We start from the raw sequence: 57,671 nt of genomic DNA, 5'->3' as shown, positions 1-57,671 counted from the left end.
CCAACTTTAGTTGCATCTCATTGGTTTGGCTAATCTTTCAAGAAGCACTTTATCTTTCTTTTATTAATTGTCGGGTGGGCAATGTTCACAAGGTAAAAATTAGGCTTTGACCACCTTCTCAGCATTACCCACCTAACTTTAATCAATCTATTTTTTGCAATTGGGCTATTCTAGGGTCAATAATTTTTTGTCCTAAACTAGCAAACTTAATCGCCACAGAGATTTTATTTCCTTCACCGAAAATGTGAGTTATTTCACCAATCCCAAAGGTTTTATGTAGCACTTGATCGCCAACTTGCCAATTGTGCGCTCCTTGTGGCTGTTCGTGATTTGTTGCGGTAGTTTTGGTGTAAGTTTGTCGGCTTTTATTGTTGCTAGTTAATAATTCTGGGGGTAATTCATCAAGAAACTGCGATCGCAATGCAGGTTCCCGTGAACCATACAACCGACGTTCGCGGGCGTGTGATAAATGTAATCGTTCTTGGGCGCGGGTAATTCCCACATAACACAAGCGACGTTCTTCTTCTAAGGCTGCGGGGTCATTCATGGAACGGTAATTGGGGAATAAGCCTTGTTCTAACCCTACCAAAAAGACTACAGGAAATTCCAATCCTTTAGAAGCGTGGAGAGTCATCAAGGAAACCGCTGTTTGTCCTTCTTTTAAATTATCTAAATCAGAACTCAAGGCGGTACTTTGCAAAAAGGCTGTTAAGGAAACTTCTTCATTTTCTTCTTGAAACTGCAAAACGGCGTTATAAAGTTCCTGAACGTTTTGAATTCTGTCTTCGGCTTCATCTGTACCTTGACTGTGCAAATCTTTGACGTAACCAGAATCTTCTAATAAACCCATAACAATTTCGGAAACTGGAACTGTGGCGACTTGTTCTTGATAACGGCCAATCATTTGTCCAAAATTATTTACCGCTTTTGCTGAACGCCCAGCTAATGTATTTACAGATGTTTCATCGCTGAGAATTTCCCACAAGCTCACACCTAATTGTTGAGAGGCGTTAATTAAGTTATCAATGGTGGCTTTACCAATTCCCCGCCTGGGAGTATTAATCACGCGCAGTAAACTAACTGTATCTGATGGGTTAGCGATCGCTCTTAAATAAGCTATCACATCTTTAATTTCTTTGCGGTCATAAAATTTCATCCCACCTACTACTGTATAAGGAATTTGATTTCTGACTAATAATTCTTCAAAGGGGCGAGATTGGGCGTTAGTGCGATACAAAATAGCAAAACTACCCCAATTTAATTCCGGATGTTGATGTTCTAAAGTCTGAATTTGGCGAATTACAAAATGCGCTTCTGCAAGTTCATCATCAGCTTTATGACAATGAATTTGTTCACCACTTCCCCGCGTTGGCTTGAGAACTTTATCAATCCGTTGAGTGTTATTTTCAATTAATTCATTCGCAGCCTGTAAAATATTTTCACAAGAGCGATAGTTTTCTTCTAACTTCACCATTGTGCGGGTATCTTCATCGGGCAAACCATCGCCGAAGTCGTTCTGAAATTCCAGCAAAATGGTAAAGTCTGCCATCCGAAAACTATAAATTGATTGATCCGCATCACCTACGACAAAGACTGAGCGATTTTGCCAATTCCATTCACTTTTTCTATCTTCGCCATTTGTAACTAACAATCTAATTAAGTCATACTGAGTGCGGTTGGTATCTTGATATTCATCTACCAAAATATGACAAAATTTGCGATGCCAATAACCTAAGACTTGCTCGTTTTGTTGAAATAACTTAGTTGGTACAAGAATTAAATCGTCAAAATCTAGTGCGTTGTTTTGGGCGAGTTTATCTTGATAGGAATTGTAGACTTGAGCAATTACCCGTCCGCGATAGTTGGGTTGGTCTTTTTCAAAGTCTTGGGGTGACAAACCTTGGTTTTTGGCGTTACTGATAGCGTAGCGGACAGAACGCGGTTCAAATTTTTTATCGTCGAGGTTTAATTGTTTAGTGACGATTTCTTTAACTAAACTTTGGGCATCAGATTCGTCGAAAATAGAAAAATTCCGATTCCATTTCCGGCCTTTTTCATCTTGATATTTTTCGATATCAAACCGCAGAATGCGCGAAAATAAACTGTGGAAAGTGCCACACCACAACTCTTTGATATAGGTGCGGTAAACTTGCGATCGCAACTTCGTCTGTTCGTATTCTTCTAATAACTCAAATCTTTTACCATACTGTGTCGTCGCCAATTGTTCCGCAAACAGCTTTTGAATGCGTTCTTTCATTTCCCGCGCGGCTTTGTTGGTGAAAGTCACCGCCAGGATATTTTCAGGATTCACACGGTGTTTGAGAATTAAGTTAGCGATGCGGTAAGTCAGTGCGCGGGTTTTACCAGAACCAGCACCAGCCACAACTAACAACGGGCCACAATAGTGTTCTACTGCTTGACGTTGACTAGGATTAAGGTGACTGAGAAAGTCAATGGTTGTAGTCATGGCTGTGAGGGTGGCGGGTGAGTCGCTGCGTGTCATAAGGTATTTTAGCAGTGTCACCTGTCAGGTTTTTAGTTGGGGCGATCGCTTAAAATCTCCAACCGCAGTATTTTTATGCAGCAAAATGGCTCTTAGCATCATACCAAGTGTTTACATCGTCAACAATCTGTCTAATTCCATTCTCATCTAGAGAATGCCATTGTAGAGATACTTGGTTAGAGTCAGCAATAACATGATTTAGCCATTTGTAATATCCCTGGTCATCCTCCATCGTAAACAAGAATAAAAATAGCGGAAACGGCACATTATGAAGATATTCAGTTGTTTTTTGGGTAATAGATAGTGAAAAATCTTTTAAATTTCTGATAGCTGTGTCTTGTGCTTTAACTTCCACACCAAAAACTCTTCCAGTCGGCAGGTTATCTCGTAGTATCGTTACAAGAATATCAAAGCCATAATCAGCCGACTTCATCCTTTCAATCACTAAATCGTTGCGACGAGTCAGGTACATAACTGCAAGATATTCGGCGCGTTCAGCAATAAAATCTTGTAGATTCTGCTTCATTACTTTCTCCGTTTGAGATCGCAAAAAATTGATCGGAAGGTGGCGTGATGGGGAGAAGTCCAGTATGCTTTCACCTCATCCCATAGTAATGCCAATACATGGGGGTTGAGGGGATAATCTGTACACAAACTGGAAAACCCTGTTGTACTTTCGCCGTTACCTGACAAAATATAACCCTGCTCTGCTTGCTCATCAATACCAATAACATAAGTAGGCGCAGGATAGGCTGCAAGACGCTTCATATCGCTGTCATTAACTTTGACTCTTAATCGGCGATCGCTTTGAGTATAACCTTGGGATGTTGACTTTACTTGCACAAAAAAGAAAGGTATCAAAGACTCATCATGAAAGAGTTCTACGTAAAAATCGATTGCTCGCTTTTTTTCTCCTAAAAATCGCGGATGATCAAATAAATAACCACGACTAGGATGTTTACGTGTGATGAGAACTCGAAAAATTGATTCGCCACGTTCTCCGATAACTTCTCTTGTATCCACTACACTAAATACCCCTCGAATCTCCTCAGTATAAGTCTGGCAGCGGATGAAACACCCCAACTATCTACCACTTGTATTAAGCTTTCCTGATTAACATTCACATCATTACTTGTCAATGAGTACATATTGCATATACTGAACAGTATAGTGAATATAAAGTTTTGTATAGCGAGGACTAGGAATGTACATAGTACAGATTGCCTCGGAATGCGCTCCTGTGATTAAAGCAGGCGGTTTAGGGGATGTTGTCTACGGACTGAGTAGAGAATTAGAAGGCAGGGGAAATTGCGTTGAGATCATTCTGCCCATGTATGATTGTATGCGCTACGACCATATTTGGGGATTGCATGATGCCTACAAAGACCTATGGGTACCCTGGTACGGTGCGGCAATTCACTGTTCTGTATACTGCGGTTGGGTACATGGAAGGTTGTGCTTCTTTATTCAACCCCACTCCAAAGATAATTTCTTTAATCGCGGCTGTTATTACGGTTGTGATGATGACAATATGCGCTTTGCCTTCTTCAGCAAAGCCGCTTTAGAATTTCTCAATCAAAGCAACAAGCGACCTGATATTATCCATTGTCATGACTGGCAAACAGGCCTAATTCCCGTCTTGCTGGCTGAGATTTACAAGTATAACGGAATGGAATATCAGCGAGTTTGCTACACCATCCACAACTTTAAGCATCAGGGAATAGGCGGTGGAGAAACCCTTGCAGCTACAGGTTTAAATCGAGAAGCTTATTATTTCCAATATGATAAGCTGCGTGACAACTTTAACCCCTTTGCCTTGAATTACATGAAAGGGGGTATTGTTTACGCCAATGCAGTGACAACAGTTTCACCAAACCACGCTGAAGAAGCTTGTTATACAGAGGTTGGTTGTGGTTTAGGCCATACACTGCATTTGCATCAAGAGAAATTTACCGGAGTTCTTAACGGTATAGATTACGATTTTTGGAATCCTGAAATTGACCGCTATATCCCCAGTAACTATACCCAGGAAGATTTTGAACAAAAAATATATAACAAAAAGGCTTTGCGAGAGCGTCTCTTGATTAGTGCTGCGGATAAACCAATCGTTGCTTATATCGGTCGTTTAGATAATCAAAAAGGTGTACATTTAGTACATCATGCTATTTATCACGCACTCAATAAAGGCGCACAGTTTGTATTACTTGGTTCGGCAACCGAAGCGGCAATTAATACTCATTTCCGGCATGAAAAAGAATTTTTAAATAATAACCCCGATGTGCATTTAGAATTGGGTTTTAATGAAGAATTATCCCACCTCATTTATGCTGGGGCAGATATGATTATGGTTCCCAGCAATTATGAACCCTGTGGTTTAACTCAGATGATTGGTTTAAAATACGGTACTGTACCGATTGTGCGTGGTGTTGGTGGATTGGTGAATACAGTATTTGATCGAGATTACGACCAAAATTTACCACCAGAAAAACGTAATGGCTACGTATTTTATGACACCGATAATTATGCGCTTGAGTCTGCGATGAATCGAGCAATTGATTTGTGGTATCAGTCGCCTGATGAGTTCCGTCAACTAGCTATTCAAGGAATGAAATATGACTACTCATGGAATATTCCGGGAGCAGAGTATTTAAAGATTTACGAGTGGATCAGGCACTCATGGTAAATCAGAGTCATTTAATAACTTTCTCTGATAAACTTACTTATCTGTATTTAATTTAATCCAAATTTGATACTTTATGGTGGGTTTCGCAATTGCGAAACCCACCTTTATTAATTTATAAATCTTAAAATAATTTTTACTAGCTAAAGATTTGTTGCTTAGTCTCTGAGTTTTCTGGAAAGTTAAAGACTCAGCTTGAAGTAACAGAGTAATTTTCTGATTATATAAATATCTCAGGATAGATTTCAGAATTTCAATACAAGCTATAGATCAGAATATGAACGTTCTAATTGTCTAGAAAGATTTGATGTAATCTAAAATCCAAAATTGCTAGAAGAGGTAAATATGCTCCATCACATTTCTATTTCTGTAAAAAATCCTCAGCACGTAGCTAATGTCATGGCAGAAATTATGCACGGCACAGTAGTGCCATTTTCGCCTAATCCTGGTGGATATATGATGCTGGTGGGGGATGAATTTGGTACAGGAATTGAGTTTTATCCGTTAGGTAGTGAGCTTATTCCCGATAAATGGGAAGGACAAGCAGGATTTCAGATGAATGAGCATCCGGCAAATTACACATCAGTTCATGCTGCAATTTCTGTTCCCCTCACCATAGAAGAAATCGAACGCATTGGCGCACGGGAAGGTTGGCGCATGCTTCCTTGTAGCCGAAATGATATTTTTGATGTGGTGGAATTTTGGCTAGAAAATCGTTTAATGCTGGAACTTCTCACCCCGGAGATGACAGCTAAATATCTAGATGCAACAAGCCAGCAAAAATTAGCACAAAGGGCTAATTCTGTTGCGGGTGGTCGTACCTAAGCTTTTACACCTATTTTGTACATTTAGTAGGGTGTACTGATAGAAGTAGGTTTTTGACAATGATGCTGAAAATTAGACAAGGGAGACAAGAAAGAGCGATTTAAGCCAAAAGATGATAATGACGGATATCAGGTGCAGCAGCTACTAAACCTTCTAGTTTTGCTACTGCGCCGAGGAGATGGGGTGAATTTAAATGGGTGTCTAGTGCTTCAAGAGAAGTCCATTCTTCCACAAATGTGAAATCTGTTGGGTCAGACTGGTTTTGCAGGAGTTCGTACTTAGTTACGCCTACTTCTTGTCTGGTAGGCTCTATTAGTCCTAGCAGTAATGCTTTGAGTTCTTCTACTTTATCTGGTAAAGCAATCAGACGGGCAACAACACGAAGAGTTTGATTAGACATTATTTTGTACCTCTGTCATTTGTTATTTATTATTCTCTCCCTCAATTCCTAATTTTTTTGCGGCGACCATGTAGCGGAAAATATAGTCGAGCAACTCAATGTAGTTGCGGGCGGCTTGAGGCGAAGATGCCCAGACTGTGAGACCGTGGTCGCGGATAATGAAAGCGGGGATTTTTGGCGGATTAGGTTTAAAGCGATCGCTCATTTCCGCTACAATCTGAGAAACTTGTAAGTGATTGGTAAAAATAGGTACTGTACAACTAGGGTTTTCTTCCCACACTCCCAAGCCTTTGAGCATTTCTAAGGGTGGTAGAGGTAAAATATCTCCAACCACAAAACGCGCCACTAAATTAGATTCGATGGAATGAATATGGTAACAGGCTTGCGCTTCGGGGAATAAGGTATAAATTAACTGGTGAATGGCCGTTTCCGCTGAAGGTTTTAAATGTGGTGATGATGTCTCTCTTCTGTTATCTGGATAAATGCGGACAAAATCACTAGTAGAAAGTTCTCCTTTAGACAAACCACTAGCGGTAATCCAAAAACTGCGATCGCCTAATAATACCGAAAGATTTCCTGCTGTGCCTACCATCCAACCTTGCTGGTAAAAGTGACGGGCTGTTGTTATCAATTCTGTACGAGGATCAATCACAGTTTCCACAATTGCTGTAGATACTCCTGAATATCCGAGAAATTATTCCAGGGAATATAGGGTTTTTGATGTTGGTCTAAGTAATATGCTAGGCGATCGCGGGCAAATACAATAGAAGTTTGTAATCCCATATTCAAATCTGTGAGGGAGTCTCCAATGGCAATTGTCTCATCAGCGGGATACTTGGCCATCACTTGCACTTTGGCGACTAATTCTGTACCGTCTTCATAGTTAGAATTCACCTTGAAGTAATCGCCACTGATATCTAAATCAACGGCGTGAATAGCTGCTACTCTTGGGACTATCTCACCTAAAACAACTTCTACCATCCCCCGCAACCCACCAGACACCACAACCAAAGGGACACTGTGAAAATCGAGAAAATCTAGCAGTTCAATAAATCCAGGACGGATAAATTGCGATCGCGTAAATTCTAAAATTTCTCCATACTGTGAAGATGGAATTGATTCTAAAATTTTTTTCACTCCCTCCCGCAGAGTTATGCGCTGTGCATACATTGCGGGTAAAAATTCTGCCGCAACTTCCGGCGCAAACTTTTTTAGCACCGCCACAAAGGTTTCTTCAATTGTGATTGTCCCATCAAAATCACAAAAAACAATCCGCTTCACAGTTTCATCCTGTTAGATTAATTGGATTAACAAACTTACCCTGGTGATGCGACACCTTCAAAGGTGCGAATCTCTTTACCTGTATACTGCGGAACCCAGCCTTCTGTATCGATAAAGTAACGCACTGCTTTGACTCGTCGTGCTGAGGTGAGATAAAACCAATGTTCGGTTCCTGCTGGTACGTTGATGTATTCTTCTGGTTGTACTGTCAGTTCTACTTGGCTATCATCAGGACGCACAAAGCCAAAAATCGCTGCGCCATCAATCACATAACGTACCTCATCGTCTGCGTGAGTATGAATGTGAGCAAATTTTGCCAATAATCCATCCAGGTTGGGAATTTCTGGATTTAACACAATTAAATCGCGGGATTGATAACCTGCTGTTTGTTGCAGTAGCTCAAAATAATGATCTAGAGATTGGAGAACTTGGACTTTTTGATCTTCGTTGAGGCTATCTTGTGTCAGCAAATGATGTAACTCTGCATTTTCTCCCACAGACCAGCGATTAAGTTGAATATTCAAAGGTGCTAGTTCTTGGGCAATTTGATTTATATCTGTGAGAATCTTGCCAGCTTCTAGTTTTAAAATTGCCATAGCTTACCTTTCTCTTGAAAGTGCTGAGTGCTGAGTAAAAATTCTAGTTTCTATAGGAATCATATTTGATTTGGAGAAAAAAACGTAAGTATTCAGGAGTCATTCATACGTTTTTACTTCAGCATTCAACCAACTGAGAAACCCTGAATTGATTGCTGTTGGCGAAATCTCTGCAATAAAGTTAGTGTAGCTGATATGCTGGCGGATTACCTGTTCAATTTCTGCGCCATAACCATCTTGAGTTTTCACTATCAGCACTACTTCTGCTTCTTCGGTAATTTCCCCTTCCCAATTATAAGCACAGGTAATCGGAAACCAATTCACGCAAACAGCTAACTTTTGTTCGAGCAATACCCGACCAATTTGCCGCGCTTCATCTGTGTTATTCAATGTGATGTAGTAGAGTTTCATTGAACATCTCCATTAAATTGGAAAACCTAGCGCGAGATTTCCTTGATCTCAATCTGCGCTAAATTGCCTCATAAATCAACTACTGGCAACATATTTCCAAGTCTTGCGTCAGATACTAAGTATTTACATTCGTAGCATTTTTACTTATCCCTATTTTCTTAAATATGTCTTCTATCTAAAGACGTAATTTGTATATATGTTTTGAGATATCAATCTGCCTACAAGTTTATAACTTGAGGTTGATTAATAAATAGAAATTTTCCCTTAAAAAACATTAAGTAGTAACCCTAGGAAATCAAATATTTTGTGTACTAAATTACAAAACTTTACAAAATTGTATGTTATTGTTATTAACAATCAAGCAAAAATCAATTTATTAGCTTGCTGCCAGATTTTACTTTAATTAAATAAAAAATAAAGTACCAATATATGTATACTAATTACGTTGCTAAAATTTAAATTATATGTGTATGAAATATGCGTATAAGTATATAAAATTGTTAATTTTGTTACTAAATATATTTATAGGATTTTGATTTAAGTGAATTGCAAACATAGATTTTAGTAAGTGCTATTTTTAATGGTTTTGACAACTAAATTACGAAATTAATTGCTCAAAAAAACTAACTATGAATGCACTATCCATTACAAAGCTTGCCGTACCAGATCGATTTTGGTATACAGGAATTGGCAAAAAAGTTTTGATTGACTTTGGCAGCGATCGCCCAAAAATTATTCCTCACGTTGGACAAAGTTCAGGGTTTGAGGCAACTGCCAGTTATACTGATCCCCTAACAGGGAAACTCCGGTTATATAGCGATGGTCAATTAATTTTCAACGGGCAAACCCATCAAATCTTAGACAATGGAGTTTGGGGTGCAACAAGTTGGTCGGCAACACAAGCAGTGGTAATTGCACCCGCACCGGATGGTAATCCTAACAGATTCTATATCTTTACAAATAACAACCAAACTATATTTTACTCCATTGCCGATTTATCTCAAGGTGTGAACGGCTCAGTCATTTTGTTGAACCGAAAACTCACAGGGAAACTTGATAATCCTGGGGAAGCATTAGGTGTTGTGCCGCATAGTGATGGAAAGTCTTTTTGGATGATGATTTTCAATGGCAGAACAGAGATGCGTGCCTACTTAGTAGATAAAAGTGGTATTAATAACAAATATGTTTCCTCCTCAATTGTGTTCCCGGAAGATCGACTGAACCCTTTAGTGGGGAAAAAAGTCAAGAAAGGTTCAATTATTTTCAGTCCCAATTGGAACAAAGTCGCCTTGGGTGTGGCAGGATTGGGAATTGCGATCGCCAAAATTGACCGGACGACAGGTAAAATCAACCACAGCGATTTTTTAATTCGCGGTTCCGCGGGATATTCCTGCGCCTTCTCACCTGATAGTACAAAGTTGTATTACGCTAAAGGTGATTGGGCTTTTGGACAGTGGAGCAAACATACCTTAGAAGGTTGGAACGCGACACCGCACCAAATGGATTTAGTCACCGAGATAGAAACCGAAATTGATACATTGGCAATTGGTGATGTAACTGGCTATTCTGGTCCGAGGTTAGCGCCTGACGGCAAAATATACTGGACAGGACAAGGTAAATATTTCTTGGCGGTGGTAGAAAACCCTAACGCACCTGGCGACTCTCTCCGGTTCAAACCTAACGGCTTACCCTTGGGAAATGGTGTATTTGCTAGTTGGAACTTACCAACACAGACATTTAGTTTTTGACATAATTCTTGGTTTAAAGACGTAAGGACTTTCAACACTTCACTGTCTCGTGGTACAGAAGCTTCCTGTTTTGCGATCGCAAAACTCAGGTTATAGTGGGGTATTCTTTCTCAAAAAGAACACACCAGATATAGTGAAATGAAATATATTAAGCATTACGTTAAATGGATTGAACTCATTGTTGAAGTTATTTTTTTAATAGTTTTATTTTTGCTGGGACTCTTCCTAGAATATGAATTAGCGGCTTCCTTGTTCTGGCAATTTTACTTATTTATGGCTGTTTTAGCCCTAATCTTACTCTTGCCAGTATACTTACAATCTCGGCATAAACAGGAATTGTGGCTGTTCATTGGTTTCAATATCAGTCTATTAACTCTACATTTTTTGACTCTCAATCCTGTAAAACCTTTCACAAAGTTTTATCTCGACGCTAAAAATGGGATGACAATTCAGGAGGTTCAAAGCTTATTTAACCAGCATTTTCCCCAAGGGGGAAGATTTCCGCAACCGGAATGGGCATTAAATGATGAATATAATGGTGGTGTGTGGGAAAATCGTGACCTTAAAGAAAAAGGCTTTGTCGCTATACCTGACCAGAATTTAAATTACATTCTTGACCCAAACAATGGTGATTACAATGCGGAAATAGTGACTGTTTATTTCAAAGATGGCAAAGTGGTAGGAGCTAAGTATTTACCCGATTGATACTCAGCACTTAGAGATTATTCACCTACATAAGTGCCTAAAGCGCGAGTGCTTTGCACCAAATAACCGCCAGTATAGGTGAGGGAATTTTAGCCACTACATCTGCAATGGGAACAGCGACAACATGACAATTTTGCCAAGCTACCATCTGGTCATATTTTTCTCCTGCGCTATTAAATTAAATCGACAGCAGCTTTGCCAAAGACTATAGCTGTTAATCTGTCTAAAGCCGAAGGAATTCCACCGCGTTGAATGACCTCTTTCCCAATTTCCCACTCACCCTCCCATATTGCACAATAAATGTAGTTCGTTGCGGTGACTACCAACAAATGCCAACTACAATTGCAGACGCACAAAATTTAGTGTCTGATCTCATTTCCCGCTACTCATCCCGTGTAGATTATTTAATGATTCGCTTAGAGGAAGCAGAAGGAACTGATATCTTGTTGCGTGGCGACAAGGTAGAAACCCTGAGTGAAGGTATTTCTATTGGTGGACATATTCGCGCTTGTTATAAAGGTGGCTGGGGTTTAAGCAGTTTTAACCAGCTTTCTACTATTAAAGAACGGATTGAAGAAGCGATCGCAGCTGCTTTGATGGTGGGTGATGAAGAAACTTTACTAGCACCCATCAACCCAGTGCAAGCCATCTGTCAACTACCGCTAACAGGTACAGATCCGCGTAAAATTAGCCTATCGCAGAAAAAAGAATTGTGCGATCGCTACACGCAACTATTAAAAAGTGTTGACCCCCAAATTACTACAACTTCTGTCCGTTATGGTGACAGCGCCCAAAGAATCATTATTGCCACCTCCGAAGGTACACTAATTGAGCAATCTTGGGTAGATATGGAAATGCGCTTCGCCGCCACTGCGAGAAATGGCGAAACTGTCCAAACGGGAAGGGAAACTACAGGTTCTCGCAAAGCCTATGAAGATTTAGTTAATTTGGATGAACAAGTTAAAAATGCTGCCCAAAGGGCAGTTGCAGCTTTATCGCTCCCATCCGTTAAAGGTAATACATATACTGTCGTTATTGACCCTATTCTCACAGGTTTGTTTGTCCATGAAGCCTTTGGACATCTTTCCGAAGCAGATATGGCTTACGAAAATCCCGATTTACTAGAAGTAATGACCCTCGGACGGCGGTTTGGGCCAAAAGAACTACAAATTTTTGATGGTGCAGCCCCAGAAGGACACCGCGGAAGTTATTTTTATGATGATGAAGGGACACCAGCCACCACCACCCAACTCATCAAAGATGGAATTTTGGTGGGTCGCTTACATTCACGGGAAACCGCTGGTAAATTAGACGAAGCACCAACAGGTAATGCCCGTTGTCTCAATTATCACTTTAGCCCCATTGTCCGTATGACCAATACCTGGATAGAAGCAGGTAACACGCCAGTGGCAGATTTATTTACAGGTATCAAAGAAGGCGTTTATGCCCGTAACTGGTTAGGTGGGATGACTAATGGGGAAATGTTCACCTTTAGCGCCGGGGAAGCATGGATGATTAGAAATGGCAAAATTGCTGAACCCGTTAAAGATGTCACACTTTCGGGTAACGTTTTTCAAACCCTAGCTGATATTGAAGCAATTGGCGAGGACTTCTACTGGGATGAGTCTGGTGGTTGCGGTAAAGGTGGACAAAATGGTTTACCTGTAGGTTGCGGCGGCCCCAGCCTGCGAATTAGAGATGTAGTTGTTGGTGGAGAAACCTAGATAATTTGTAACTCGTAGTTGGTAATTACGAATTACCAACTACGAGTTATCAATTACGAATTATCTATGACTTTTTTGAGTAAAGCCATCCACATCTCTGGCGGATCGGCATAATAATCAATTTCTTCAACTTGATATCGAGATAATTCAGATTCACTCCGCAAAATAATGTAATCACAAGGCTTAATGCCTTTTCCTACCCCTGTCATGTGTCCTTCTAAACCTTGATTTATAGACTCAAATACGTAATCTCTGCCTGTAATAAATTGACTGTAGTCATGTATTTTTTGCTTTTGCTGTGACTCATTAGTTGGGATAACTAATAGTGGCAACCAATTAAAAAAATTGAAACTTAAATTCATAGCTTTTCTCATACAAAATTTAATATTTGGACAAAATCCTTTCTTTGAAAAATTAGTTTGGCTATATCGATATACATCTTGAGCAATAACCAACTCTGAAAAGACAAAAAAGAATCTAAATATCTCGCGATTAATACAGCAGGTTTCATCTATATGAGGTACACAATACTAGACACGAGTCTCTAGCCTCCTGCCCTCTATAAAGATGTAGTTTACTCAACTGAGAAATGCTGTAACTATTTTTGTAGATGACTAAACAGCATTGATTAAATAACCAACTGTTTTTTGAATATACCCAACAATAATTTTATAAGCAGTATTCAGAATTGTTCTAAATTTTTTGTAGACTTAATTCTGAACTTTTATTGTTTAATTTTTATCTCAAGATTATATCTGTGTTGCTGATGATGCCAGGCATATTATTATGCAAACATTAACTTTCCTGTGGCAGACTCCTAAGATACGCATTTACTACATAAATTACAGGAGTATAAACCGCAGTGTCCACAGTAAATTTACTAAAGTATTAATGTAGAATGGTTAAGAGATAAGTCTTGTTTACCTGACTTTAAATTTTTGATAGATATAGCAATTCAGAGTGACATTTAAGTGTCATAGATATGAATTTTTATATACATTTGTTCTTATAAAATTACAACTTATTTTAAAGCAAAATCTACCTGAAGTAATAGTGATTGTAAGGTAGAAGAGTTATCTAATACAACATCTGCCATAGATATCTTTTGTACCAAAGGTAATTGGCTGGTAATTCGTGCTTGTGCTTGTTCTGGATGCAGATAATTTCGCTGGATTAATCTTTGTAACTGTTGTGCTTCCGAACAACTGACTACCCAAGTTTCTGTAACTAAATCTGTCATCTGTGCTTCAAACAACAGTGGAATAACTAACACCAGAGTTTCCGCTATGGATGTAGCAATTGCTTGGAGAAAACATTTTTTGACATAAGGGTGAATCAAATCTTCGACCCATTGGCGCTCTTGTTGATTTTGAAAGATAATTTCCCCTAGTTGCTGACGGTTTAGATTACCATCAGGTAGTAATATTTGTTCACCGTAACGTTGCGCGATCGCCTGTAAAATAGGTGAACCCATAGAGACTGCATCTCTAGCATAAATATCAGCATCAAAAATCGGCAGATGATAAGCACTGGCTAAATAATTAGCAACAGTGGTTTTACCTGTAGCAATTCCTCCTGTTAAGCCGATGATGCGTTTAGTCATTGGTCAATAGTTAAAAGTGCTGAGTGCTGAGTAGTAGTATATTATTCCCGTGGACTTCATACTTCATACTTCACACGTCATACTTTTTCACCAAGGCTTGAGTTAGTCCTTCTAAGGTATATTCTTCAGCCTCAACATCTACCCGTCCGAATAAAGCATGACAAGTTTTAGAAGTTTGGGGGCCAATGGAAGCAATGCAAACATTCTGTAAATTGACAACAGCGTGATTAGCAAATGTTTTGTCTATAATTTGACAGAAAAATTGTACAGTTTTAGAACTAGCAAAGGTAATAATATCTATTTGATGATTTTGTAAAGCTAACTTTGCTGATTCAGGGATACTACTAGGACAGCAAGATTGATATGCTGCAACTTCAACGACTTCTGCGCCCTTGGCTGTTAATTCTTTGACTAAAACTTCTCGACCGCCAGTTTCGACTCTGGGGAATAAAATCTTTTGACCTAACAAAGCTTCGGGAAAGTTTTCTACCAACGAGTCTGCGACAAAGTTAGGCGGAATAAAATCTGGTTTTAGGGCTTGTTTTCTGAGACATTGGGCGGTTTTTTCCCCAACTACTGCAATTTTGACATTAGCTAAAGCGCGAGAATCTTGACCCAAGGCTTTTAATCTGGCAAAAAAGTATTCGATACCGTTGGTTGAAGTGAGAATTAACCAGTGAAAGTCAGATAAACTAGCGATCGCATGATCTAAATCTGTCCAACTAGAAGGCGGGCCGATTTCTAAGGTGGGCATTTCAATGACTGTAGCACCAACGGCTTGGAGGCGATCGCTAAATTCGCTCGACTGTCCCACAGAACGAGTGACTAAGATAGTTTTTCCAGCGAGGGGGCGGTGGTTGGACATAGTGGCGCGACTGGGAATAATTGCTGTAGTGGAATCCTCAGAATTTATTGTCTCAGATTGTAAGTACTGCCGTAGCCCAACAACCTCACCAATGACAATTACCACTGGCGAGAGTGATAAACCTGCGGTTTTTTCTAAAATATTATCGAGTTGACCAGTCCAAATTTGTTGATTCGGCGTTCCCGCCCAACGGATGATCGCAATGGGAGTGAGAGGCGATCGCTTCCGCCGCAATAATTGATGTAAAATCTCTGGTAGATTTTGTCCCCCCATCAAAATTACTAACGTCTCTAACCGTGACAGCGCCTCCCAGTCCAACGCATCTGGTTCATGGGCGGTAAACACAGCAAAACAGCGACTCATCACCGGGTCTGTCAAGGGAATTCCGGCGAACAACGGCGCTGCTAAAGCCGAAGAAATTCCTGGTACTACTTCAAATTCACAACCGGCTGCTTTCAAGGCCGCAATTTCGGAAGTACAGCGGCCAAAAATAAATGGGTCGCCTGATTTTAACCTGACAACTTGTTGACCAGCTTGACAGTGCTGCACCAATAATTTGTTAATTTCTCCTTGGGGTGTACTGGGTTTACCACCACGTTTACCCACATCTAACTTCAAACAATTTGATGGTACACACTGTAATAATTGCTCATCTATCAGAGCATCGTAGACCAATACCTCAGCCACAGCCAAGAGATGATAAGCCTTAACTGTCAGGTACGCCACATCTCCCGGCCCTGCACCTACAAGGTAAACTTTACCCAATTTTTCAGTCATAATCTGATATTAATGCGATCGGGCAGAAAAATTTCATCATATCAATCAAGATGATTATCGATGAGTTAGCGATCGTAGAATAATCTATATACAGATAAATTGCTTCGGCAAATACGAAATCCTTAACCCTCAAAAAATAACCTTACTATTTACAGAAGGTTTTGTTAAGGTATGCCCCTTCTAATTTAGTTTTTTAAGGAAGTGTTGATATGAGTATCCCACTTGTAGAACAGTCCGCAGAAGAAAAACTGATAACTCTCAAAGATGTTTCCTGGGAGCAATTCAAAGGAATTGAAGCCCAGCTATTGGATAACGACAATGTCCGATTGTCTTATTTATCAGGAATGTTAGAAATTATGTCTCCAATTGGTGAAGAACATGAATATGTGAAAAGAACTCTCGGTTATTTATTAGAAGCTTATATGAGAGAGTTGGGTATCCGTTTTTATGGTCGTGGTGGCTACACTTTGGAAGAGCCAGGCTATGCTTCAGGTACACCAGATGAATCCTATAGCATTGGCACAAAAAAAGAAGTTCCAGACATCGTAATTGAAGTTATCATCACCAGTGGAACTATTAACAAAAAAGAGTTATATAAACCTAAAAAAGTACCAGAAGTTTGGTTTTGGAAATCTAACTCTATCAAAATATTCCGCTTGAGCGAACAGGGTGAGTATGAAGAAGTCGAGCGTAGTGAGTTTTTTCCTAATTTAGATCCCAGTATATTGCTACAGTATATTGTCATCCCTGACCAGTATGATGCTGTACAGCAATTTATTCAGGCTATTCGCAATCAACTAGTTTGAAAACTGCAATTGTGACAGATAGCCTTTTATTATGCCCAACTTTCTCACTACAAATTTACCTTTAACCAGCCAAAAATTTCACCTACTGTCAACTGTAACTCTTGGCAGAAATTCGGTACGGGTAAAATGCTATCAAGTGCTTCAAAAGCTAAAGGTTGTTTTCCCACCGGATAAGCAGCAATAAATCGCTCATCTGGGTCAATTAACCAACCCATTTGAGTGCCATGATTGAGCGCGTGTAAGATTTTTTTTGTAACTTTTGTATGGCTTTGTTCTGGGGAAAGTATTTCGATAATCCAGTCTGGTGCAACGGTAAATGTATTAGCAATATCACCATTTTTATCGACAGGAAGCCTTACCCAAGAAAATACAGCGACATCGGGAACTATAGAAATTCCGCCAAATGTACAGCGTAATTCTGGAAAAGCCCAACCCATTTTTTGGACTTTGACAACAGAATTGATTTTGGGACATAGTTCTCCTTGAATAGTGCTATGTTTTCCTTGAGGCATTGGTTTTTGAATTATTTGACCGTCGATATACTCTAAACTTGGTTGAGTTTCTGGTAATGAGAGAAACTCTGCTATGGTCAATATTTTATTGGGAATTTTTAGCATAACTATCTGCAATTAAAAAAATCAGTTTCAGGTTAACTTGGCATTCATTTTCTCTAACAACTGAGTAACTTTTTGGGCTTTTTCAGGTTGGCGTTTTTGAAATAATTTTTGTGCTGTTTGCAAGTTAGTTTTAGCTGCTTCTGGTTGATTTTGCTGAATTAAAACATTGGCTAGGCGCAAATAAGCTTCAGGGTTTTTCGGACTGCGACGAATGACTTCTTGGAATAATTCTGTGGCTTCGGCAATTTTATCTTGTTGATATAAAACATCGCCTAAAAATAAGCGCACTACGTCATTAGTAGAATTGATAGCAATAACTTTCCGAAATTCTGCTTCTGCACCCGCATAATCTTTTTGCTGATAAAGATTAATCCCTTTTTGAAAATACTTGGAGGTGATTAAGGTTTTCCAGGCAAAATAAATCAGCAAGAAAATACTAGCAATTACTACCAAGGTGGCAAAAATATCATTTACTGGAAAAGTATCTAGCATTATTTTAAGCCAACAAACAGGCTATGGGAAATATTAAATATTCTAAGAAAAAGAGTTTCCAAATGAATTGATAGAAGCGGGCGATCGCTCGTTTATCTTGTAAGTCTACTGTTAAACTGCGAAACCACATCCCACACAGCAATATTAAATGGGTAATCACCAAAAAAGCTGAGTTCACTGACTGGAGATGTAGCACACCTGCCAACATCATACCTAAATAGCAGAGGGTGAGTACCCAAAGCGCCAAGTTAAATACAGAATGCGCTCCAAGTTTAATTGTAAATGTAGTAATGTTGTACAAGCGATCGCCCTCTATATCAGGGATATCTTTAAAAATTGCGATCGCAAAGGTAAACACTAAGATAAATATCGTCAGTACCCACACCGCTGGCGGAATTAATTCTTTGCTTTGCAGTACCCAATTAAAATGCAAAAATAAGCCTAAATTCACAATTGTCCCCCGGACAGAAAAAATGCAAAGTGCTGCCCAAAATGGAAATTGTTTTAAGCGAATTGGTGGTAAAGAATAAGCTGTACCAATTGCCAAGCTTAAAGCTACCATTCCCAACAAAAATGGCCCATTTAACCAGGCAACCACTAGTGCTAAAATCCCCGTAGTTATGACAATAAATTGTCCTAAGCGTCGAGAAAATTCCCCGGATGCTATTGGTAAATGTGGCTTATTAATCTTATCTATCTCCACATCTTCTAGCTGATTTAATCCAACAATGTAAACATTGCCACATAAACAAGCAATCCAGGCACCTAAAACTGGCACTAGGGAATTAGAAATGGGGAATAGAGAGTCAACACGATGACTAATGGCAAGGGCAATGAAATATAAACCCAATACACTTAGACTTGTGCCAATAATTGTGTGCGGACGCGAAAACTTCCAAAAGGCATATAACCAATTGAATGGCAAAGGTTTGCGTGATAAATGGCTGTTTTGAGAACTCTGACTCATGAGTAGCTTAGATTCAGTATTCCGGATTACTGTTAATCATTGTTACAGAATTGGCTCATTAACAACAGCCAAAGGTGAGATGCAATTGTCTTGGTGGACATATTGAGGGAAGATAAATGTAGGGTATGAAAATTCATAACAGCAATTTCCTCATGAACCCCTAATCTAAGCATTATTGCTGGGGTTAATTGTAGTTAAGTGTAGTATTTCTTCTTGATTTGGCGATTTCAGGTTATAAACAATACACTATTGTATCAGTAAATTTTGGTAATAATTTCAGCAAAGCCAGGTAAAATAAAGACTTGGTAAAATAACTTTTAGACACAATGTATATTGGATACTAATAGATACTGGTTACGTCATCCATAATTGACGGTATGAATTTTGTTTGAGTTTCTCCGGTGCAGAAAATTCGATGTGCAGCATTGAATGAACAACTACCAATTAACCATTCCTCTAGTAAACGTGAATACTTCAAGGCTATATGGCTAATCAATTCCATCACAAAAACAGGCGATGGCGTGTGTGGGTAGGCGACAAATCATTCAACCCGATGAAACTCTTTATTCTCCCAGGTTGGTGGCGCAAGCTAAAGCTGCTAGTGCCAATGCTGATGTTAGTCTCTTTCATGGCAGTATTGTTAGTTGATGGGCTAAAACCTGCGATCTCTCAACTACCACGCCAAGAAATTCGCGGTGTGTGGATGACCAACAATGATTTTAATATTCTGCGCGATCGCAGCAAAGTGCAAGAAGCAGTTAAACACTTGCAACGGCTCAATTTCAACACTATCTATCCCGTGGTGTGGAACTCTGGTTATGCTATGTATCCCAGCGCCACCGCCCAACGCGCAGGTATTCAACCTTTTATCGCCCGTGGTTCAGATGGACAAGATATCCTCGCAGACCTAATTAATCAAGCCCATCGTCAAGGACTTTTAGTCATACCGTGGTTTGAGTTTGGGTTCATGGCTCCGCCAACATCTGAGTTAGCCTTAAATCATCCAGAGTGGTTGACCAAAAAGCGCAATGGTAGTGAAACTTCCATCAGTGCAGCGGGTGAAGTTGTTTGGTTGAATCCTTTCCATCCCCAAGTGCAACAATTCATTAGCAACTTGGTGCTAGAAGTTGTTACCCAATATGATGCAGATGGGATTCAGTTTGATGACCACATGAGTTTGCCCCATGAATTTGGTTACGACAAATACACAGTCGCTTTATATACTCAAGAAACCAAAAACAATCCCCCTGCAAACCCTAATGATCCAGCTTGGATAAAGTGGCGGGCAGATAAGATTACCGCTTTCATGGTACAACTCAACCAAGCAGTGAAAGCCAGAAAACCCAATGCCATTTTCTCGGTTTCTCCGAATTATTATGATTTTGCTTACAAGTTTCACCTGCAAGATTGGCTGACTTGGATACGGCAAAATATTGTAGATGAACTAGTTGTGCAAGTTTATCGTCCGAATCTGCAAAGTTTTATCGCCAATATCGGCCGCAGCGAAATTCAAGAAGCGCAACAAAAAATTCCCACAGGAATTGGGATTATGACAGGATTACGGAATAATCCCGTCCCCATGCAACAAATTAAGTCCCAAGTACGCGCAGCCCAAGAACGGGGTTTAGGTGTAGCTTTTTTCTATTACGAAAGCTTGTGGGATGTGGCTCCTGAAACAGTAGCTGAACGTCAGGATGGATTTAAGCGACTGTTTCCTTATCCTGTAGTTCGCGCCAAAATATAAGAAATTTAAAATCTGCTGGAATTTAAGAAAAATAAATGCGATCGCTTGATGTGGTGAACTGTTACAATCTGGCGATCGCACTTTACTATTGCAAGACTTACGCACCAAAATTGTCTGTAGGGATTGGCTGTAAGGGTTTTGAATACATACACCCTGCTCTAAAACCTTTATTTTCCATCTTTTTGCGTAAGTCTTATTATTGATGATTTGTTAACTCAAATCTGGCATTGTGAGAACATAAAACACAGTCTCAATTTCCGTATTTCTCACAAGTTCCTCAAATTTTAGCTGTATAAAATATTGGACAGGCAATGTTACTAACTCACGTATATTAACCACACCTTAATTGCATTAATTAACTCTGTCAATAGTAAATGGAGACAGCTATGATTCGCCTACTTGTTGGTATTTTGGTATTTGTGATCAATACTATTTATCGCGATCGCCCTTATCCTCGTTTTTATGTTTTAGAAACCGTAGCGCGTGTACCTTACTTCTCTTACCTCTCGGTTTTGCATCTCTACGAAACTTTGGGATTATGGCGTAAAGCTGATTGGCTCAAGGTTCATTTTGCTGAATCATGGAATGAATTACATCACCTCTTAATTATGGAATCCTTGGGCGGAGATGCTTTTTGGGGCGATCAACTGTTAGCAAAAACCACAGCATTAATCTACTACTGGATTATTGTTGTATTGTATTTTATTACGCCTCGTTCTGCCTATTATTTCATGGAATTGGTAGAACAACACGCGTACATCAGCTATCATAAATTCTTGACAGCAAACGAAGCCAAATTGAAATTGCAACCTGCGCCTGTAGTGGCAATAGGTTATTATCGTGATGGCGACTTATATATGTTTGATGCGTTTCAAACTTCTCATAACCCCAGCGAACGCCGCCCTAAAATCGAAAATCTTTATGATGTGTTTGTGGCAATTCGAGACGATGAAATGGAACACGTCAAGACGATGCAGGCTTGCCAAAATACTAATACTCAATTTTCATTGAATAGTTCTCATACCTGGGAAATTAAAACTGAGGATTTAACTAATTCTGAGGTTGATTTTTCGAGTAATATACCTGAAAAAGCAGAAATTTGAGCCACTCAACTATAATTGGGGTAATGTTAAAAGAATCAAGATTAAATTTGGGCAAGGGTGACAATCATGCCTAAATAAATGATGCACTTTTCGTTACTTTCGCCAATTACCGATTTTATTGACTGCAAAATTGCCGTCAGTAGTTTATCTACCAACTATTACTATCAAGGTTATTGTTCGGAAACGGGGGAACTTTTCAGCTTACCCCGTACTGCTTTGATCGAAGAAATTGCCCGTGGTTTAATGAAATACCTCGCTACAGATGAGCGTTATGCCAGCGAAGGTAAAATGTATGGTGTTTTATTAGTCGAATTACCAACTGGTGAACCACAAGTCATCAAAGCTTTTTCAGGATTATTAAATGGTCAAAGTGTTGTGGATGGTTGGGTTCCGCCAATACCCGGTAGAGAAGCAGTCGCTTTTGCAGAAGCCCAAACTTTAGCAAAGTTAGACGCAATTAAACAAGAACTGATTGCCTTACAACAATTACCAGAACGACAGCAATATGAAATATTATCTGGTGAATTTGAACAGCAATTGCAAATAATCAGCGATCGCCATCGTGATTGCAGATATCAACGCCAAGCACAACGCCAACAGCTTTGCGAAACACTCACAGGCGAAGTTCTTACCCTCGCACTAGCGGAACTTGATGCAGCCAGCCGTCGAGATGGAATTGAACGACGACAACTCAAACGTCAGCGAGATGCAGTTTTACAACCACTTCAACAAGCAATTGCAACCGCAGACGCAAGGATACGAGAATTAAAACAGCAGCGTAAAACATTGTCTCGCCAACTCCAAGCCCAGATGCACGCGGCTTACTCAATGATGAATTTTTTTGGGCAGTCTTTAACTCTTCAACAATTAATGCCAGATGGTTTACCCACGGGTACAGGGGACTGTTGCGCCCCAAAACTATTGCATTACGCCGCCACTCATCACCTCAAACCCCTCGCAATGGCAGAATTTTGGTGGGGGAAATCTTCAGGAGATAAAATTCAGGGTGAATTTTACGGGGCTTGTGTAGAACGTTGTCAGCCGTTGATGGGGTTTTTGCTGTCGGGTATCAGACCTGACCCCCCAGCCCCCTTCCCTCGTAGGGAAGGGGGAGTTGTAAGCCCCTCCCCTTGTAGGGGAGGGGTTTGGGGAGAGGTCATTTATCAAGACGAATGGCTGATTGCTGTGAATAAACCTGCGGGACTATTATCAGTTCCCGGCCGTTATCAACACACCCAAGATAGTGTAGTGAGTCGTTTACGGAATTTATTAGCTGATGGGATGAACCTTGTATCTGTGCATCGCTTGGATCAAGAGACTTCTGGTATTTTGTTGATAGCACGCGATCGCAATACTCACTATCATCTCAGTCAACAATTCCAACAGCGACAAGTACAAAAAGTCTATGAAGCCATCCTGGCAGGTGCGGTGACAAAAAATCAAGGTGTAATTGAATTACCACTTTGGGGAAATCCGCAAAACCGCCCTTATCAACAAGTTGACTGGCAACATGGTAAACCCAGTATGACTCAGTTTCAGGTAATCGCCAAGGAAGGCGAATACACCCGTGTAAAGTTTATTCCCCTCACCGGACGCACCCATCAGTTGCGGGTTCATGCTGCGGTAGGATTAGGAGTGGTAATATTGGGCGATCGCCTTTATGGCTGTGTTGCTGAGGCTAGTCGTTTACATCTCCACGCCAGGGAACTGACTTTTTACCATCCCCAATTAGGAAAAACTATTCATCTACAAGCAAAAACGCCTTTTTAATTGAGTATTATTCGTCATTTGTCATCTATCATTAGTCGTTTGTTATTAATCATTTTTCATTGGTAAGGTAATTACGAATTACCAATTGCGAGTGATATGAGATACAAACTCTTGGGCAAAAGTGGGTTGAGAGTTTCTGAACTCTGCTTGGGAACGATGACCTTTGGTGAGGATTGGGGCTGGGGTGCTTCTGCTGACGAAAGTCGCAAAATCTTTGATACTTTCACAGAAGCAGGCGGGAATTTTATTGACACTGCCAATGGTTACACCGATGGTAGTAGTGAAAAAATTGTCGGTGAATTAATTGCCAAAGACCGAGAACGCTTTGTAGTTGCAACTAAATATTCATTTCCATTGCGAATGGGCGAAAAAACAGGTAATCCCAATGGTAGCGGCAACCATCGCAAGAATTTGATGCAATCTTTAGAAGGTAGCCTTAAACGTCTGAATACAGACTATATTGATTTATTTTGGTTACACGCTTGGGACTTCACAACTCCGATTGAGGAGGTTATGCGATCGCTTGATGATGTAGTCCGTCAAGGTAAAGTCCTTTATATCGGTATTTCTGATGCTCCCGCTTGGATTGTGGCACAAGCTAATACTATCGCCCAATATCAAGGCTGGACAAAGTTTATTGCTTTGCAAATAGAGTATAACTTGATTCAACGGACACCAGAAAGAGATTTGCTCCCAATGGCCAAAGCCTTTGATTTAGCTATCACACCGTGGTCGCCGTTAGCTGGTGGGGTACTAACAGGTAAGTATAATCAGCCTGTGCAACCAGGAGAAGAACAAGGCAGACTGGCAAACACAGGTATGGGAATAGTATCAGAACGCAGTTTAGCGATCGCTGAGGTAGTGAGTCAAGTTGCTAGTGAAGTCGGTCGTTCACCTTCGCAAGTTGCATTAGCTTGGTTACGCGCCCAAAGTGGTGTAGTTATCCCCATCGTTGGCGCACGCAAACTCAGTCAATTTCAAGATAACTTGGCTTGTTTAGATCTCAGCTTATCACCAGAACATCTGCAACGCCTGAATGAAGTCAGTCAAATTGAACTTGGTTTTCCTCATGACTTCTTGCAGAATGATACGATCCGCGATCGCCTTTTTGGTGGTACATTCTCTGCGATCGACAATCATCACCTGTGAATCACCAAAAAATTGCTGAGTTAGGAATAAGTACGCTTCTCAACGCTACTGAGTAAGTATTCCCAAGAATAATCAAGATAATAAATCATTTACAGGGAAAAACCATCTGTCTTCAGGAAGTTCCCCAAACTCAATCACTGTTTGTAGACTCATTATGTCGATCCAAAAAAACGTGGAACCATGAGCGACAATAAGCAGACATCCCGCCTTTACCCTACTCGGATTGATATTCCAGCCGAAGCACGTTCTCAAATCGTGGCCATTCTCAATCAAACATTGGCAGCTACCTTAGATTTGAAAACCCAGACAAAGCAAGCACACTGGAACGTTAAAGGTACAGACTTCTACCAGTTACATGAATTGTTTGATGAGATTGCTGGCGAATTAGAAGAATACGTTGATATGGTTGCTGAACGTGTCACAGCTTTAGGTGGCTACGCCTTCGGAACAGCTAGACTCGCTGCGAGTAACTCCATTTTGCCAGAATATCCCCTCGATATCTTAGATGGCAAAGACCATGTAACAGCATTAGCAGACCGTTTTGCAGCTTACGCAAAACATATCCGAGAAGCGATCGCCAAAACCAACGACTTAGGTGATGCCGATACCGCTGATCTTTACACCGAAATTTCTCGCACCATTGACAAACGACTTTGGTTCTTAGAAGCTCATTTACAAGTAGCGGAAATCAAAGCCGAAAATGGCTCCGTTGCAGCTAAAACACCAGCTACTGTGAGATAAATCGAGCAGAATTCAGAATCAGACTACTCACACCTGACACTCATAGTATCTTTTTAGTAAGTACGCCACTTTTTAGTGCGTACTTTTCATTTTATAGGTAGATATTCTAATATTTAAATAAGTCGAAAGCCAGCTAGATAAATCAAAAATCCTGCTTTAGTTAGTGTTTGATTGTCCATAAAAATCTAGCGCATCAACTTGATAGTTTTGTAATTTATACAATGCGATCGCCAACATATTGCTGCATACAAAAACATTAATTATTTAGATTGCCAAAACCAAATCAACCGAGGTGAATTTATGTCTCAAAATACAATTAACTATCTAATTCATGATAGAAATAATCGCGGTCGTAGCCAAATTGGTTGGCTCGATAGTTACCATACATTTTCCTTCAGTCATTTTTACGATCCCAATCGAATGGGATTCCGGTCTTTGCGAGTGATTAACGACGATCGCGTTGCACCGGGTGCGGGTTTTCCTACCCACGGCCACCGCGATATGGAAATCCTCACTTATGTGCTATCTGGTGCAGTCGAGCATAAAGACAGCTTAGGTACAGGTTCAGTCATTCGTCCTGGTGATGCTCAAATTATGAGTGCTGGTACAGGTATCATGCACAGCGAGTTTAATCCCTCGCCAACAGAACCACTGCACCTACTGCAAATCTGGATTTTACCGGATGAACAAGGCTTGGCTCCCAGATATGAACAAAAAACATTTCCTATCGAAGAAAAGCGCGGTCAATTACGCTTAATAGCCGCTAAAGATGGCCGCGATGGTGCAGTGACAATTCATCAAGATGTTGATTTATACGCCTCTGTTTTAGAAAGTGGTGATGCTGTAAATTATCATCTGAAACGCGATCGCTATGCTTGGTTGCAAATAGCTCAAGGTCTAGCCACATTGAACGGTGAAGAACTCAGAGCAGGCGATGGCGTGCAAATCAGTGGCGAAGAACAACTGGAAATCAGCACCGAAGTTGGCGCAGAAATTCTCTTGTTTGATTTAGGTTGATAGGACTTACTCACAAAGTTTGTTTGTTAAGAATAGGTGTGAGGGTTTTGAACACCTAAACCCTCACACCCCTATCTTTCTTGAAAGACTACAACGGATTAGCCTCTGTCACCACTTCTGGTAGGGGAATAAACTCCGTTTCATCTACCACCTGAGCAAAGCGGTTGTTGCGCCAATCAGCTTTAGCTTGTTCTATGCGTTCTGGTCGGCTAGAGACAAAATTCCACCATTTATAGCGTTTGCCCAATGGCTCACCACCAATCACAATACACCGAGCCGCCGCGATCGCCGAAACTTTCACCTCATCACCCGGTTCTAGAATCGCCAGACGATAGGGTTCTAGGGGTTGATCATTAATACTCAGTCCCTCGGTGACGCTGTATACTGCTCTCTCGGAATAATCAGCGGAGATAGTAAAGTCAGTATGAGCAGACAGTACCGCATCTAAATAAAGGATGGGAGAAAAAACTTTCACAGGTGAGGTATAACCCGATGCTGTTCCTGCAATGAGTTTGATGATAGTGCCATTTTCTTCCCAGGTAGGAAGAGTATCAGCCGTATAGTGAATGAACCAAGGCTCAGTTTCTTCGTACTCCACAGGTAAAGCAATCCAGGTTTGAATCCCATGAATAGTAGCTTCGTTGTGACGATCAAAATCAGGCGATCGCTCTGAATGAACAATTCCTTTTCCCGCCGTCATCCAATTAACTGCGCCCGGTTGAATTTCTTGTACAGTACCTAAACTATCACGGTGCATGATTGCACCCTCAAATAAGTAAGTTAGGGTTGCCAGATTGATATGAGGATGTGGTCTGACATCAATACCTTGATTACTCGGCAAAATAGAGGGGCCAAGATGATCAAAAAAAATAAACGGCCCGACCATTTGGCGCTGAGGATATGGCAAACTACGGCGGGCAACAAACCCACCCAAATCTTTAACTTCAGGTTCAATCAGTTGAAGTATCGCCATAGGTAATGGGTGGTAATCGGTAAATGCTGGAATTATTTTGACATACTTCTTGAATTTACTCGACAAACTGGCTTAAGGTATCATCCAGACTAGAGATTTCTGGCAAGGTTAAACAGAATACTTCCTCCAATGTGGTGCGTAAATCTGCCACTGTCTTGAGTACACGCGATTCTGTGCCACCATCCAAATGATGTATTCTCAGTTTGTTGTTGAGCAACGTATATCGACAATTTTCATCTGCTCTAGCAACCATAAGTGTACTGATAAAAATTGAGTTGGGATGAGTTGAAACATACCAACTACTCACCTCATAATCAGCAATTTGTTGCTCTTGCAGGTCAAAATAATACAGAGATTTCCATTCCTGACTAATGTATGCCTGCAAGATGTAGGTGTGGTCAACCATGATCAATCGAAACGATTCATGAGGTGTAGTTTGTGTAATCTCCGGGATCACAGACAAAGGTGCAGTGAGTGTGATTCCGCCAAATCCTACATCTGCAATGTATTTCAGTTCGTCAATCTCCACCCAAAGCAACATATGTGTGCGCGGAGTAATTATCCCTGCGGGAACATTCCATAATACACGGGCTGCTAAATTTTTGACTTTAAAGCCAAGCGCAAGTAAAACTGAGCGTAACAACAAGTTTTGCTCAAAACAATAACCACCACGTCCCTCATAGATCAGTTTTTTCTCTAAAGATTGGAGGTTGAGGGAAACGGGTTGTTTGAGTAGTGAATTCAGATTTTCAAAGGCAATAGACTTTGTATGGTGTAGGTGAATTGCCTGTAGCGTTTTGAGAGTGGCAGAGCGATCGCCTTTGTATCCTATTCTTTGAAAATAGCCATCGAGGTTGATTGTATTTGAAAGTTGTTCCAACGTTATCTCCTAGAACTGGCAACATTATTCGTAATTGACAAATGCCAGAATACTATGAAAATTCTAATTGCCTAAACGCTCAATAGCTGGGTTGCTGGGGCGGATATTCTTATTAGATTCTGTATATCTACGGACTGCTATTTCTAACCGTCCTGAGCCATAACTGACTACCTCTACCGCTTCCTCAGCAATTGTACTAGATTAATAATCGGCTTTTAAAAATCAAAAAAATAATCTAGTAGTTATACTATGTTTTTCTCAAAAGATAGTTGTAATTTTATAGGGGTAACAAATGGACTCAAGGAAATTGAACTTATGGATTTATCAAATAAAGCTCAAGGGCATAACAGCTTATTAAACCAGCTACGGAATCAGCTTGATATTTTGGAAATACGGGACTATAAACTAGCTAGACTATTATGTAAAATCATTCCCTCCCATTGCCCCTTTGAGAGAACTGTATCGATTTTAGGGCGGATAATTTTTCGCATTCCCCCTTTATGCAAGTTAAACCCTCTGTATGAGCAAATAGTAAGTCTGCGTTTTAAATGTTTGGTATATCTAGCAGACGAATGTGGTGAAGATGTGACAAAATATTGTTAGACATAGCAGAGTAATGATATTTCCAACTCTGATGTTTTACAAGTTTGAAGCGATATGATCAACTGGAATCAATATGACTACTTATTAGTCCTCGATTTAGAAGCAACTTGTTGTGATCAAGGAACTATCAAACGGCATGAGATGGAAATCATCGAAATTGGAGCCGTTATGGTTGAGGCACAAACTTTAACAATCATTGAAGAATTCCAAACCTTTATCAAACCAGTTCGCTATCCCAGACTCACCGACTTCTGTAAATCCTTGACATCGATTACTCAGAAACAGGTTGATCTAGCTCCAGAATATCCCGAAGCGATCGCCATACTCCAAAAATGGTTATCTAAATATCCAAATGCCGTATTCGGTTCCTGGGGAGACTATGATCGTAACCAGTTTAAACAAGATAGCAAGTTTCACAATCTTCCGTTTCCAATTGCTTATCCTCATGTAAATCTCAAACAACAGTTTAGTGAGAGCCAAGGCTTATCTAAGCGATATGGGATGGCAGAAGCATTGCAACGCGCCAATATAGAATTACAAGGAACGCATCATCGTGGTATTGATGATGCGAGAAATATTGCTAAACTTTTACCTTGGATTCTGCATAGACAAAATTTGTAGTCAAATTACCGTTTTTATGGTGTGTTGTTATCAACAACAATCTATCATCAGGTAGATGCTTATTTGAATTCGATCCAGTAGTCCATTAAATAAAACTGAGTAGTTATCAAAAGCAGCTTGTTTGCAAAGATACAGGCTGTTTTTTGACTTTTTTTAATTAAGTTTTTCCGCAAATATATTTAATTGTCAAACCAGATAACTACACAATCAATAATTAATGATTTGGTTAAGAAAAAAATAGTTTTTATTTGCTATTAGTAGGCTATTACTTAGGTATCTCAGCATAAAAATGATTTTGCTCGCATAACAAAGCATACATTTGGGCTATTAAATTTAAAATTTTCTTAAATTATCTTGTCTGATGAATTAATACAATTTAGTCAAGACTAATTAAATTTATCAGCAACCAGATATGTTGATAAAATCTCTTGACTAGTTTTTGTTAAAGAGAAGTTAGATGAAATTTAAATTTTATTTTGGTAATTTTGAGTAATAAACCCTTAATTTCAGATGGATACAGCCATTTTAAACATCTAAATCATATTTGTTTAACAATATTTACAGCGATTATAAATATGCTATTTAATGTCTGAATTGTAGAATAAATTTTTAGGCGATCGCCTCTGGCAAGCTAAATTAAACAAATAATAAAAATTTATCCAAACTTAATATATTAAATAGTATTTATACTCACAAGTATTTAGTACGGAAAAAGGCTATATATTCCGCTTTACCAAAACTATAGAGATGATTCTATAAGCTTAGTAGAGAGATTTGGAAGATTTACAACTCTAAATCACTGCGTTTTTATAGGAATTAAGGTAATAAATTCCCGAAACTTTCTGCCATAAAAACTCTAGTAACTAATTTGCCAACTATCTACTATCAAGCAGAATCTATGAAGCTCAATCGCAACCTTTATCTGTACTCATTTCTAGCTAAATTTAGCTTGCTCAAAAAAAGTTATACAGCCAAAATCATGTCGGTGGCATTTTTAGGTACTCATGTACCTTTGCTCACTTTACTATTCTGTTTTGTTACGTCTAATTCTTATTCTTGGGAGATGGCAATACGAGTGTTGCTGATTGCTTTGTTGGCAACACTTACAGGTACAGCCGCCACACTTTATGCACTACACTATCTTCTAGCTCCTGTTATTTTGACTTCGGCTGCATTGCAAGATTATTTGCATACTAAAAAATTACCTGAACTCCCTACAGAATATGCAGATGAGGCAGGTACATTAATGGCAGATACCGCACAAACTCTGCATAAATTAGATGAGTTGATTCATCAGATTAGTAATTATGACAATTTAACTGGATTACCAAATCGGGATTTATTTTGCGATCGCCTTTATCAGAACATATCACAATCTCAAAATCAGCAGATGGTAGCTGTGCTTTTGCTGGGCATTGATGATTTTACAGGTATCAGTCATGGGTTGGAGCATGAAAAATCTAATTTGCTCTTAAGATCAGTTGCCCAACGTTTAACCAATTGTATAGGTCAAACAGATATTCTCGCTCATTTGAGCCAAGATGAATTTGCGATCGCTCACATCGATATACTTTCTTTTGAGAGTGTGATTAAACTGTCGCAGTTACTCTTGAGTACAATATCCAAACCTTTCTTTATCGATGGACAGCAGATTCACATCACCGCCAGTATTGGGATCACAATTAATCATATAGGCGATCGTCATTATGTAGACCAACTACTACAACAGGCTCACATCGCACTATATCAAGCAAAACAACAAGGGCGGAGTCAATATCGCTTCTATTCTCCAGAAATTAACGCGCGGTTGCAAGAGCGATTGACAATAGAAAACGAGTTACGCGGGGCTTTAGAGCGGGGAGAAATGGTAGTTTATTACCAACCCCTCATTGATTTGCAGACTAGACAAATAACCGCACTAGAAGCACTAGTACGTTGGCAGCATCCGACACGGGGTTTGGTTTCTCCAGCACAATTTATCCCCATTGCCGAAGACAATGGTTTAATCATCTCTATTGGGGAATGGGTATTACGTACTGCTTGCGCTCAAAATCGTGCTTGGCAGTTAGCGGGAATAGAACCAATTCGGATGTCGGTTAACCTCTCAGCTCGACAGTTTGAAAAACCAAATTTAGTTGAGGTTGTCAAACAAGTCCTACAAGAAACAGATTTGGCAGCATCTTACTTAGAATTAGAAGTAACTGAAAGCTTCTTGATGGGTGATATTCAGCACTCTGTCAAAACCCTCAAACAATTACGAGAACTAGGCTTATGGATAGCCTTAGATGACTTCGGCACTGGCTATTCTTCCTTAAATTACTTGAATCGCTTCCCTGTCAATATGCTCAAAATTGACCGTTCATTTGTGCAGAATGTCACATCTAACTCTGATAGTGCCGCTGTTACAGATGCCATTATTGCCTTAGCCAAAAGCCTCCAGTTGAAAATTACCGCCGAAGGGGTAGAAACGCAAGAACAGCTAGAGTATTTACAACAGCGTGGCTGTCAAGAAGGTCAAGGATTTTATTTTGGTATCCCCGCACCTGCGGATAAAATTACTGACCTGCTGAAGCATAATTCTCGGCAGCTAGAACATATAGTTGCATGAAACTAAAGTGAAGTATCTTGATTGGGTAGTGCATCTCAAGATACTTCACCTCTGCATTTCCATCCTTGTAAATATTTTAGCTATGACATCAGACTCCAAGTTGGAATTATATCTTCTAACACTAATAATCTCTTTGAGGAATTGAGAGTTTCATCTACTAAGACTCTTAGAGTTGTGGTATACACATTGTTTATGATTTCATGTCCGTAACCAATAACTTTCCCCATCTGTCCAGTTTGAAGATTTAGTACATAGTCATCAATTTTGAACATCATAGTAATTTTTCCAGTTTTAAATCAAAATGAATAAATTTCATGAGAATGACCCTTGTTCTTAAAAATTACATCTAACAAATAAAGTTCATCTGTACGAAATTGTACAGATGAGATGAAAATAATTCTTAGGTAATATAAAAGTTATCAAGCAGTAATCTTAAGGAAATAAATCATAAATTCTGCAAGAGAAGAAGTTTTATTTCTCAAGGCATATACCTACACTATCTCAGTTCAGTGATTGATTTCCTGGTTTTTGAGGATAATCTGGTCTTGTGTGCCGACATTTCCTTACTATCGCAAATGCATCATTTTTCTGATTAATACTGTACTTATCGCAGAATAATCAGACTAAAACTCATACCCTGCGTTCGCTTAAGCGGTTTAATGCCCAGTTCATCATGCACACTCAACAGGATTTGACCACTGTAAATCCTGGTGTTAAAAATGATGAATTATTTTGGTGCATTTTTCCATTATGACTAAGGTTCAAAGATTAGTACACAAGATGTTGCAGTGCCAGGAAGAATCTGTCAGGTTCTCCGTAACACTCGTACCCACTGACAACTCCCGCTTAGAGAAACTGGCACAACTGATGGGATATAACAAAAGCGCCTTCTGTAGTGAACTCATTGCGGCTGCTTTGGATGATATGGAGGAGGTAATTGATACTCCTGACTCTCATATTGATAAATTTCTCCCTTCAGCCGAGGAATATGCGGAAGCTTTTACTGCTATTGAAGCAAATCTCACTCCAGGACACCGAGCTATGTTAGTAGCTCATTATCATTTTCCTAATCGGACTACGACAACATCTGAACTAGCAAAAGCGGCTAGTTATGACCATTACGGTGCGGTTAACTTGCAATATGCGAGACTTGGCTATTTGCTGGCAAAATACTTAAATTGCTCTTTACCCACTCATGCTGATGGTTTGCCATTTCCGACTGCACTCTTGGTTGAGTGGAGTTTTGAGGATTTCTGGTACTGTACGTTGCACCCACAAGTAGCGGAAGCATTAGAAATAGTGGGGTTAGTAGGTTGGCAAAGATAAGTTTGTTTGATTTGTGAGAATTTTGATGTTGACTATCATTTGTTCTTGGTTATTTCTCACGAATGATTGAGGAATACTATCACAAACCAACTGTGCTTTCATATCTGCACCTTGGAAATCAAACTCGCGGCAATGATGTTTGCAATCAACCAAAAAAAAATCCCCCAGTGGTGGCAGCCGCCGGGGGAATTAGTTATCAGGGTGCATCTACCAATTAATTGTTCTGCGTGCGATCGCCCTTAACCGGATAAAATTTTCTGATTCTGGCAATGAAGGCAAAAAAAATCCCCCAGTCGGTGTAAACCAGCTAGGGGAATTAGTTATCAGGGTGCATCTACCAATTAATTGTTCTGTATGCGATCGCCCTTAACCGGATAAAATTTTCTGATTCTGGCAATGAAGGCAAAAAAAATCCCCCAGTCGGTGTAAACCAGCTAGGGGAATTAGTTATCAGGGTGCATCTACCAATTAATTGTTCTATATGCGATCGCCCTTAACCGGATAAAATGGTCAAATATTGGGTTGTGCCACATAAAAAATCCCCCAGCCGATGTTAAACAGCTAGGGGAGTCGAAGATCAAGGTGCATCTACCAATTAATTGTTCTCAACAGATGTTAACCAATCCGGAAAGTCAAAAAAGCTCCATTAACAGTAATCTGTCAGTTTTATGAAACCAAGCTACTAAGTAGAACGACTCAGACAAACCGAACAATGTGAAGAAAAATTAACTATGCTACAACCCTCTTCACTCCTTCCTTCTCCCTTGTTCTGGCGATAAATATTAACACCGAACTTCCTTTTAACCAACCACAAAATTCACCAACTTGCCAGGGACGACAATTACCTTTTTAATCTCCTTCCCTTCCAAGTGACGCTGCACAACTTCTGATTCACGAGCGTATTTTTCCAACTCAGCTTTATCTGCTTGCGCCGGAACTTGAATATCAGCCCGCTTTTTGCCGTTAACCTGAATTACCAAAGTAATTTCATCAGCGATTAAAGCAGCCGCATCAAACGCTGGCCAAGTTTGGGTATGGACTGAATTTTTATTACCTAATAAATGCCACAATTCATCAGCAATGTGTGGCGCAAAAGGAGCCAGTAACATTACTAAACTTTGAATCCCTTCGGCATAAATTGGCGAATTTTTACAGTCACTATCAGTCAAAGAATTACTCAACTTCATCAATTCTGAAATAGCGGTATTGAATTGATATTCATCTTCTAAATCTTCGGTGACTGATTTAATGGCTGTGTGAATTGCCCGACGTAATTCCTTTTCTGGTTTACTTAAATCAGCAAGTTGCGCTTGCTTACGTGATACCCCAGCCGCAGCATAATCTGTGATTAATCGCCACACCCGATTTAAAAAGCGGAATTGTCCTTCCACATCGGCTTCATCCCACTCCAAATCTTTTTCTGGTGGCGCTTTAAATAAGATGAACATCCGCGCTGTATCTATACCATATTTAGAAATCACATCTTCCGGCGCGACACCATTACCCTTAGATTTGGACATAGTAGCGTACAGGCGTTGCAATGGTTCCCCAGTTTGAGGATCGCGGGGGTCAGCGGGGTTAACCAAATGGGAGGGAACCCATTTATCTTTGCCGCCCTTGTTGGGATTCATGTAAGTTAAACCCTGCACCATTCCTTGAGTTAACAACCGGGCAAAAGGTTCATCAAAATTCAACAAGCCGCGATCGCGCAATACTTTAGTAAAGAACCGCGAATATAATAAGTGCAAAATTGCGTGTTCAATCCCGCCAACATACTGATCTATGGGCATCCAGTCGTTAGTTTTGCTGGGGTCAAATACCTGCTGTTCATTCTTTGCGTCGGTAAACCGCAAGAAATACCACGAAGAATCAATGAAAGTATCCATCGTGTCGGTTTCTCGCTTGGCTGGAGTACCGCAAGTTGGACAAGGGACATTTACCCAACTTTCTAACTGCGTCAACGGTGAACCACCTCGTCCAGTAAATTCCACTTCTTCCGGTAACTGTACTGGCAAATCCTTGTCTGGGACTGGCACAATTCCGCAGTTGGGACAGTGAATCACTGGGATGGGTGCGCCCCAATAACGTTGTCGAGAAATTAACCAATCTCGCAAGCGGTATTGGATGCGTTCTTTACCAAAACCTTGTTCTTCGGCATATTTGACGATTGCAGCTTTCGCTTCAACTGAATTCATCCCCGTAAACTGCCCAGAATTAATTAAAATTCCTGGTTCAGTATATGCTTCGTTATATTCAATTTGTATGAGTTGAGTGACTTCCTCAGTTTCGGATGTGGGAGTTAAATCAAAACCTGCCACATCTTCTGGTGCAGCAATCACAACATCAATCGGCAAATCATAAGCTTTGGCAAACTTAAAGTCCCGCACATCATGGGCTGGGACACCCATCACCGCCCCAGTACCGTACTCATACAATACATAATCAGCAATTAAGATTTGCACTTCATCCGCAGTGAAGGGGTTAACGGCTTTACCACCAGTAGGAACACCCCGCTTTGGTTTGTCTTCGGCGGTGCGTTCTAACTCACTTTGATGAGAAACTTCAGTAATAAAAGCTTCAACTGCGGCTTGCTGGTCTTTGGTGGTGACACGCTTGGTTAAAGGATGTTCTGGGGCTAAAACTACATAACTGACACCAAAAACAGTATCAGGGCGAGTGGTGTACACGCCGATTTTTTCCTCCATCCCCACAATCGGAAATTCTAAATAAGCACCGACAGATTTACCAATCCAGTTTGCCTGCATTAACTTCACACGTTCTGGCCAACCTGTCAATTTATCCAAGTCGTTGAGTAATTCTTCGGCGTAGTCGGTAATCTTGAAAAACCATTGGCGCAATAATTTGCGCTCGACTTTCGCACCACTGCGCCAAGAACGGCCTTCACTATCAACTTGTTCGTTAGCTAATACAGTTTGATCAATCGGGTCCCAGTTCACCGCCGCTTCTTTTTGGTAAGCTAACCCCGCTTGTAAAAACTGCAAGAAAATCCATTGAGTCCACTTGTAATAATCTGGTGAACAGGTAGCCACTTCGCTTTCCCAGTCAATAGATAAACCCAAACGCTGTAACTGCTGGCGCATTTGAGCAATATTTTGATAAGTCCACTTGGCGGGGGGAATCCCACGGTCAATGGCTGCGTTTTCTGCGGGTAAGCCAAAAGCATCCCAACCCATTGGGTGCAAAACGCGATAACCTTGCATTCGCTTGAGACGAGCAATCACATCTGTAATTGTGTAATTACGGACGTGACCCATGTGTAAACTACCCGATGGATAGGGAAACATGGATAAAGCGTAGAATTTTGGCTTGTTGTTTTTTATAGGGGTATGATCTAAACCCAGTTCTGCCCAGGTTTTTTGCCATTTTTCTTCAATGGCAGCGGGAGAATATTTATTTAACGCAATATCATTACTTTTAGCCTTTAAATTCTCAGTCATGCTCAGTCTAATACTCAAATGTGTAATTTTCAGTGTTTGAGAGGGAGTTTTGAGCAAAATTCTAGACTTAGAGTCTATGCTCAAAAAATTCTCATTCTTTATTATCCCTTTCTCTTCCTTTTATGTAGCTCAGAGTAGGGGAAGAAATCAGTGAGGCGATCGCAGCATAATTTATTTTTGCAGATGTTCACTACACATCAACAAGCGATCGCCATTAAATCATTAAGAAAATTTATCAGGCAGTGACCACAACAATATAATCACCTCAACAGTTCGCCCTATTCGCCGACTCTCAGCCCTGATTGAACCAGAGTAAAATAATTACATTTGTTCATCTGGTTTTGCTGTTCTCGAACCAACCAAAATAGCGCCAGAAGTTTTACTGGTTTATGTGCGATCGCCCATTGTCTGCGAAATTCTTGATCTTCATACAACAGCCAGTATGTATCCGGCAATTTCCACTGAGGATTTGTTAAATATTCCGATTACGCTACCGCAAGAATCTACTCGCCAGAAAATCACAGAAAAAGTCAGAGCATCTCGCCAAGCGCGGGAGGAATCCAAACAACTGCTAGAAATTGCTAAAACAGGAGTAGAACGAGCGATAGAAACCGATGAAACGACAGCCACAACTTGGATAAACCAGCAACTTGAAGCCTTGGGGGTAAAACTGACATGATTGCTCAACCTGAGACCAAACACTACACCATTGATGAGTATTTAGAACTTGAAATCGCGTCAGAAACACGCAGCGAATATTGTGATGGAGAAATTATTCCTATGACTGGTGGGACACCCAACCACAATGATATTGCTGGAAATTTGTATATTTTGCTGAAATCTGCCCTAAAAAGCAAAAACTACCGGATTTTCTATGTCGATCAGCGACTCTGGATTCCCGATGCAAATCTCTACACTTACCCTGATGTGATGGTTTTGCCCAAACCCTTAGAACTTCAAACGGGACGCAAAGATACTGTGGTCAATCCCTGCTTTATTGCTGAAGTGTTGTCTAAATCCACCCAAAATTATGACCGTGGTGAGAAATTTGTTGCTTATCGGACAATTCCCACTTTCCAAGAATATCTGCTGATTGATCAATATCGTATACACGTTGAACATCATCTCAAAACAGCCGCGCATCAGTGGCTATTTTCGGAATACGATGACCCAACTGTCACCCTTTCTTTGAGTACCTTGGAGTTGCAAATTCAAATTGCCGAACTTTACGAAAATATTAATTTTTCCACCGTTTGAGTTGAATGGCGAAAACAGGAGGAGAACGGGTGATTAAGCAGGATAAAGCGACAGCAAACCATAGCAACTTGTAAAACTGCACCCGCAGCTAAAGCCGCCTCGGTAGTAATGTCGAAAAAAATTTGTATTTGAGTCAAGGGTTAGTCACAAGTTACAAATAACTATCCGCGTCTCTCTCCATTACTTTTACTCAGCATTTTCATCGATTCAAAAAGCGAAATTCAGCCGGAGTTTGGCGCATAGGGTTTTCTGGGTTCCAAATCCCTTCTCCCATAATTCTGGCCCACTGTTGAGCGCGTTCTAGGCGTTGGTCGTATTTGTGATTAGGCGATCGCCCGACAAATAGCGCATATCCCTGTTTAACTATTTGTTCGTTTAATAACTGATTATCTTTCCAGACATAAGCCAATGTCCGCCCCAGTTTATCTTTATTTTCAATATCTAACTCTAGCTTGATTGATTGTTCTATCCCCCCAATTAATTTTTCTAAGCTTTGTCTAGCTTCATCTCCCCAGGGGTTTTGGCGCAAATCTGGCGCATCAATGCCAATTAACCGCACTGGAGAGGCAAAATTCGGTTTTTCACCCATACCCAACACTTCTAAACTTTGGCCACTTACCACACGCGCCACTTTCACCAGCATTTGATTATCTGTAGGCTGACTTTTAGCTTGACAACTTACCAATAGTAATAAGCAGCTTAATATAGCTATTTTTCGCGTCCAAAACCCAAAACGCCCTAAAACTGTAGCGATTCGCATATTTACTCCTTTGCACCCTTGGGAAAGAGGCTGGGGTGTAGGGGGAGAAAAAACATAGTTGCTGATTGTCTCCCTTCCCAGTCTCCTTTCCCTATTAATCTTCGTCTAATGGTAAACCCGCTTTGACTCTGCCTTTAGCAAAGTAACGCCCAAATTGGAGTTCATAGACTTCATCCTCGTCTTGTGTCTCCACTTCTAAGTCGGAACGGGCGTAACTCACACACAGCAAAGCATAACCTTGCCGACGCAACTCTAATGACAAACCAACCGCCTCTGGTTGGTCAATTTCTCCCGATAAAACCCTGACAGCGCAAGCGGTACAAGCCCCATTACGGCAGGAAAAAGGCAATTCCACCCCTTGGTGTTCAGCAGAGTGTAGGATGTAGCGGTCATCTGGGACTTGGAGGGTGTATTCTTTGCCAGTGGCGCGATCGCGGACTTTAATTGTGTATGTACGGGACATCTTGATTTTGAATTTGGTTTTTGACCTTTAGATCTCTACTCTAAAATGTCTTTTAATATGTTGTTTGCACTTTCTATAATTTTATACTACAATAGTAAATTGTGACACCTGGAGAGGTGGCCGAGTGGTTGAAGGCGCAGACCTGGAAAGTCTGTTTGGGGGTGACTTCAACGAGGGTTCGAATCCCTCCCTCTCCGTTTTTTATATCGCAAAAATTGCAAAATTTTCAACTTTAGTTAATTAAAGTTGAAAATTTTCTAATTTTTGTTGCCTAATAAAATTCTCCTAAAGTTAATTTAAAATCTAAAATTTACCAACCTCCCAGATTTATCCGTGGGGTCAATGCAAAATTTAAAATCTAAAATTGATTGACTTCTGCTCTGTGAGCGTCATCACAGAAAATTAAAAGCTGAATATTGAAACTAAAAATGTTCTCCAGTTGTCATAATGAGGAATGAGCATTGTTTGAACATGAGCATTGATGTATAGCGATATATGGATATCTGATGTTCAAAAACGGAAATCCAGGTTTTGGGCATCTATTGAACATGAATGAGGGTTTGCATACTAAAAATATTGATATTGCGTTACTTGTATGGAATTTCACATTTCCGTAACTCCAGTAGGACAGAATGACTACTTGGTGCGAACGGAACAAGTCGCGCCTGGGGTGCCATTGGCAGAAGAACTAGTGACTTGGCCTGTAGCTGATTGGTTAGCAGCCGCAGGACATCTGATGAATGATCCTTTGAGATCAGTGTTACAGGGAGATGCTTTGATGCAGTCCGCCGCAGGCATCGCCAGAAACTCTGTAAACTTGGTGGCATTGGGTCAGCAATTTTATAATGCCCTGTTTCAAGGCACTCTCAGAGATAGTTGGATTACCGCTCAAGGCATTGCCCAAAACCATCAACAAGTACTGCGTTTGCGCTTAGGCCTCAAGGAGAATAGGTTAGCACGTCTACCGTGGGAAGTCATGCACGCAGGCGATCGCCCTTTAGCTACCGGGCCTTATGTGGCGTTCTCGCGCTACCAAAGCGGTATTCTCAACACATCTCGCTTACCGTCGAGAAATCTGCCACAATTGCCAGAAGATGGCATAGTGCGCGTTTTAATGGTGTTGGCATCGCCCACAGACCAAACGCGTCTTGGTTTATTAAAACAAGAAGCCCTGAGATTGCAAGCTGAATTACATCGTCATGCCTCACGCACATCTGACAACAGCATTTCCCTACCGGAAATTGAACTAACTATTTTAGATCAGCCAGGCAGAGAAGAATTAACCCAAGCCCTAGAACAAAGTCGATACCAAGTTCTCCACTACTCCGGTCATAGTGACTTAGGTTCAAGTGGTGGCGAAATTTATTTGGTGAGTAGCAGAACTGGCTTAACCGAAACCTTGAGTGGCGATGACCTAGCAGGTCTGCTCGTCAATAATAATATTCAAATGGCAGTGTTTAACTCCTGTTGGGGAGCATACACAGCCACAACCGACACAACCGAAGAAACGGGCGAACGTAACCTGACCGAAAGTTTAGTCAGACGCGGGATAAAGTGCGTGTTGGCAATGTCAGAACGCATCCCGGATGAAGTCGCACTCACCCTGACACAACTTTTGTACCGCAACCTGAGTCAAGGATACCCCGTGGATTTATGTGTCAGTCGGGTGCGTCAGGGATTAATTTCGGCTTATGGTTCCCACCAAACTTATTGGGCTTTACCAATTTTGTATCTTCAACCCGAATTTGATGGTTTTCTGGGAACAGAACTTTCAACTTTCACCAGTACAGAGTCGCTGAATGATACTAACCGCAGCATCAAAGCAACTTCGATTACAACTTACTCTGCGATGACCGATGAAGCCCAGATATCCTTACCCATTGATGACATGATGCCGGGTTTAGGCCATGATGCTTCGGAGTTGGATTGGTTGGGTGAAGAGACTTGGGGGGATTTAGTTGATGAAATTGAATATGATGATCCCAGTTATGCAGAAGATTCAGCCATAGTTTCGGATTTGTTTCGCCAGATAGATCAGCAATTACCCAATAATAATGGTCAATCTTCCTTGAATGGAGAAGTACCGGCCAATCATAGAGAAAATATTTTTCCAGCTAGACAAATGAGTGGCGAAGTCACACCCATTGATGGGCAAGGATCATGGGGAAATCTGGGCGCAACACCCAGCGAAACTGTAGCCAGTGAAAAAGAAGATTGGCAGGCTTATGAAGCATCGTTACCAACATCTTTACCTAAACCTCGTCGTCCTAATTGGCCGCGGATTTTGGGTTTTGTTGGTGCAGGTGCGATCGCTAGTATCCTCGGTTTTGGTTGGTGGTGGCAAACTAGACGTACCCCAACTTTTGCTGATATCCCCCCAATTCCTGTTCAACAGTCTCTATCTAGCAGCACTAATGCCAAAATCAACTTGGAAACTAGCCCTACAGGAGTGATTGCTACTAGTGCTACAGAAAAATTAAGCCAAGGTGACTTGTCGGCGGGGTTGGTAGCTGTAGAAGAATTATTAGATCGTGGCGCATTACAATCCGCCCAAACTGCTCTAAATAGTGTGCCAATCAAGCAAGGAAATGATCCTGCACTCAACTTTTTTAAAGGACGACTAGCTTGGCAGTTAATTCAGACTGGAGACAAGAAATATACCATTGATGATGCCCGACGTTTTTGGGAAGTCGCAGTGAAAGCAGAACCAAATTCGGTGTTGTATACCAATGCTTTGGGTTTTGCCTACTACGCCGAAGGTAATCTGAATCGCGCGAATGATTCTTGGTTTAAGGCGTTAAATTTAGCTTTAAACCAGCCAAATTCCTCAGCAGCAGCAATTTCCAGCCAAAATCTTCCCATTCCTCACGATGCCTTGACTGCCTACGCTGGTTTAGCTATGGGATTGTATAAATCTGCACGCAATCAACCGGAGACGAAACAAGGGCAATATATGAAAGAAGCAATTAAGTTGCGTCAATTGGTAATTAATCAAGACCCAGTAAACTTTCAGGTAAATAAATTAAGTAATAACTGGCTGTGGACAGAAAACGCAATTACCGATTGGCGATCGCTCCTGCAACAAAAAACTGAAAAATTATAAGCGTTCTTCTCACTGGGAAATAGAGGTTAGAGGTTAGAGAAGATAATTTTTTAGCTTCACATCTTATCTTGACAATCTAGCTTAAAAATGATAAGTAGTTTCGAGAAAATGTAACAATTTGTCTCTGATAGGGAGAGCATTAAGAGATAAGTTTCTGTAACATTAAATAATAATAATGTTCAGAATTAAGGAATTACTTCATGCCCTACACAAATGAAGAAGGTGGCCGTCTTAACAATTTTGCCCAAGAGCCAAAGGTTTATCAAGCAGAACCTCCGACAGCAGAGCAAAAGCGTAACTATATTATCCTTGGTGTCGTCGCCACAGTTTTGGTCGGCGGCTTAATTTTTGTCGCCTTCTCCGTTTCTCAGATCAGTTAAATAACAACTGTTTTTGTTAATAAAATTTAAATTTCTTGTAGTATTACAGGTTTTCGCTGTAAGGGAACCTGTTTTTTATTGGTTATGTCAAAACTCCAAAGTCAGAACATTGATATGTATAGGCAGAAAATTTTGCGTTTCTGCTTGACAATGGCAGTCATAGTTCAATAACGTTCAGTTAAGAACAATAGTAAGTAGAAAAGCCACTTGCGTGGTGATCCAGGCTGTGGGAAGATGACCCCGAACTAGATAGACCTACTTGTACTTTTGATCAGGTGATGTACACTGTTTTTTGGCTGATGAGCCACCATGAGCGTGAATGATTCGGCACACCACGATAATTTTGCTTGGAATCGGCAAGTATATCACCGTTTGAAACTTGCCCTCAGTTTGGGCTTAAGAAGACAACTGTTTTTAGCAGTATGCGACGATTTACAACTGCGAAATCAAGTAGCCGCGCGGTTGCATTCAACTTTGTCTTATCCAGTTGGGCAAGTTTTATATCAGCCCCAAGATGGCCAAGAAACTAGCAGCACTTCAGCTTACCCGCGATTAGTGACTTTGCGGTTGAATTTAAACGAGCCTAATCCAGTAGCGCAAATCAATCAATGGCTGGCTAATTATCCTCCACCAATTGTCGGTGCATCTAAAGACAACCCTGGTAGACCTTTACCAGTACCGACATTTCAAATTGTCGGTGTAGAACAGCTAACAAAGCAACCTGTAGCAGTGCAACGGTTATTTTTACATTATCTGCGCCTCTGTGAAGAAGCTTTTTCTAGCCAAGAATCTAGTGGATTTTTAGAATCGACTGTGCTGTTGTGGATTTCGCGTCCTTGGTTGTCAGCCATTCAGCAGTCAGCCCCCCAGTTTTGGCGTTGGCGTACGGGGATATTTAGCTTTGCGGGAGAACCCACCCCAGCCAAACGCAATGTAAATTATCCCGAACGTGTTGCTAATTCCCGAAATTTAGATTTTGGCAATTTAGATGGGACTAGTGTCAACGAATCAACCATTGAAGCACCAGCCAAAGCTCCATCTCCTACAGGAAATGGTACGCTTCCGGTAGAAACACCCGCCAAGCGGGCTGTTTTAGAAATTCCCCCGCCACCGCCAGGATTTACTAAACAAGAATCTCAATTACCAGAATCTTCGGCTAAACCTAGTGAGACTATTAGCCCTCCATCACTGTCTTCGTTATCGCATATTAGCCAGGAGTTAACAGAGTTAGTCTTAGCAACAATTAATGCCAAGGTTGCTCAAGAAGAAGATGAAAATTGGCAACCACAACCAATTCTCTTAGCAATTGAAGAATTACACATCAAGCAAGCTGCAAAAGAGGATTTGGCAGCAGCCTACCATCAGTTGGGCAACTTATATCGTTTGCGGATTGAACAAGGGCATTCCACCCTAGAAAACTTGATGGTAGCAATTCTGGCTTATCAAGAAGCGATCGCCTACGATGAAACATCACCACAATTACCCGATATTCTCAATGATTTAGGCACATTATATTGGATGTTGTACCGCACACCACCCAACGTTGAGGCGGGGCAAAATTACATTGAACAGGGGATTGAATTTTATCATTTGGCGTTGAAAATGATTTCACCCCAAACTCACCCAGAAACTTATGCGCGGGTGCAGAATAATTTGGGAACAGCATTTGGTGATTTAGCGAGGTTTTCTAACCCTGCGGAAAATTGGCAACAAGCAGTTTTAGCGTATACACAAGCGTTAGCTCATCGTACTGTAGAGATGGACAGCTTAAAATATGCAGCTTGTCAAAATAATTTAGGTACAGCTTACTGGCATTTGGGACAATATAATCAGCCAGTGGTGCATCTGAAAAAAGCGATCGCTGCATATAACCAAGCGATCGCGCATTACAATGCCGACCAAGAACCCCTCAAATATGGGATGATTCAAAATAATATCGGCACTGCTTACTGGAATTTAGCCCAATACGAACAACCAGCCGACAATCTTCAGCAAGCTATTGATGTTTACTGCGAAGCTTTAAAATATCGCACCGCCGCCAATGTTCCCAGTGCTTGCGCCGCCACCCAAAATAATTTAGCTACAGCTTACTGGCATTTAGCAAATCTGCCGCAAACCACCAAAGAACGCAAGCAAAAGTTACTCAAATTATCAATTATTGCTTATGAAGAGGCCATTGCTTTGGCACATTCTCTCAATGGGATAGCTTTAAGTTTTGATTTGTTCGCTGCTCATAATAACTTAGGATTAGCCCATTATCAGCTAGTTACAGATAGTTCTTTTAATGGCGATAAACCCACGCGATCGCACCACTTAGAAATATCATTAGATCAGCATTTGCAAGCTTTAAATGGATTAAGCAAACAACCAGAAGCTTATCAAACAACCTTTGCTTATATAGTCAAAACAATCCGCGCCTTCCATAACGAATTAGGCATTCATGGACAAAATCTAGCTTTATCAAAAGTTCCTGGTCAATTGTTACCAGAAATTTTAGCAAAATTGTAAAAAAATTCTCACCTCTAAGTCATTTTTATTTAACCTATATTGCAATACTGTTCAGATAAGCTTTTTTGTCTTTTACTGTTCCCTGTTCCCTTATCTCCACAAGAAAACTTTCCTAACTGAACCGTATTAACCTATATTGCTATTAATCTTTTCCCCAAATATGTCTGTTGAGGTTCAAATCGTCAACAACATCAAGCATGAGATGTAGATTTTCAAAATATTCTCTCATTGGAGCGAAGCTTAACATTTTGTGAAAAAGTTTCGGCTCAAAAATATCATCTGCATACTCAATGGCTATGTAGATCATATTTTCAACAAATGACACGTAAATATTTTTTCTAGCTTTTTTTCTAAATTGAACTAATTTGGTCATTAAATTTGTAGACAAAACATATCTTGCTTCAACTTGATTGTCTCCATAAACAGTAAAAAACTGATTGAATTCTGGGTCTTCTAGTTTAACTAAATTTTCTTTATTCTGGTTCAAAGCATGAATATTTGCATTTAATAAATTTGGTAAAACTATAGTCTTACCACTAATCTTTTTATTAAAGTCTGCTTGAAAAAATAATCCTTTAAATACTGTTCTTCTCGAAACCTCATTTCTCATGATTTCTTCTTCAAAATGTCTATAACTGATTTGTTTACCTCGTAAAATTCTAATAGTTAAATACGGAATGCTTTTAACAAGCTTGATGACCAATAATATAGAATACAGTGGCAGTAAAAATCCAAAAATAATTCTAATAACAAAGGGAGGTACCATCATTGAACCTAACATTTTTAAATGTTGAGAAAAAGTTAGATATTTTATCCAATGATGCTTTAATTCTACTTCTGTACAAATTTCTGAAAAGAAAATAGGTGTTTTATTAACTTTTCCAAAAATACATTCTTGTTGCTGTATTCTATTTGGTTTTAATAATGTAGGAAAAATTTGGCTACGAATGAAAGCAGACAGAGTATATTCATTATCTACTTCTGAGGCGTAATTAGAATAACTAAGATTTTTATTGGTATTAATAAAATAAAAAATCTTTTGAATAATTTTTTGTTTAAACCCATGAGTATAAGTTTCTATCGCAGAAGTATAAAAAGCAATCCAGCCCCATAAACAAGCTAAAAACCCCAATAAAAAGAAAAATATCAGAAAATAAGGTAAGGGAAGTTTATTCACAAAACAAAAAATCAGATATTCTAAGGGAAAAAACTTGATTAACAAGGAAAATATTATAAATATAACAACACTAACAACCGAGACTGAGATTATAGTTTGTTTTCTAATTGCTTCAATTTCTTTTAAATCATCTAATAAGTTATTTTGACAAAAGTTTTTAAAATCATTTAAACTTCTCCTTGTCATTTTGACTTCTGCTTCTATCGTTTGAGAGGGAGGTTGAGAAGTTGATTCTGAAGCAGCAACATTCACTGGGGATAAAGTTGAGAGAAATTGTCGCGCCCAAATTTGTGTGACTTCTTGATCACTATTAGTCAGATGTTGACAAAGTGCGATCGCATTATCTAATTGATCATTTCCCTTATAGGCTTTAACTAGCCACATCTGCGCTTGATAATAATCCTTGAATCCTGCATCAGTTCCTTGACAGAATTCCTCTAGAACTTGAACAGCTTCACCATAACGGCGACATTTTAGCGATTTACTTCCAGTAGCGATTAATTCCGCTGCTTGTTCTGCTGTGAGGAATATTTGATTAGTAGCTACTGGTGAAGACTCAGCAGGTAAAGATTGGAGAATTCGCTGCGCCCAAGCCTGAATTTGATGATTGTTACTTTCTGCGAGTTGTTGACAGCATAAACGGGCTTCTTGGTGTTTTCCACTCAAGTGATATGCTTTGACTAAAGCTGCTTGTGCTTCAAAAAATTCCTTAGATTTATTATCAGCATTTGTTTCGTATCTTTGACAAAAATCTTCTAATGAACTGATTGCATCTGCGTAATGTTTTTGCTTGAGAAATTCTAGCCCTGATTGGAATATTTCTAAATCAGTGTGCATGAAATGTTCCTATAAAGTTTTATAAATCAAACTATGGTTTATTGATTCCAGAGATTTCTGACATTCACACTTTGTTTTTCTTGTAGAGATGCTTGGAATTGTACTTTTAACTGATAGTTCATCCACGATGCAAACAAGTTAGTGGGAAACATTTCCACAACATTGTTGTATTCAGTGACAGCACTGTTATAAAATCTCCGGGCTGCGGAAATTTGTTCTTCAATTTCTGTCAGTGAATACTGTAACTGGATAAAATGCTCGTTGGTTTTGAGTTCTGGATATGCTTCTACTGCAACTATGATATTGTCTAAACTTCTAGATATTTGGTCTTCAATCGCAACTCTTGTACTTTCACTTACACGTTCTGAGATTACTTTTGTTCTGAGTTTGACAATTTCTGTTAAAGTTTTCTGCTCAAATTGCATATATTTTTCAGCAACCGCCACAAGATTAGGTATCAAATCCCATCTTTTTTGCAGTAAAACATCAATTGTAGAGAAGGCGTAGTCAACCTGATTTTTACTTTTAATTAGCCTATTATAGAGGCTGGCAAATATCAACGTAATTATCAGCCAGAAAGTAAACAGTACTAAAGCTGGTGAAATAGACATATTGGTAAATTCAAATATATCAATAGTGTTTAACTCAGCCAATTTAAATTTTAGTATTATTTAATGCGGAATAATAACAGTATTTTTAGGTAATAAGTTTTGGAAAATATTGAGTTAGTCAGTATAAATAATGAAATATTCTTATATTTCTTATATATTTATGATGCTTTTTTCTCATTTCTATTATCAATAGTAAAAAAGCTGAAATTACAGGTAATACCAAAAGATAGAAGATATCCCTGAGATAAAAACTTATTGTGATAACGAAACTTATCTTTGAGGTTAATCATTGTGGCTAAAAGTGAAATTGCACTTCAACAAAGACCGCTAATTGTAGCGGGAATTATTTTAGGACTGGGGTTAAGTGGTTTTATTGACGGAATTTTACTGCACCAAATTTTGCAATGGCATCACATGGTCAGTAGTGTTAAACCGTTGATTAACGACTCCAATATAGATTTAAACATGGTTTGGGATGGCTTATTTCATGCCTTAGACTTTGGATTAACTGTCACAGGAATCATCTTATTGTGGCGTGCTGGAGGACGCAATGATGTTGATTGGTCATCATCAACCTTTTTTGGGTCTATACTCATCGGAGCAGGATTATTTGATGTAGTTGAAGGTATAATTGACCACCAAATTCTCGGTATCCATCATGTGAAGTCAGGGACAAATCAGTTAGCTTGGGATTTGGGATTTCTCGCATTTGGGGCGTTACTTGTCCTACTTGGCTGGATAATGCTACAAAAGAGCAAAAAAAGTTACTAGCTTTGTTTATGCCTACTGATACCTTTGAAAAAACTAGCTGGAGTTGGGAAGTGTCTCAATTCCAGCAACAAATCGGCGAATGGATAGAATACCAATTTGAGCGCTTTCAAAATTCTTTACCAAGTTTATCTCCAGGATGGAAGATTAGTCCTTGGCTGAGTAGTTTGCTGACGTTTTTGTTTTGGCTGATACTTGCGGTGTTTGTGGCTTTCGTGCTTTGGCGCTTGTGGTTAGAATTTAGCCCTTATATATATTCTTGGTTATCTGGGGGAAAAACGTCCTTGGATGCTGCGGCGATAAATCGCGCCAATGATTTATCTGTAGCACTGTTGCTAGAGCGATCGCAACAATTTTACCGTCAGGGTAATTATCGTGAAGCTTGTCGTTGTCTTTACTTGGCAATCTTACAACACTTGCATGATACTAAGCTGGTTCCTCACAAATTTAGCCGCACCGACGGCGAATATTTGCAGTTGCTACGTTCAACTGTCACCCCAGTCCAACCTTACGAAACCTTGATTACTACCCACGAACAATTATGTTTTGGCAATGCTGAGATTTTGCCAGAAAATTATCAACAATGTCAGCAAGCTTACCAAGAAATTATTAATCCATGAGAAACTCAGCACTTAATTTATGAAACGTTCAAACCGTATTGCTTGGATAGGAGCGATCGCACTTGGTGTCATAATTTTACTTAGTTTATTCTCGGCTCCTAACACTAAAATTTACTCTGGTTCTACTTATAGTCGGGCGGCTGATGGCTATGGCGCTTGGTATGCTTATATGCAGCAGCAAGGTGTAACTATTCAGCGTTGGCAAAAACCTCTAGATGATTTCAAACCAGACAAAACTCCAGTCACTCTGCTACGGGTGAGTAGTTCCCCCAGAGAAGCTTATTTATTATTTGATGAACAGGAATGGTTAGAAAAAGGCAATGATTTGATAATTTTAGGTGTCAAAACACCAGTGACTGAAGCTAATTTTCATTCTCTGCAACAATCAAATTTCGGTGATATAAAAATTGCCACAAAAAGACGTAATATCAAAGTAGAAAAGCAGCTAGTTTCTTTAGGCGATCGCTTTGGTGCTGTAGTTTGGCAAGAAAAGCGGGATCAAGGCAAAGTAATATTTTCTACAACTCCTTATTTAGCTGCTAATGCTTATCAAGATAATTTAAGTAACTTCCAATATCTCGCCAGCTTAGTTAACCAAAAAGGCAACAAATTATTTGTAGACGAATATATTCACGGTTATAAAGATACTGATGTCAGTCAAAGTGAAGGCGAAGGCGATTTATTGAGTTATTTTGCTAAAACACCGCTGTTACCTGCACTAGTTCAACTAGGAATTTTACTATTAGTCTTAATTTGGGCAAACAATCAACGCTTTGGTAAACCAATAGTCTTAGAAACACCAGTTATAGACAATAGCCAAGCATATATCCAAGCACTGGCGGGAGTTTTAGAAAAAGCCGAATCCAGCAACTTTGTTATAGAAATGGTGGGTAAAGAAGAACAAAGACAACTGCAAAAAGCTTTAGGATTAGGCACAACACTGCTAGAACACCAAACACTACTGCAAGTTTGGCAAGAAAAAACAGGTACAAATCCAGCCGAACTGGACGCAGTATTAAAATTATCTACCCGAAAACAGCGCATAAGTGAACGAGAACTGTTAAGCTGGTTGGCAAAATGGCGAACCCTGAAGGAAATACCTAAGTAATTTCCTATTTTGCGCCAACTTTGATAGCAAAAGCTGTACTTTTATGCTTGAGTATTTTATTCATAAAAATTATGAGTCAAAACCATTCTGTATTTATTGCACTTGATCAGAAACTTAATCAAATTATTGTCGGACAATCTAGCCTCATCCAACAATTGCTAGTAGCCTTATTAGCAGGTGGACACGTAATTTTAGAAGGTGTACCTGGCACAGGTAAAACACTTTTAGTCAAAGTATTAGCGCAGTTAATACAAGGTGATTTTCGCCGGATTCAACTAACACCAGATGTTTTACCTTCTGATATTACAGGAACGAATATTTTTGACTTAAATAGTCGCAATTTTACCTTAAAAAAAGGGCCAGTTTTTACCGAAGTGCTACTAGCAGATGAAATTAACCGCACTCCTCCAAAAACCCAAGCGGCGCTGTTAGAAGCAATGGAAGAAATGCAGGTTACTTTGGATGGTGACAGTTTACCTCTACCGGATTTATTTTGGGTAATTGCTACACAAAACCCCTTAGAATTTGAAGGGACTTATCCTTTACCAGAAGCCCAGTTAGATAGATTTTTATTCAAACTATTAGTAGATTATCCCGACCAAGCCGCAGAAAAACAAATGTTACTCAATCGTCAAGCAGGATTTGCAGCACGACGGATAGATATTAGTAGTTTAAAACCAGTCGCCACCGTTGCCGAAATTTTACAAGCACGCCAAGAAGTTAAACAAGTGCAAGTATCTGAAAAGATTATCGATTATCTCTTAGCTTTAGTGAGAGCTTCGCGCCAATTTCCTGATTTAGCTTTGGGTGCGTCACCCCGTGCGGCTGGTGCTTGGTTGCAAACATCACAATCAGTCGCTTGGTTAGCTGGAAGAGATTTTGTCACACCAGATGATGTTAAAACTGTAGCTTCGCCTTTGTTGCGTCATCGTTTACTACTTAAACCAGAAGCCATGCTAGACGGTTTACAAATTGATGCGATTATTGCGTCCGTAATTAATCAAGTTCAAGTCCCAAGGTGAAGTATGAAGTGTGAAGTGTGAAGTATGAAGTGTGAAAGAAGAAAAAGTTATGAAAGAGGAAAAACAAGTTTCTTGGGATATTCGAGAACGGTCATTTGAATATGCGTTACGAGCAATTAAGTTATATCAATTTTTGCAAGAGGGTAAAGACCAAGCAGGCTGGATTATTGGTAAGCAATATCTTAGATCAGCAACTTCTATAGGGGCTAACTTGGAAGAAGCAAAATCAGGAGAAAGTAAAGCGGATTTTATTCATAAATACAGTATTGCTCAAAAAGAAGCTAGGGAAAGTTTATATTGGCTACGGATTTTAAACAAATCAGAAATGGTTCCATCTCAACGTCTACTACCCCTACTAAACGAAACTGAAGAAATAATTGCTATCATTACAACTATCATTGTTAAAGTAAAAAAATAGACTTACTTAATTTCATACTTCATACTTTACACTTCATACTTCAATCAATGGTTCCTGCAAGAAGAGTTTATTTCTTATTAGGATTAGGAATTGCGATCGCACCCATCCTCTCCCTATTTCTCCCCATTCCCGTTAGTATCGCCATCACGTTATTATGCGATGCGATCGTTCTCGGATTGATGATTGTCGATGGTTTGCGAGTCCGTCCTTTGCGGGTGCGAGTTAAGCGCGAATTACCGCAACGCTTATCGATTGGGCGAGATAATCCGGTAATGCTGGCGGTTACAGCAGCCAAGACGGACGCAATTATTCAACTTCGTGATTACTATCCCGCAGAATTTGGCGTATCTACACCGACACTCAGCGCCACTATCCCCGCTAACACTACCCAAGAATTAACCTACACTGTCAACCCAACACAACGCGGCGAATTTCCTTGGGGAAATATTCAAGTGCGACAGTTAGGAAGTTGGGGGTTAGCTTGGCATAATTGGCAAATACCGCAAAGTGTTTCAGTCAAAGTTTATCCTGATTTAATCGGGTTGCGATCGCTCTCTATTCGCCTCACCTTACAATCATCAGGTTCTATTCGCCAATCTCGCCGGATGGGTATCGGTACAGAGTTTGCAGAACTGCGGAACTATCACACTGGCGATGATTTACGGTTTATTGATTGGAAAGCTACCGCCCGAAGAACTAGTGGTAATACACCGCCTTTGGTCAGGGTGTTAGAACCAGAACAAGAGCAAACCTTGATTATTTTATTAGACCGCGGTCGGTTGATGACAGCACAAGTCAAAGGCTTACAGCGATTTGATTGGGGTTTAAATGCTACTTTATCATTAGCTTTAGCCGGGTTACATCGGGGCGATCGCGTCGGGGTGGGTGTATTTGACCGCCAAATGCACACATGGGTTTCTCCAGAACGCGGTCAATCTCATCTGGGTAAGTTAATTGATTCTTTGACTCCCATTCAACCAGTTTTACTCGAATCTGATTATTTAGGCGCTGTTACCAATGTAGTACAAAGGCAAACTCGCCGCGCGTTGGTGGTACTAATCACCGATTTAGTTGATGTCACCGCTTCGACTGAATTATTAGCGTCTCTCTCACGATTAGCACCCCGTTATCTACCATTCTGCGTCACTCTGCGAGATCCCCAAGTTGATCATCTAGCGCATACATTTACTCAAGAAGTTACAGCAACCTATAGTCGTGCTGTGGCTTTAGATTTATTAGCACAACGCCAAGTAGCCTTTGCTCAATTAAAACAAAAAGGTGTTTTGGTACTCGATGCGCCAGCTAATCAAATTACTGACCAGTTAGTGGAACGATATCTGCAATTAAAAGCACGGAATCAATTATGAGTCGTCAATATTGATTTTTTTCAGTTATTTTGGGGGAGTAATCAATTATAATCAGTATTTAAAAATACTCCTCAAAACATTCACTACTCTGTCAATCTAAGTAAAAGTAATGAGTAAATACTATATCAGGATATTTTCTATAGCTTCGATTATCACAGGCATTATATTTTTAACTAGTCAAATATTGTTGAGTACCAATAACAAGGTTAGAACAGAGGCGAAGAATCAATCAAGCCTAGACATAACAGCAAACTTACAACCTAAAAATATACAAGAATCAGCCGATTCATTATCTCAAAAAAATCAGTTGCTACGACAATTAACGACATTACAACAAGATTTAAAAAAATATCAAGAAAATGGTGATATCGAGCAAGAAATAAGAACACTAAATAATATTGTTATTACTTACACTGAGTTAAGTGAATATCCTAAAGCACTCGAATATTTACAATTAGCTCAAACAAAACTCAATCAGTCAAATTTGTCGCCAGACAAAAAATCTTTTATTGAACCTGAACTATTAATTGCTCTAGGAACTATTTATGCTGATCAGGGTAATTATGCTCAAGTTTTAGAAATTACCAGAAAAATAGCCGAAATCCAAAATAGTCGCATAGGCTCGCTTGGCTCTGGAATTGGTGATGTACAGCGTACACCACAAAAAAAACCAGTGCAACCAGATATCAGGAAAGATGCCTATAGTCTTTATCTCATTGCTACCACACAGCAAAAACGTGGCAAAATTCGTGAAGCATTACGCACAGCCGAAGAAGTATTAAAAATGTTGAGAACAGTGGAAGAAAAAGAGGGAGAAAAAGAAGTTACTAAATTTATTAATACCTTACGTCAGCAGCTATAAGAAAAATAGGCTCTTCCCTAGATATGATGCTAAAGTTTAAAATCAAATTAAGGATTTGCCTATTTAATTATTAATTAAAGTGCTTGAAAATTCTCGATTGTCAAGAACAATTCCTCATCAGCTTGTTGAAAGCTGTAGTCGATGCTAATTTGGGTGGGATAACCAAGCTTGCGATTATACTGTACATCAATTCTGTCTGCTTTGCGGGCGATCGCATCGGCAATCACATTAAATAATTTGGGAATTGTTTTATACCTTTCAAAAAATTCTGGGTTGCTAACTGGCTCACCTGTAGTTGTAGTGATAGATGTTGCAATTCCATTTTTCACAGTAATAATTACAGGCCCTCTAGCTGCTGGCGCACAGAAGCAACTGTTACTAAGTGTATAACGGTAATTACGAATATTTTGCTGATTCCATAAACGGCGAGATTTGATCAAATTAGCTACAGGTTTTTGTGCTATCTCTACAGCCGATTGAGATATAGCTGGTGTATTTAAACTTAAAGGCATTAATAATCCTGCGCTAATCACCAAAGGCCAGCGCAGTTGTCTCCACTGAATATTTATATTGTTCAACATTGGATAAACCTCCAAGTGTATTTGCGGTTACATTGCTTTATAAAACACTTAGAAATTTATGGCTTAATAGTTAACTTGTCAAGTTACCTAGGCTACATATTTACTGGCTTTTTCGATACATCCCAAATATCTTGCTTTATTTGCTCTTTTTCAACTAAGAACTGAATTTTTATTGGTAATTTTAACGATGGTCGCACAGACCATAATTCTTCATCTAATAATTCTCTTTCTAAAGTAATATAAATCATTAATTTCTCCTGAATAAGTTTTAAATAACTAATTATTTAATAAGATTTATTCTTCAGCTTTTTGATAGATTAACTTGCAGCAAATTTAGATAAAACATTAAATAAACACTACTTATATTTAGAATAAAATAGCTTTTTAAATTTAATTTACGATAAATCGATAGACAAACCGTATATTATGTAGATAATATCTCATAGACTGTTAAAAAAATCAAGTCATTAGCAATGCAATGAAGCAATTTATTGATGAGTAATGTAGTTGAGAAATGTTCATTGGGATAAATATATGGCAGGTAAATTAGAAGGAAAAGTAGCAATTATTACTGGGGCTTCTGCGGGGATAGGTAAAGCAACTGCGATCGCCCTAGCCGCAGAAGGAGCGCAAGTAGTGATTGCTGCAAGGCGTTCTGAGCGATTAGATACAGTAGTGCAAAAGATTACGGAGAATGGTGGCAAAGCATTACCGATAGTTACAGATGTTACCGATGAAGCCCAAGTCAAAAATTTGGTAGATAAAGCGATCGCTGCCTGGGGAAGAGTTGATATCTTAGTCAACAATGCCGGGATTGCTGTTGTTGGCGAGATTGACGGCGGTAACACAGCAAGTTGGCTGCGAATGATTGATGTCAACGTTTTGGGTGTGCTGTATGCAACACACGCCGTTTTGCCAATTTTGAAAACGCAAAATTCTGGACATATCGTCAATATCTCCTCTGTGGCTGGACGCACAGCTAGAGCCGGGATTGGGATCTACAACGCCACCAAATGGGGTGTCAATGGTTTTTCGGAAGCATTACGTCAAGAAGTTTACCAACACAACATCCGCGTCACCATCATCGAACCCGGTTTAGTGGATACAGAAATCAACGACTTGATTGACGACCCCATCGCCAAGCAACGTAGTGAAGAACGACGTAAAACCGTCACCCCACTAGAAAGCGAAGATATAGCCGCAGCTATTGTCTATGCAGTCACTCAACCGCCACGGGTGAATGTCAATGAAATTCTCATCCGTCCCACACAACAGGGATGGTAATCAATTCCGCAACATTATTGGAAATTACAAAAATATGACCACTCCAACTACAGCATCTACCTGGGAACAGTTATTTGAAATTGCCCAAAAACACACCCCAGCGCGGCGGGTACGGCGACCAGGACAGTCTCCTTCAACTGCACCTATTCCTAGCAGTCTGGATAAACTACCACCAGAAACCACACCACCCGTATTGCTTTACCGCGATACGAATTCCTGGTGTCCTTTTTGTGAAAGAGTGTGGTTTGCTTTAGAAGAAAAACAAATTCCCTTTGAAACAGAGTTTATTGACTTAAGCAATAAACCCAAATGGTATACGGATTTAGTTCCCACAACCCTTGTCCCAGCCGCCAAAATTGCAGGTGAGTTAGTCTACGAATCTAAAGATATTCTCTTAGCTTTAGAAGCCAGATTTCCTAGTCCTTCCCTACTTCCTGAAAACCCAGAAGAAAACGCTGTAGCTAGACAGTGGGTGGAAGATGCAGAGACTAATGGTTTTCGCAATCTTGCTTATAAATTCTTACGAGAAACTCCAACAGATGCGGATGAGTTAGCTAATTTACAAGCTACCTTTGAAGCGAAATTAGAAGAACTTGAGCAAACTTTAGGCAAATATCCAGGCCCCTACTTTTTATCAACCTTTAGCCTAGTTGATATTATGTATAGCCCCCATCTAGATAGACTAGCGGCGAATTTACCTGTGTATCGGGGCTATCAAATCAAAGGAAATCCCCGCTTCCCACGGATTAATGCTTGGTTTGCAGCGTTAAATCAACGTCCTGCTTATCAGCGGGTGAGATCAGATGACACCACCAATAATTTACTCTTGCGGCGAAGATTTGGTATTGAACCAACTGGAAACGCTTTACCTTTGGATGTAGCAGATATTACCGCTATTCAATATCGCGCCGAAGCAGCAGAAAGACTCAGTGATAACCATGAAGTTGCGATCGCAGATATTATCAAAAATTCTGGTGTGCAAGCACTCGCCGTAGATGGTGATATTACCACAGTCAAAGAATCAGTAGACTTGCATTTAAGACTGTTGGCAGAATACCTGATTCATGGAGATAGCGCACCCTTACCAGGAGGAAGAACTGGGGGCAAAAATAGTATAGAAACCACAATATCAGCAGTTGGTGCGATCGCTCTTGCCTATGTAAGAAATCGCGTTTGTGCGCCTCGTGATATGAGTGCAGGTGCAGCCACCGCATTCCGCGCCGCAGCAGATAAAGTTTTGGCCTCTCTGTATTAAATTCATAAAAATGGGAAGTAGTAATTTCTACTTCCCAAATAACCGTAACCGCAAATTTTATAAATTACTCTGAAAAAAACTTGATTGTGGCGTTGTATCTAGAGCAGCCATTCAGTAGTCAAAAACCTATATCTGTCATGGCGTTTAACTCCTCTCTCCGCGTCGGTTACCCCTCTTCTGTCACTTTCCGAAATAAGCAAGTAGTAAATAAATGAAATTATCCAGAAGAGAAAAAAGGTTTAAATTGGTTCATTGTAAAAATTAGGTGATTAAATCCAAGCAATAAATCGGAATTGG

At 39.9% G+C, this 57,671-nt stretch carries 55 protein-coding genes, 1 tRNA gene and 1 pseudogene (1 of these 57 running past the window's edge); 32 read left to right on the top strand and 25 right to left on the bottom strand.

The window, feature by feature from the left end; genetic code table 11:
• Window positions 1-33, top strand: partial view of a late competence development ComFB family protein gene (locus IQ244_RS08820; protein ID WP_193892250.1) — the 3' end only. 327 nt of this gene lie to the left of the window's left edge; 33 of the gene's 360 nt are visible here — the last part of the coding sequence; the start codon falls outside the window, past its left edge; the stop codon is at window positions 31-33.
• 109 nt (window positions 34-142) lie between these two features.
• Here the strand turns inward: IQ244_RS08820 and pcrA are convergent, their stop codons facing one another.
• The 3 genes from pcrA to IQ244_RS08805 all read right to left on the bottom strand — a co-directional run bounded on the left by pcrA (window position 143) and on the right by IQ244_RS08805 (window position 3,526).
• Window positions 143-2,467: a DNA helicase PcrA gene (gene pcrA, locus IQ244_RS08815; RefSeq protein ID WP_193892608.1), complete on the bottom strand. Its 2,325-nt coding sequence runs from the start codon at window positions 2,465-2,467 to the stop codon at window positions 143-145.
• A 109-nt stretch (window positions 2,468-2,576) separates the two neighbouring features.
• A complete protein-coding gene (locus tag IQ244_RS08810) occupies window positions 2,577-3,029 on the bottom strand; it encodes a DUF4365 domain-containing protein (protein ID WP_193892247.1) in 453 nt (150 codons plus the stop codon).
• Window positions 3,029-3,526 carry a DUF4365 domain-containing protein gene (locus tag IQ244_RS08805; RefSeq protein WP_193892244.1) on the bottom strand — a complete coding sequence of 166 codons (498 nt, stop codon included), beginning with the start codon at window positions 3,524-3,526 and terminating at the stop codon, window positions 3,029-3,031. Before IQ244_RS08805 ends, IQ244_RS08810 begins: the two co-directional genes overlap by 1 nt.
• A gap of 181 nt (window positions 3,527-3,707) precedes the next feature.
• Between IQ244_RS08805 and glgA the strand changes: the two genes are divergently transcribed.
• A complete protein-coding gene (glgA, locus tag IQ244_RS08800) occupies window positions 3,708-5,186 on the top strand; it encodes a glycogen synthase GlgA (protein ID WP_193892241.1) in 1,479 nt (492 codons plus the stop codon).
• 342 nt (window positions 5,187-5,528) lie between these two features.
• Complete coding sequence (locus tag IQ244_RS08795) at window positions 5,529-6,008, top strand: hypothetical protein (RefSeq protein ID WP_193892239.1); 480 nt, start codon at window positions 5,529-5,531, stop codon at window positions 6,006-6,008.
• A gap of 100 nt (window positions 6,009-6,108) precedes the next feature.
• On the opposite strand, the gene IQ244_RS08790 is transcribed toward IQ244_RS08795, so the two are convergent.
• The 5 genes from IQ244_RS08790 to cutA form a co-directional block, all read right to left on the bottom strand.
• Window positions 6,109-6,408 carry a putative quinol monooxygenase gene (locus IQ244_RS08790; protein WP_193892236.1) on the bottom strand — a complete coding sequence of 100 codons (300 nt, stop codon included), beginning with the start codon at window positions 6,406-6,408 and terminating at the stop codon, window positions 6,109-6,111.
• A gap of 22 nt (window positions 6,409-6,430) precedes the next feature.
• Window positions 6,431-7,069, bottom strand: coding sequence for a methylthioribulose 1-phosphate dehydratase (gene mtnB, locus IQ244_RS08785; protein WP_193892232.1), 639 nt, complete (start codon window positions 7,067-7,069; stop codon window positions 6,431-6,433).
• On the bottom strand, window positions 7,057-7,689 hold the full coding sequence (locus IQ244_RS08780; RefSeq protein ID WP_193892228.1) for an HAD-IB family phosphatase: 633 nt from the start codon (window positions 7,687-7,689) through the stop codon (window positions 7,057-7,059). The genes mtnB and IQ244_RS08780 overlap by 13 nt, the downstream gene beginning before the upstream one ends.
• Before the next feature lie 35 nt (window positions 7,690-7,724).
• Window positions 7,725-8,285, bottom strand: a complete 561-nt coding sequence (locus IQ244_RS08775; RefSeq protein WP_193892225.1) for a 1,2-dihydroxy-3-keto-5-methylthiopentene dioxygenase — start codon at window positions 8,283-8,285, stop codon at window positions 7,725-7,727.
• 99 nt (window positions 8,286-8,384) lie between these two features.
• Window positions 8,385-8,696, bottom strand: coding sequence for a divalent-cation tolerance protein CutA (gene cutA, locus IQ244_RS08770; RefSeq protein ID WP_193892221.1), 312 nt, complete (start codon window positions 8,694-8,696; stop codon window positions 8,385-8,387).
• Window positions 8,697-9,325: 629 nt separating this feature from the next.
• Between cutA and IQ244_RS08765 the strand changes: the two genes are divergently transcribed.
• Window positions 9,326-10,444 carry a hypothetical protein gene (locus IQ244_RS08765; RefSeq protein WP_193892218.1) on the top strand — a complete coding sequence of 373 codons (1,119 nt, stop codon included), beginning with the start codon at window positions 9,326-9,328 and terminating at the stop codon, window positions 10,442-10,444.
• 138 nt (window positions 10,445-10,582) lie between these two features.
• Window positions 10,583-11,149 carry a hypothetical protein gene (locus IQ244_RS08760; protein ID WP_193892215.1) on the top strand — a complete coding sequence of 189 codons (567 nt, stop codon included), beginning with the start codon at window positions 10,583-10,585 and terminating at the stop codon, window positions 11,147-11,149.
• A 17-nt stretch (window positions 11,150-11,166) separates the two neighbouring features.
• On the opposite strand, the pseudogene IQ244_RS32410 reads toward IQ244_RS08760, so the two are convergent.
• Window positions 11,167-11,403, bottom strand: a pseudogene (locus IQ244_RS32410) (6-phosphofructokinase); the annotation flags it as partial.
• A 75-nt stretch (window positions 11,404-11,478) separates the two neighbouring features.
• Here IQ244_RS32410 and IQ244_RS08750 point away from each other — a divergent pair.
• On the top strand, window positions 11,479-12,873 hold the full coding sequence (locus IQ244_RS08750) for a TldD/PmbA family protein (protein WP_193892209.1): 1,395 nt from the start codon (window positions 11,479-11,481) through the stop codon (window positions 12,871-12,873).
• 53 nt (window positions 12,874-12,926) lie between these two features.
• Here the strand turns inward: IQ244_RS08750 and IQ244_RS08745 are convergent, their stop codons facing one another.
• From IQ244_RS08745 to cobA, 3 genes are all read right to left on the bottom strand, one after another.
• Window positions 12,927-13,235 carry a hypothetical protein gene (locus tag IQ244_RS08745; protein ID WP_193892206.1) on the bottom strand — a complete coding sequence of 103 codons (309 nt, stop codon included), beginning with the start codon at window positions 13,233-13,235 and terminating at the stop codon, window positions 12,927-12,929.
• Window positions 13,236-13,894: 659 nt separating this feature from the next.
• Window positions 13,895-14,476 carry a dephospho-CoA kinase gene (coaE, locus tag IQ244_RS08740; RefSeq protein ID WP_193892203.1) on the bottom strand — a complete coding sequence of 194 codons (582 nt, stop codon included), beginning with the start codon at window positions 14,474-14,476 and terminating at the stop codon, window positions 13,895-13,897.
• Between the two features lie 70 nt (window positions 14,477-14,546).
• Window positions 14,547-16,118 carry a uroporphyrinogen-III C-methyltransferase gene (gene cobA / locus IQ244_RS08735; RefSeq protein WP_193892201.1) on the bottom strand — a complete coding sequence of 524 codons (1,572 nt, stop codon included), beginning with the start codon at window positions 16,116-16,118 and terminating at the stop codon, window positions 14,547-14,549.
• A gap of 209 nt (window positions 16,119-16,327) precedes the next feature.
• On the opposite strand from cobA, the gene IQ244_RS08730 reads away from it, so the two are divergent.
• On the top strand, window positions 16,328-16,924 hold the full coding sequence (locus tag IQ244_RS08730; protein WP_193892198.1) for a Uma2 family endonuclease: 597 nt from the start codon (window positions 16,328-16,330) through the stop codon (window positions 16,922-16,924).
• 47 nt (window positions 16,925-16,971) lie between these two features.
• On the opposite strand, the gene IQ244_RS08725 is transcribed toward IQ244_RS08730, so the two are convergent.
• The 3 genes from IQ244_RS08725 to IQ244_RS08715 are packed head-to-tail and all read right to left on the bottom strand — an operon-like array spanning window position 16,972 to window position 19,000.
• Entirely contained in the window at window positions 16,972-17,541 is a 570-nt protein-coding gene (locus IQ244_RS08725) for a Uma2 family endonuclease (protein WP_193892195.1), read from the bottom strand.
• A gap of 27 nt (window positions 17,542-17,568) precedes the next feature.
• Window positions 17,569-18,033: a tetratricopeptide repeat protein gene (locus tag IQ244_RS08720; RefSeq protein WP_193892192.1), complete on the bottom strand. Its 465-nt coding sequence runs from the start codon at window positions 18,031-18,033 to the stop codon at window positions 17,569-17,571.
• A gap of 4 nt (window positions 18,034-18,037) precedes the next feature.
• Window positions 18,038-19,000, bottom strand: coding sequence for a homogentisate phytyltransferase (locus IQ244_RS08715; protein WP_193892189.1), 963 nt, complete (start codon window positions 18,998-19,000; stop codon window positions 18,038-18,040).
• Between the two features lie 484 nt (window positions 19,001-19,484).
• Between IQ244_RS08715 and IQ244_RS08710 the strand changes: the two genes are divergently transcribed.
• The 6 genes from IQ244_RS08710 to IQ244_RS08685 all read left to right on the top strand — a co-directional run bounded on the left by IQ244_RS08710 (window position 19,485) and on the right by IQ244_RS08685 (window position 26,524).
• Window positions 19,485-20,744 carry a glycoside hydrolase family 10 protein gene (locus IQ244_RS08710; protein WP_193892186.1) on the top strand — a complete coding sequence of 420 codons (1,260 nt, stop codon included), beginning with the start codon at window positions 19,485-19,487 and terminating at the stop codon, window positions 20,742-20,744.
• Window positions 20,745-21,130: 386 nt separating this feature from the next.
• The gene (locus IQ244_RS08705; RefSeq protein WP_193892183.1) at window positions 21,131-21,847 is read left to right on the top strand and encodes an alternative oxidase; all 717 of its coding nucleotides are present in this window, start codon (window positions 21,131-21,133) and stop codon (window positions 21,845-21,847) included.
• A 78-nt stretch (window positions 21,848-21,925) separates the two neighbouring features.
• Window positions 21,926-23,617, top strand: coding sequence for an RluA family pseudouridine synthase (locus IQ244_RS08700; RefSeq protein ID WP_228058818.1), 1,692 nt, complete (start codon window positions 21,926-21,928; stop codon window positions 23,615-23,617).
• Between the two features lie 96 nt (window positions 23,618-23,713).
• Window positions 23,714-24,766 (top strand): aldo/keto reductase, encoded by a 1,053-nt coding sequence (locus IQ244_RS08695; protein ID WP_193892180.1) that lies wholly within the window; start codon window positions 23,714-23,716, stop codon window positions 24,764-24,766.
• A gap of 180 nt (window positions 24,767-24,946) precedes the next feature.
• Window positions 24,947-25,507 (top strand): DNA starvation/stationary phase protection protein Dps, encoded by a 561-nt coding sequence (gene dps, locus IQ244_RS08690; protein ID WP_193892177.1) that lies wholly within the window; start codon window positions 24,947-24,949, stop codon window positions 25,505-25,507.
• Window positions 25,508-25,807: 300 nt separating this feature from the next.
• Window positions 25,808-26,524 (top strand): pirin family protein, encoded by a 717-nt coding sequence (locus IQ244_RS08685; RefSeq protein WP_193892174.1) that lies wholly within the window; start codon window positions 25,808-25,810, stop codon window positions 26,522-26,524.
• An 88-nt stretch (window positions 26,525-26,612) separates the two neighbouring features.
• On the opposite strand, the gene IQ244_RS08680 is transcribed toward IQ244_RS08685, so the two are convergent.
• Window positions 26,613-27,497, bottom strand: coding sequence for a pirin family protein (locus IQ244_RS08680; RefSeq protein WP_193892172.1), 885 nt, complete (start codon window positions 27,495-27,497; stop codon window positions 26,613-26,615).
• A 55-nt stretch (window positions 27,498-27,552) separates the two neighbouring features.
• The gene (locus IQ244_RS08675) at window positions 27,553-28,377 is read right to left on the bottom strand and encodes an arylamine N-acetyltransferase family protein (RefSeq protein ID WP_193892169.1); all 825 of its coding nucleotides are present in this window, start codon (window positions 28,375-28,377) and stop codon (window positions 27,553-27,555) included.
• Window positions 28,378-28,692: 315 nt separating this feature from the next.
• Between IQ244_RS08675 and IQ244_RS08670 the strand changes: the two genes are divergently transcribed.
• The 4 genes from IQ244_RS08670 (at window position 28,693) to IQ244_RS08655 (ending at window position 33,535) form a co-directional block, all read left to right on the top strand.
• Window positions 28,693-28,980: a Mo-dependent nitrogenase C-terminal domain-containing protein gene (locus tag IQ244_RS08670; protein ID WP_228058817.1), complete on the top strand. Its 288-nt coding sequence runs from the start codon at window positions 28,693-28,695 to the stop codon at window positions 28,978-28,980.
• Window positions 28,981-29,034: 54 nt separating this feature from the next.
• Entirely contained in the window at window positions 29,035-29,601 is a 567-nt protein-coding gene (locus tag IQ244_RS08665) for a 3'-5' exonuclease (protein WP_193892163.1), read from the top strand.
• Window positions 29,602-30,499: 898 nt separating this feature from the next.
• Complete coding sequence (locus tag IQ244_RS08660) at window positions 30,500-32,209, top strand: putative bifunctional diguanylate cyclase/phosphodiesterase (RefSeq protein ID WP_193892161.1); 1,710 nt, start codon at window positions 30,500-30,502, stop codon at window positions 32,207-32,209.
• Between the two features lie 750 nt (window positions 32,210-32,959).
• Window positions 32,960-33,535 (top strand): hypothetical protein, encoded by a 576-nt coding sequence (locus IQ244_RS08655; protein ID WP_193892159.1) that lies wholly within the window; start codon window positions 32,960-32,962, stop codon window positions 33,533-33,535.
• On the opposite strand, the gene IQ244_RS08650 is transcribed toward IQ244_RS08655, so the two are convergent.
• Both IQ244_RS08650 and leuS read right to left on the bottom strand, forming a co-directional pair.
• Entirely contained in the window at window positions 33,515-33,688 is a 174-nt protein-coding gene (locus IQ244_RS08650) for a hypothetical protein (protein ID WP_193892157.1), read from the bottom strand. The genes IQ244_RS08655 and IQ244_RS08650 overlap by 21 nt on opposite strands.
• A 647-nt stretch (window positions 33,689-34,335) precedes the next feature.
• Window positions 34,336-36,993, bottom strand: coding sequence for a leucine--tRNA ligase (leuS, locus tag IQ244_RS08645; protein WP_193892156.1), 2,658 nt, complete (start codon window positions 36,991-36,993; stop codon window positions 34,336-34,338).
• A gap of 391 nt (window positions 36,994-37,384) precedes the next feature.
• Here leuS and IQ244_RS08635 point away from each other — a divergent pair, with 391 nt between their 5' ends.
• Together IQ244_RS08635 and IQ244_RS08630 are read left to right on the top strand one after the other, a co-directional pair.
• Complete coding sequence (locus tag IQ244_RS08635; protein ID WP_322746042.1) at window positions 37,385-37,672, top strand: hypothetical protein; 288 nt, start codon at window positions 37,385-37,387, stop codon at window positions 37,670-37,672.
• The gene (locus tag IQ244_RS08630; protein WP_193892152.1) at window positions 37,669-38,250 is read left to right on the top strand and encodes a Uma2 family endonuclease; all 582 of its coding nucleotides are present in this window, start codon (window positions 37,669-37,671) and stop codon (window positions 38,248-38,250) included. Before IQ244_RS08635 ends, IQ244_RS08630 begins: the two co-directional genes overlap by 4 nt.
• Before the next feature lie 199 nt (window positions 38,251-38,449).
• Here the strand turns inward: IQ244_RS08630 and IQ244_RS08625 are convergent, their stop codons facing one another.
• Both IQ244_RS08625 and IQ244_RS08620 read right to left on the bottom strand, forming a co-directional pair.
• Window positions 38,450-39,010, bottom strand: a complete 561-nt coding sequence (locus IQ244_RS08625) for a thermonuclease family protein (protein WP_193892149.1) — start codon at window positions 39,008-39,010, stop codon at window positions 38,450-38,452.
• A 94-nt stretch (window positions 39,011-39,104) separates the two neighbouring features.
• A complete protein-coding gene (locus tag IQ244_RS08620; RefSeq protein ID WP_193892146.1) occupies window positions 39,105-39,473 on the bottom strand; it encodes a 2Fe-2S iron-sulfur cluster-binding protein in 369 nt (122 codons plus the stop codon).
• Between the two features lie 110 nt (window positions 39,474-39,583).
• On the opposite strand from IQ244_RS08620, the gene IQ244_RS08615 reads away from it, so the two are divergent.
• From IQ244_RS08615 to IQ244_RS08600, 4 genes are all read left to right on the top strand, one after another.
• Window positions 39,584-39,670: transfer RNA gene (locus IQ244_RS08615), tRNA-Ser, on the top strand.
• A gap of 398 nt (window positions 39,671-40,068) precedes the next feature.
• Window positions 40,069-42,576 carry a cell division protein HetF gene (gene hetF, locus IQ244_RS08610; protein WP_193892143.1) on the top strand — a complete coding sequence of 836 codons (2,508 nt, stop codon included), beginning with the start codon at window positions 40,069-40,071 and terminating at the stop codon, window positions 42,574-42,576.
• Between the two features lie 200 nt (window positions 42,577-42,776).
• Window positions 42,777-42,956 (top strand): photosystem II assembly protein Psb34, encoded by a 180-nt coding sequence (gene psb34 / locus IQ244_RS08605; protein ID WP_193892140.1) that lies wholly within the window; start codon window positions 42,777-42,779, stop codon window positions 42,954-42,956.
• 309 nt (window positions 42,957-43,265) lie between these two features.
• On the top strand, window positions 43,266-45,464 hold the full coding sequence (locus IQ244_RS08600; protein ID WP_193892137.1) for a tetratricopeptide repeat protein: 2,199 nt from the start codon (window positions 43,266-43,268) through the stop codon (window positions 45,462-45,464).
• Window positions 45,465-45,606: 142 nt separating this feature from the next.
• On the opposite strand, the gene IQ244_RS08595 is transcribed toward IQ244_RS08600, so the two are convergent.
• The gene (locus tag IQ244_RS08595; protein ID WP_193892134.1) at window positions 45,607-47,478 is read right to left on the bottom strand and encodes a DUF3137 domain-containing protein; all 1,872 of its coding nucleotides are present in this window, start codon (window positions 47,476-47,478) and stop codon (window positions 45,607-45,609) included.
• A 38-nt stretch (window positions 47,479-47,516) separates the two neighbouring features.
• Window positions 47,517-48,089: a LemA family protein gene (locus IQ244_RS08590; RefSeq protein WP_193892131.1), complete on the bottom strand. Its 573-nt coding sequence runs from the start codon at window positions 48,087-48,089 to the stop codon at window positions 47,517-47,519.
• 288 nt (window positions 48,090-48,377) lie between these two features.
• Between IQ244_RS08590 and IQ244_RS08585 the strand changes: the two genes are divergently transcribed.
• The 7 genes from IQ244_RS08585 to IQ244_RS08555 all read left to right on the top strand — a co-directional run bounded on the left by IQ244_RS08585 (window position 48,378) and on the right by IQ244_RS08555 (window position 54,254).
• Window positions 48,378-48,860, top strand: a complete 483-nt coding sequence (locus tag IQ244_RS08585) for a DUF2243 domain-containing protein (protein ID WP_193892602.1) — start codon at window positions 48,378-48,380, stop codon at window positions 48,858-48,860.
• Between the two features lie 8 nt (window positions 48,861-48,868).
• Window positions 48,869-49,477 (top strand): DUF4129 domain-containing protein, encoded by a 609-nt coding sequence (locus IQ244_RS08580; RefSeq protein ID WP_193892128.1) that lies wholly within the window; start codon window positions 48,869-48,871, stop codon window positions 49,475-49,477.
• 19 nt (window positions 49,478-49,496) lie between these two features.
• Window positions 49,497-50,585: a DUF4350 domain-containing protein gene (locus IQ244_RS08575; protein WP_193892125.1), complete on the top strand. Its 1,089-nt coding sequence runs from the start codon at window positions 49,497-49,499 to the stop codon at window positions 50,583-50,585.
• A 71-nt stretch (window positions 50,586-50,656) separates the two neighbouring features.
• Window positions 50,657-51,607, top strand: coding sequence for an AAA family ATPase (locus IQ244_RS08570; protein ID WP_193892122.1), 951 nt, complete (start codon window positions 50,657-50,659; stop codon window positions 51,605-51,607).
• Between the two features lie 31 nt (window positions 51,608-51,638).
• A complete protein-coding gene (locus tag IQ244_RS08565) occupies window positions 51,639-52,025 on the top strand; it encodes a four helix bundle protein (protein ID WP_322746041.1) in 387 nt (128 codons plus the stop codon).
• Window positions 52,026-52,072: 47 nt separating this feature from the next.
• Window positions 52,073-53,392, top strand: a complete 1,320-nt coding sequence (locus IQ244_RS08560) for a DUF58 domain-containing protein (protein WP_193892119.1) — start codon at window positions 52,073-52,075, stop codon at window positions 53,390-53,392.
• A gap of 109 nt (window positions 53,393-53,501) precedes the next feature.
• On the top strand, window positions 53,502-54,254 hold the full coding sequence (locus tag IQ244_RS08555; RefSeq protein ID WP_193892116.1) for a tetratricopeptide repeat protein: 753 nt from the start codon (window positions 53,502-53,504) through the stop codon (window positions 54,252-54,254).
• 74 nt (window positions 54,255-54,328) lie between these two features.
• Here IQ244_RS08555 and IQ244_RS08550 read toward each other — a convergent pair whose 3' ends face one another.
• Entirely contained in the window at window positions 54,329-54,835 is a 507-nt protein-coding gene (locus IQ244_RS08550) for a DUF6174 domain-containing protein (RefSeq protein WP_193892113.1), read from the bottom strand.
• A 92-nt stretch (window positions 54,836-54,927) separates the two neighbouring features.
• Window positions 54,928-55,083, bottom strand: a complete 156-nt coding sequence (locus IQ244_RS08545) for a hypothetical protein (RefSeq protein WP_193892109.1) — start codon at window positions 55,081-55,083, stop codon at window positions 54,928-54,930.
• A gap of 286 nt (window positions 55,084-55,369) precedes the next feature.
• Between IQ244_RS08545 and IQ244_RS08540 the strand changes: the two genes are divergently transcribed.
• Together IQ244_RS08540 and IQ244_RS08535 are read left to right on the top strand one after the other, a co-directional pair.
• Window positions 55,370-56,119, top strand: a complete 750-nt coding sequence (locus IQ244_RS08540; RefSeq protein WP_193892107.1) for an SDR family NAD(P)-dependent oxidoreductase — start codon at window positions 55,370-55,372, stop codon at window positions 56,117-56,119.
• Between the two features lie 34 nt (window positions 56,120-56,153).
• On the top strand, window positions 56,154-57,374 hold the full coding sequence (locus IQ244_RS08535) for a glutathione S-transferase family protein (RefSeq protein ID WP_193892105.1): 1,221 nt from the start codon (window positions 56,154-56,156) through the stop codon (window positions 57,372-57,374).
• Window positions 57,375-57,671: the final 297 nt, after the last annotated feature.

The organism is Nostoc sp. LEGE 06077 (assembly GCF_015207705.1).
Lineage (GTDB): Bacteria > Cyanobacteriota > Cyanobacteriia > Cyanobacteriales > Nostocaceae > Nostoc_B.
Note: the sequence above shows the minus strand (reverse complement) of the source record. Positions and strands in the feature narration are given on the sequence as shown.

Excerpts from the sequence above, each read along its gene's own strand:
- pcrA (WP_193892608.1), bottom strand. The coding sequence starts at position 2,467 with ATGACTACAACCATTGACTTTCTCAGTCACCTTAATCCTAGTCAACGT.
- IQ244_RS08810 (WP_193892247.1), bottom strand. The coding sequence starts at position 3,029 with ATGAAGCAGAATCTACAAGATTTTATTGCTGAACGCGCCGAATATCTT.
- glgA (WP_193892241.1), top strand. The coding sequence starts at position 3,708 with ATGTACATAGTACAGATTGCCTCGGAATGCGCTCCTGTGATTAAAGCA.
- IQ244_RS08795 (WP_193892239.1), top strand. The coding sequence starts at position 5,529 with ATGCTCCATCACATTTCTATTTCTGTAAAAAATCCTCAGCACGTAGCT.
- IQ244_RS08790 (WP_193892236.1), bottom strand. The coding sequence starts at position 6,408 with ATGTCTAATCAAACTCTTCGTGTTGTTGCCCGTCTGATTGCTTTACCA.
- IQ244_RS08775 (WP_193892225.1), bottom strand. The coding sequence starts at position 8,285 with ATGGCAATTTTAAAACTAGAAGCTGGCAAGATTCTCACAGATATAAAT.
- cutA (WP_193892221.1), bottom strand. The coding sequence starts at position 8,696 with ATGAAACTCTACTACATCACATTGAATAACACAGATGAAGCGCGGCAA.
- IQ244_RS08765 (WP_193892218.1), top strand. The coding sequence starts at position 9,326 with ATGAATGCACTATCCATTACAAAGCTTGCCGTACCAGATCGATTTTGG.
- IQ244_RS08760 (WP_193892215.1), top strand. The coding sequence starts at position 10,583 with ATGAAATATATTAAGCATTACGTTAAATGGATTGAACTCATTGTTGAA.
- IQ244_RS08750 (WP_193892209.1), top strand. The coding sequence starts at position 11,479 with ATGCCAACTACAATTGCAGACGCACAAAATTTAGTGTCTGATCTCATT.
- IQ244_RS08745 (WP_193892206.1), bottom strand. The coding sequence starts at position 13,235 with ATGAATTTAAGTTTCAATTTTTTTAATTGGTTGCCACTATTAGTTATC.
- coaE (WP_193892203.1), bottom strand. The coding sequence starts at position 14,476 with ATGACTAAACGCATCATCGGCTTAACAGGAGGAATTGCTACAGGTAAA.
- cobA (WP_193892201.1), bottom strand. The coding sequence starts at position 16,118 with ATGACTGAAAAATTGGGTAAAGTTTACCTTGTAGGTGCAGGGCCGGGA.
- IQ244_RS08730 (WP_193892198.1), top strand. The coding sequence starts at position 16,328 with ATGAGTATCCCACTTGTAGAACAGTCCGCAGAAGAAAAACTGATAACT.
- IQ244_RS08725 (WP_193892195.1), bottom strand. The coding sequence starts at position 17,541 with ATGCTAAAAATTCCCAATAAAATATTGACCATAGCAGAGTTTCTCTCA.
- IQ244_RS08720 (WP_193892192.1), bottom strand. The coding sequence starts at position 18,033 with ATGCTAGATACTTTTCCAGTAAATGATATTTTTGCCACCTTGGTAGTA.
- IQ244_RS08715 (WP_193892189.1), bottom strand. The coding sequence starts at position 19,000 with ATGAGTCAGAGTTCTCAAAACAGCCATTTATCACGCAAACCTTTGCCA.
- IQ244_RS08710 (WP_193892186.1), top strand. The coding sequence starts at position 19,485 with ATGGCTAATCAATTCCATCACAAAAACAGGCGATGGCGTGTGTGGGTA.
- IQ244_RS08705 (WP_193892183.1), top strand. The coding sequence starts at position 21,131 with ATGATTCGCCTACTTGTTGGTATTTTGGTATTTGTGATCAATACTATT.
- IQ244_RS08700 (WP_228058818.1), top strand. The coding sequence starts at position 21,926 with ATGATGCACTTTTCGTTACTTTCGCCAATTACCGATTTTATTGACTGC.
- IQ244_RS08695 (WP_193892180.1), top strand. The coding sequence starts at position 23,714 with ATGAGATACAAACTCTTGGGCAAAAGTGGGTTGAGAGTTTCTGAACTC.
- dps (WP_193892177.1), top strand. The coding sequence starts at position 24,947 with ATGAGCGACAATAAGCAGACATCCCGCCTTTACCCTACTCGGATTGAT.
- IQ244_RS08685 (WP_193892174.1), top strand. The coding sequence starts at position 25,808 with ATGTCTCAAAATACAATTAACTATCTAATTCATGATAGAAATAATCGC.
- IQ244_RS08680 (WP_193892172.1), bottom strand. The coding sequence starts at position 27,497 with ATGGCGATACTTCAACTGATTGAACCTGAAGTTAAAGATTTGGGTGGG.
- IQ244_RS08670 (WP_228058817.1), top strand. The coding sequence starts at position 28,693 with ATGGATTTATCAAATAAAGCTCAAGGGCATAACAGCTTATTAAACCAG.
- IQ244_RS08665 (WP_193892163.1), top strand. The coding sequence starts at position 29,035 with ATGATCAACTGGAATCAATATGACTACTTATTAGTCCTCGATTTAGAA.
- IQ244_RS08660 (WP_193892161.1), top strand. The coding sequence starts at position 30,500 with ATGAAGCTCAATCGCAACCTTTATCTGTACTCATTTCTAGCTAAATTT.
- IQ244_RS08655 (WP_193892159.1), top strand. The coding sequence starts at position 32,960 with ATGACTAAGGTTCAAAGATTAGTACACAAGATGTTGCAGTGCCAGGAA.
- leuS (WP_193892156.1), bottom strand. The coding sequence starts at position 36,993 with ATGACTGAGAATTTAAAGGCTAAAAGTAATGATATTGCGTTAAATAAA.
- IQ244_RS08630 (WP_193892152.1), top strand. The coding sequence starts at position 37,669 with ATGATTGCTCAACCTGAGACCAAACACTACACCATTGATGAGTATTTA.
- IQ244_RS08625 (WP_193892149.1), bottom strand. The coding sequence starts at position 39,010 with ATGCGAATCGCTACAGTTTTAGGGCGTTTTGGGTTTTGGACGCGAAAA.
- IQ244_RS08620 (WP_193892146.1), bottom strand. The coding sequence starts at position 39,473 with ATGTCCCGTACATACACAATTAAAGTCCGCGATCGCGCCACTGGCAAA.
- hetF (WP_193892143.1), top strand. The coding sequence starts at position 40,069 with ATGGAATTTCACATTTCCGTAACTCCAGTAGGACAGAATGACTACTTG.
- psb34 (WP_193892140.1), top strand. The coding sequence starts at position 42,777 with ATGCCCTACACAAATGAAGAAGGTGGCCGTCTTAACAATTTTGCCCAA.
- IQ244_RS08600 (WP_193892137.1), top strand. The coding sequence starts at position 43,266 with ATGAGCGTGAATGATTCGGCACACCACGATAATTTTGCTTGGAATCGG.
- IQ244_RS08595 (WP_193892134.1), bottom strand. The coding sequence starts at position 47,478 with ATGCACACTGATTTAGAAATATTCCAATCAGGGCTAGAATTTCTCAAG.
- IQ244_RS08590 (WP_193892131.1), bottom strand. The coding sequence starts at position 48,089 with ATGTCTATTTCACCAGCTTTAGTACTGTTTACTTTCTGGCTGATAATT.
- IQ244_RS08580 (WP_193892128.1), top strand. The coding sequence starts at position 48,869 with ATGCCTACTGATACCTTTGAAAAAACTAGCTGGAGTTGGGAAGTGTCT.
- IQ244_RS08575 (WP_193892125.1), top strand. The coding sequence starts at position 49,497 with ATGAAACGTTCAAACCGTATTGCTTGGATAGGAGCGATCGCACTTGGT.
- IQ244_RS08570 (WP_193892122.1), top strand. The coding sequence starts at position 50,657 with ATGAGTCAAAACCATTCTGTATTTATTGCACTTGATCAGAAACTTAAT.
- IQ244_RS08560 (WP_193892119.1), top strand. The coding sequence starts at position 52,073 with ATGGTTCCTGCAAGAAGAGTTTATTTCTTATTAGGATTAGGAATTGCG.
- IQ244_RS08555 (WP_193892116.1), top strand. The coding sequence starts at position 53,502 with ATGAGTAAATACTATATCAGGATATTTTCTATAGCTTCGATTATCACA.
- IQ244_RS08550 (WP_193892113.1), bottom strand. The coding sequence starts at position 54,835 with ATGTTGAACAATATAAATATTCAGTGGAGACAACTGCGCTGGCCTTTG.
- IQ244_RS08545 (WP_193892109.1), bottom strand. The coding sequence starts at position 55,083 with ATGATTTATATTACTTTAGAAAGAGAATTATTAGATGAAGAATTATGG.
- IQ244_RS08540 (WP_193892107.1), top strand. The coding sequence starts at position 55,370 with ATGGCAGGTAAATTAGAAGGAAAAGTAGCAATTATTACTGGGGCTTCT.
- IQ244_RS08535 (WP_193892105.1), top strand. The coding sequence starts at position 56,154 with ATGACCACTCCAACTACAGCATCTACCTGGGAACAGTTATTTGAAATT.